Origin of the sequence: uncultured Chitinophaga sp., from assembly GCF_902168175.1 — a bacterium.
GTDB lineage: Bacteria > Bacteroidota > Bacteroidia > Chitinophagales > Chitinophagaceae > Chitinophaga.
Map to the genome: position 1 here is coordinate 1 of NZ_CABHOU010000046.1, position 57671 is coordinate 57671.

Annotated in this window: 34 protein-coding genes (1 of these 34 running past the window's edge); 10 read left to right on the plus strand and 24 right to left on the minus strand. The window is 49.8% G+C overall.

Annotated elements, in window-relative coordinates:
• Together QZT80_RS09535 and QZT80_RS09540 are read right to left on the minus strand one after the other, a co-directional pair.
• Window positions 1-239, minus strand: a 239-nt coding sequence (locus QZT80_RS09535; RefSeq protein ID WP_367112861.1) for a class I SAM-dependent methyltransferase, incomplete at its 3' end; no start/stop codon positions are given.
• 81 nt (window positions 240-320) lie between these two features.
• Window positions 321-1652 carry a hypothetical protein gene (locus tag QZT80_RS09540; protein WP_295121072.1) on the minus strand — a complete coding sequence of 444 codons (1332 nt, stop codon included), beginning with the start codon at window positions 1650-1652 and terminating at the stop codon, window positions 321-323.
• A gap of 268 nt (window positions 1653-1920) precedes the next feature.
• On the opposite strand from QZT80_RS09540, the gene QZT80_RS09545 reads away from it, so the two are divergent.
• A complete protein-coding gene (locus QZT80_RS09545; protein ID WP_295121075.1) occupies window positions 1921-5331 on the plus strand; it encodes a HEAT repeat domain-containing protein in 3411 nt (1136 codons plus the stop codon).
• A 77-nt stretch (window positions 5332-5408) separates the two neighbouring features.
• Here QZT80_RS09545 and QZT80_RS09550 read toward each other — a convergent pair whose 3' ends face one another.
• The 3 genes from QZT80_RS09550 to QZT80_RS09560 all read right to left on the minus strand — a co-directional run bounded on the left by QZT80_RS09550 (window position 5409) and on the right by QZT80_RS09560 (window position 7967).
• Window positions 5409-5663 carry a hypothetical protein gene (locus QZT80_RS09550; protein ID WP_295121078.1) on the minus strand — a complete coding sequence of 85 codons (255 nt, stop codon included), beginning with the start codon at window positions 5661-5663 and terminating at the stop codon, window positions 5409-5411.
• A gap of 94 nt (window positions 5664-5757) precedes the next feature.
• A complete protein-coding gene (locus QZT80_RS09555) occupies window positions 5758-6462 on the minus strand; it encodes a DNA alkylation repair protein (protein ID WP_295121081.1) in 705 nt (234 codons plus the stop codon).
• 23 nt (window positions 6463-6485) lie between these two features.
• Window positions 6486-7967 (minus strand): alpha-amylase, encoded by a 1482-nt coding sequence (locus tag QZT80_RS09560; RefSeq protein WP_295121084.1) that lies wholly within the window; start codon window positions 7965-7967, stop codon window positions 6486-6488.
• 310 nt (window positions 7968-8277) lie between these two features.
• Here QZT80_RS09560 and QZT80_RS09565 point away from each other — a divergent pair, with 310 nt between their 5' ends.
• On the plus strand, window positions 8278-8646 hold the full coding sequence (locus QZT80_RS09565) for a YccF domain-containing protein (protein WP_295121087.1): 369 nt from the start codon (window positions 8278-8280) through the stop codon (window positions 8644-8646).
• A 52-nt stretch (window positions 8647-8698) separates the two neighbouring features.
• On the opposite strand, the gene QZT80_RS09570 is transcribed toward QZT80_RS09565, so the two are convergent.
• From QZT80_RS09570 to QZT80_RS09650, 17 genes are all read right to left on the minus strand, one after another.
• Window positions 8699-9772 (minus strand): alpha/beta fold hydrolase, encoded by a 1074-nt coding sequence (locus tag QZT80_RS09570; RefSeq protein ID WP_295121090.1) that lies wholly within the window; start codon window positions 9770-9772, stop codon window positions 8699-8701.
• A complete protein-coding gene (locus tag QZT80_RS09575) occupies window positions 9769-11748 on the minus strand; it encodes a TlpA disulfide reductase family protein (RefSeq protein WP_295121093.1) in 1980 nt (659 codons plus the stop codon). Before QZT80_RS09575 ends, QZT80_RS09570 begins: the two co-directional genes overlap by 4 nt.
• 26 nt (window positions 11749-11774) lie before the next feature.
• Window positions 11775-13307, minus strand: a complete 1533-nt coding sequence (locus tag QZT80_RS09580) for a PKD-like family lipoprotein (RefSeq protein WP_295121096.1) — start codon at window positions 13305-13307, stop codon at window positions 11775-11777.
• A gap of 30 nt (window positions 13308-13337) precedes the next feature.
• Complete coding sequence (locus QZT80_RS09585) at window positions 13338-14096, minus strand: DUF4843 domain-containing protein (protein WP_295121099.1); 759 nt, start codon at window positions 14094-14096, stop codon at window positions 13338-13340.
• A gap of 24 nt (window positions 14097-14120) precedes the next feature.
• Window positions 14121-15539: a RagB/SusD family nutrient uptake outer membrane protein gene (locus QZT80_RS09590; protein WP_295121102.1), complete on the minus strand. Its 1419-nt coding sequence runs from the start codon at window positions 15537-15539 to the stop codon at window positions 14121-14123.
• Between the two features lie 10 nt (window positions 15540-15549).
• Window positions 15550-18846: a SusC/RagA family TonB-linked outer membrane protein gene (locus tag QZT80_RS09595; protein ID WP_295121106.1), complete on the minus strand. Its 3297-nt coding sequence runs from the start codon at window positions 18844-18846 to the stop codon at window positions 15550-15552.
• A gap of 258 nt (window positions 18847-19104) precedes the next feature.
• The gene (locus QZT80_RS09600) at window positions 19105-20268 is read right to left on the minus strand and encodes a FecR domain-containing protein (RefSeq protein ID WP_295121109.1); all 1164 of its coding nucleotides are present in this window, start codon (window positions 20266-20268) and stop codon (window positions 19105-19107) included.
• An 88-nt stretch (window positions 20269-20356) separates the two neighbouring features.
• On the minus strand, window positions 20357-20950 hold the full coding sequence (locus QZT80_RS09605) for an RNA polymerase sigma factor (protein ID WP_295121111.1): 594 nt from the start codon (window positions 20948-20950) through the stop codon (window positions 20357-20359).
• A gap of 57 nt (window positions 20951-21007) precedes the next feature.
• On the minus strand, window positions 21008-21913 hold the full coding sequence (locus QZT80_RS09610; protein WP_295121114.1) for an FKBP-type peptidyl-prolyl cis-trans isomerase: 906 nt from the start codon (window positions 21911-21913) through the stop codon (window positions 21008-21010).
• 84 nt (window positions 21914-21997) lie between these two features.
• Complete coding sequence (locus QZT80_RS09615) at window positions 21998-22627, minus strand: hypothetical protein (protein WP_295121117.1); 630 nt, start codon at window positions 22625-22627, stop codon at window positions 21998-22000.
• A 167-nt stretch (window positions 22628-22794) separates the two neighbouring features.
• Entirely contained in the window at window positions 22795-23469 is a 675-nt protein-coding gene (locus tag QZT80_RS09620) for a DUF4998 domain-containing protein (RefSeq protein WP_295121119.1), read from the minus strand.
• 11 nt (window positions 23470-23480) lie between these two features.
• Entirely contained in the window at window positions 23481-24683 is a 1203-nt protein-coding gene (locus tag QZT80_RS09625) for a DUF4959 domain-containing protein (RefSeq protein ID WP_295121122.1), read from the minus strand.
• A 30-nt stretch (window positions 24684-24713) separates the two neighbouring features.
• Window positions 24714-26651: a RagB/SusD family nutrient uptake outer membrane protein gene (locus tag QZT80_RS09630; protein ID WP_295121125.1), complete on the minus strand. Its 1938-nt coding sequence runs from the start codon at window positions 26649-26651 to the stop codon at window positions 24714-24716.
• A gap of 17 nt (window positions 26652-26668) precedes the next feature.
• Window positions 26669-29887 carry a TonB-dependent receptor gene (locus QZT80_RS09635; RefSeq protein ID WP_295121128.1) on the minus strand — a complete coding sequence of 1073 codons (3219 nt, stop codon included), beginning with the start codon at window positions 29885-29887 and terminating at the stop codon, window positions 26669-26671.
• 287 nt (window positions 29888-30174) lie between these two features.
• Window positions 30175-34197, minus strand: coding sequence for a hybrid sensor histidine kinase/response regulator transcription factor (locus QZT80_RS09640; RefSeq protein WP_295121129.1), 4023 nt, complete (start codon window positions 34195-34197; stop codon window positions 30175-30177).
• Window positions 34198-34619: 422 nt separating this feature from the next.
• Window positions 34620-35318, minus strand: a complete 699-nt coding sequence (locus QZT80_RS09645) for a hypothetical protein (RefSeq protein ID WP_295121131.1) — start codon at window positions 35316-35318, stop codon at window positions 34620-34622.
• Window positions 35319-35605: 287 nt separating this feature from the next.
• A complete protein-coding gene (locus tag QZT80_RS09650) occupies window positions 35606-39847 on the minus strand; it encodes a DUF6055 domain-containing protein (RefSeq protein ID WP_295121133.1) in 4242 nt (1413 codons plus the stop codon).
• A 260-nt stretch (window positions 39848-40107) separates the two neighbouring features.
• On the opposite strand from QZT80_RS09650, the gene QZT80_RS09655 reads away from it, so the two are divergent.
• Window positions 40108-43086: a VCBS repeat-containing protein gene (locus QZT80_RS09655; RefSeq protein ID WP_295121136.1), complete on the plus strand. Its 2979-nt coding sequence runs from the start codon at window positions 40108-40110 to the stop codon at window positions 43084-43086.
• A gap of 199 nt (window positions 43087-43285) precedes the next feature.
• On the plus strand, window positions 43286-43918 hold the full coding sequence (locus QZT80_RS09660; RefSeq protein ID WP_295121139.1) for a class I SAM-dependent methyltransferase: 633 nt from the start codon (window positions 43286-43288) through the stop codon (window positions 43916-43918).
• On the opposite strand, the gene QZT80_RS09665 is transcribed toward QZT80_RS09660, so the two are convergent.
• Window positions 43915-46428 carry a hypothetical protein gene (locus QZT80_RS09665; RefSeq protein WP_295121142.1) on the minus strand — a complete coding sequence of 838 codons (2514 nt, stop codon included), beginning with the start codon at window positions 46426-46428 and terminating at the stop codon, window positions 43915-43917. The genes QZT80_RS09660 and QZT80_RS09665 overlap by 4 nt on opposite strands.
• A gap of 124 nt (window positions 46429-46552) precedes the next feature.
• Between QZT80_RS09665 and rluF the strand changes: the two genes are divergently transcribed.
• From rluF to QZT80_RS09680, 3 genes are all read left to right on the plus strand, one after another.
• Complete coding sequence (rluF, locus tag QZT80_RS09670) at window positions 46553-47293, plus strand: 23S rRNA pseudouridine(2604) synthase RluF (protein WP_295121144.1); 741 nt, start codon at window positions 46553-46555, stop codon at window positions 47291-47293.
• A gap of 91 nt (window positions 47294-47384) precedes the next feature.
• Complete coding sequence (locus QZT80_RS09675; RefSeq protein ID WP_295121146.1) at window positions 47385-48887, plus strand: NAD(P)-binding domain-containing protein; 1503 nt, start codon at window positions 47385-47387, stop codon at window positions 48885-48887.
• Window positions 48880-51183, plus strand: coding sequence for an ATP-binding protein (locus QZT80_RS09680; protein ID WP_295121148.1), 2304 nt, complete (start codon window positions 48880-48882; stop codon window positions 51181-51183). Before QZT80_RS09675 ends, QZT80_RS09680 begins: the two co-directional genes overlap by 8 nt.
• On the opposite strand, the gene QZT80_RS09685 is transcribed toward QZT80_RS09680, so the two are convergent.
• On the minus strand, window positions 51180-54227 hold the full coding sequence (locus tag QZT80_RS09685; protein WP_295121150.1) for a sensor histidine kinase: 3048 nt from the start codon (window positions 54225-54227) through the stop codon (window positions 51180-51182). The genes QZT80_RS09680 and QZT80_RS09685 overlap by 4 nt on opposite strands.
• 138 nt (window positions 54228-54365) lie before the next feature.
• On the opposite strand from QZT80_RS09685, the gene QZT80_RS09690 reads away from it, so the two are divergent.
• The 3 genes from QZT80_RS09690 to QZT80_RS09700 all read left to right on the plus strand — a co-directional run.
• Complete coding sequence (locus QZT80_RS09690) at window positions 54366-55124, plus strand: LytTR family DNA-binding domain-containing protein (protein ID WP_295121152.1); 759 nt, start codon at window positions 54366-54368, stop codon at window positions 55122-55124.
• A 315-nt stretch (window positions 55125-55439) separates the two neighbouring features.
• Window positions 55440-56276 carry a universal stress protein gene (locus tag QZT80_RS09695; protein ID WP_295121154.1) on the plus strand — a complete coding sequence of 279 codons (837 nt, stop codon included), beginning with the start codon at window positions 55440-55442 and terminating at the stop codon, window positions 56274-56276.
• Between the two features lie 35 nt (window positions 56277-56311).
• Window positions 56312-57671, plus strand: the 5' portion of a protein-coding gene (locus tag QZT80_RS09700) for a cation-translocating P-type ATPase (protein ID WP_295121156.1). The gene runs 1214 nt beyond the window's last position; 1360 of the gene's 2574 nt are visible here — the first part of the coding sequence; its start codon is at window positions 56312-56314; the stop codon falls past the right edge of the window.

A 57671-nucleotide genomic window follows, 5' to 3' on the forward strand; every position in this document is an offset into this window, starting at 1 on the left:
CCCAGTTGATTTTCTGCAGCCAGGCGCATTGCTTCATTGGGTTCTACCCCAAGCACTGTATTACCGTTTTCAAGAAAAAGCAGGGAAGATATACCCGTACCCACGCCGATGTCGGCTACTACGCCACAAGGTTTAAGGCCGGCATGCTGTTTCAGATATGGAATAATGGCTTCAGGATAATGCGGCCTGTACTTCACGTAGTTGTCTACCCGGTTGGAAAAGCGTTCGGTGTTTTTCATGGTACTTTGAAGTTAGGGAAAAAATACGAAGGGACGCCCGGTTTGCGGGCGTCCCTTCGGGGCTTATTGTAAATTTAACGTCTACTTATCTCTTAGCATTTTAAACTCTACCGACACAAGCCTTGAGATATGCTCACACTCCGAAACCCCCATATCCATGGAAGCGGAGAAATTCCCGCTCACAACTTCCCCTATGGCCCCCCACTCCGTAATATTCGTTTTCCCTGATGCCGTTACCGCTCTTCCCGGTTCGCCGCATTCATGGTGACCGATCATCCATATTTCGTCACCAATTGCTACGGTTATGCTGGAAGTGCCTGGCTTATAGGCCAGGTCCCAGGCATAACTGCCGGTACTGCCAGGTCCGTCGCTGTTAATGCCAATAGCCACGGAAATTTCTCCATCCTCCGATTCCCCGTTGATGCCCATGAGCTTTGGAGTGAACATACCAGCAGCAAGTTCGCTGCGAAGCACGTACTCCTTCCCGTTATACTGCAGCCGTATGTAACCCGCCACAATATCTACCTCCGTGCGAATGATCAACAGCCCCGTCAGCCGCTCGCCACCGGGTGCTTTCGGGTCTTTTACCGGCCGCACGCCTTCCAGCGTTACTTCTATGAGGGCCTTATCTGTCAGCTTTGTCATTGTAGTGGGGGCTGTATAAAGCGCCTTCGACTTCATATCGTTCGCCACTTCAATCGATCCCGGACCGGTAACGATACGCCAGTTCTTGATCTTAGTTACCTGGCCGGTACGAATCACCTCGTATAATTCGTTGCCATTCTGGAAACTCGGCGTCAGGGGAGCCAGTAATACATCCTGGTTCGGACTGCTGAAAAGAGTACCTAGCAGCACCTCGGTATACTCACCGGGTGCTACCTGGTCTTTCACGGGCATTAAAAATATTTTCTCATAAATCTCAAATATCGAGAAGCTGGATTTCTCTACCGTAACCGTATTATTCGTTTTATCCAACGCCGTCGGCAGGTCGCGCCACTTCCCGGCTTCATCCCTGTAAGCCACCATCAGCACGTCTTCATTCATCGACAGATCGGCTGCGTACTTGAAGCTCACCGATACTGGTTTTGCAAAGTTCACATCATGCGGCAACAGTTCATAGCTCACCTTAGCATCTAACTGCTGCAATGTATTCTCAACCGGTTGAATACTGAAGGTGGTGGCGGACGAAACGGCGCCCGGGGGTACTACGATCTTCACGCTGTCGTTGCCAAGGCTAAGGGTACCGCCCTCTGCCCCAATCACCTTCGTAACGGCTCCGGCCAGTGGCATTGGCTTTGCCGTAATTACCTCTTCCATATCTTCGGGAATTTCCGCAGGCCCGTCATTATTTTTTTTATCGCACGATGCAGCAAGCAGCGCGATCAACAAACAGTAAGTGTGTATTCGTTTCATTTTTTTGAGGAATATTTAAGGGCAAAACTAGATGAATAGCGGGCTGCATGAAAGTGTTGTGAAGGAGGGTTTGGAGGGAGATGAGGGGTTTGGGGGACGAAGTGATAATTTTTTGGGTCGAGGCGGGTGAAATATTTGTTATCAGCTATAGAAATAATTTAACCACCATATAGCCCGATTTTACCATTTATCATCCCCCGTTGCATTTATTTCTTATTTATTATATCTTGATTCCCGCGCAGCAACAGAACTGTATTAATATTCTACAATGAAAAAACTGATGGCATCGACCGCTACAATTAAACGACTACTCCCGGCCACACTGGCTCTGGGCTTCTTCGCCTGTAAAGACCAGGGACCGGCCGATAAAAGGATCCAACTACTGGACACCGCTTACACCGCCAGGATAGCCGACTCCATACAGTGGGCCGTAAAACCTGTATTGGCCGAGGGGCTGGAATTGAAGTTATGGGGCATAGATTCCCTGGTTATTTCGCCGGTTGCAATCGATGTCGATGACCACGGCCGCATTTATTACACCACTACTTCGAGGCAAAACAACTCGGAGTTCGACATCCGCGGGCACCGCGACTGGGAAATCCCTTCCATCAGCCTGCAAACGGTGGAAGAACGCCGCGCCTTCCTGCACAAGGAACTGAGCCCGGAAAATAGCCACCGGAACACCTGGCTGAAAGACCTCAACGGCGACAGTTCGCACGACTGGCGCGACCTGACCGTTGAAAAAGAGCATATATACCGCCTGGAAGACAAGAACGGCGACGGTGTGGCCGATATGGCGCAACTGACCGTAGATGATTTCCATGATGAAGTGACCGACGTGGCAGGTGGCATACTCGCTGATGGCGACGATCTGTACGTAGCCGTAGCGCCTGACTTATGGAGGATGAAGGACAAGAACGGCGACGGGATCGCGGACGAAAAAACGTCTATTTCAACCGGCTACGCAGTACACATTGGCTTTGGTGGCCACGGTATGTCGGGCGTGGAAATGGGCCCCGATGGTAAAATTTACTGGCAGATAGGCGACATTGGCTTCAACGGCAAAGGCCCCGACGGCACGAAATGGGAACATCCCAACAGTGGCGTGGTAGCCCGCTCGAACCCCGATGGCAGCGACTTCGAAATATTCGCCCATGGTGTACGTAACATCCACGAATTTGTGTTTGACGAATACGGCAACATCATCAGCGAGGACAATGACGGCGACCACCCCGGCGAAAAAGAACGGCTGGTGTACGTGGTAAACGGTTCCGACGCTGGCTGGCGCAGTAACTGGCAGTACGGCAAGTACCGCGATGAGGACAACAATACTTATAAGGTATGGATGGATGAAAAGATGTACCTGCCCCGCTGGGAAGGTCAGGCTGCTTACATCACCCCTTGTATCAGCAACTACGTGAGCGGCCCCGCCGGCATGGTATACAACCCGGGTACGGCTTTAGGCCCCGAGTACAAAAACAATTTCTTTATTGCTGAATTCGTGGGTAACCCTTCCAGCTCGGGTGTTCACGCCTTTAAATTAAACCCTAAAGGCGCCAGCTTCGAACTGGGCGAAAGCAAAAAAATACTCAGCGGCATACTGCCCACCGGTATGGACTTTGGCCCTGACGGCGCCCTGTACATTGCCGACTGGATAGACGGTTGGGATACACACAACTACGGCCGCATCTGGAAACTGGATGCCAAAAACGGCGCAGAAGCTGCCATTCGTAAAGAAGTAAAAGCATTACTGGCCGAAAACTTTGCCGACCGCAAAACCGCTAGTCTGGGCGACCTGCTGGCGCATGCCGACCAGCGCGTACGTTTAAAAGCGCAGTTTGAACTGGCTAAACGCCAAGAAATCGACATCTTTAAGAAGTCGCTCACGCAAAGAACAAACCAGCTGGCCCGCGTACACGCCATCTGGGGTATTGCCCAACTGGCCCGCCAGGATAAAAAATATGCTACAGAACTGCTGCCCATATTGAAAGACGCTGATCCGGAAATAAGGGCGCAGGCCGCGAAATGGTTAGGCGATATTAAATATGCCGAAGCCGGTGCGCAACTGGTGCCTATGTTGAAAGACACTGCCAGCCGCGCACGTTTCTTCGCCGCCGAAGCACTGGGCCGTATCAAATACGAACCAGCTATCCAGCCACTGATCGCATTCCTCGAAGCCAACAACGATGTGGACGCCTACCAGCGCCACGCCGGCAGCTTAGCACTGGCACGTATCGGTAAACCGGCTCCCATAGTAGCCCTGTCCACTAATCCTTCCCGCGCACTGCGCATAGCAGCGGTAGTGGCACTAAGGAGAATGGCCGATCCAGGTATCACGAAATTCCTTAGCGACACTTCGGAGTTTGTGGTAACAGAAGCTGCCCGCGCCATTAACGACGATCTTTCTATCAAAGATGCATTGCCCGCACTGGCTGCACTGCTGAACACTACCACGTTCAGCAACGAGCCGCTCATCAGGCGTGCGATCAGCGCCAACCTGCGTGTAGGTAATGCTGATAACTTACAGAACCTGGTTACCTATGCTACCAAAACAGGCAACCCTGCTCCTATGCGCGCCGAAGCTATTGATGCGGTAAGCGTTTGGGCTAAACCATCTGTACTCGACCGTGTAGACGGCCGCCTGCGTGGTCCGGTTACAAGAGAGGTGGCGCCCGTAATCACTGCATCTACCCAAGCCTTAACCAGCCTGCTTACAGATAAGGAAACAGACGTAAGGCTGAGTGCTGCAAAAGCGATCAACAAAATTGGTATTAAAGATGCAGCACCACAACTGCTCGCCGCTTTAAAAGCAGATAAAGAACCTAAAGTGCGTATCCAGGCATTGAACGCTATCGTTAAACTGCAGGCCCCTCAGGCGGAGCAGGCGATCAGCGCGGCACTGTCCGATAAAGAAAAGTCGGTACGTGTAGCCGGCCTCGACCTGCTGGAGAAAATGACGATCTCTAAAGATGTGATGGTGACGTTGCTGAACAGCGTTATCGCCAACAAAACCATGGAGGAGCAACAGGCTGCGGTACTGGCCCTGGGCAAACTGCCTGTAGCCAATACACAAAAGAGCTTCGATGCCCTGCTGGCTAAAATGGCCGCAGGCACTTTAAGCCCCGACATTTACCTGGAACTCGGCGAAGCAATCGACAGCAGCAAATCTGCTCCGCTGATCGCACGTTACAAAGAGATCGGCAGTAAATTATCGCCCGACGATCTGATGGCCTCTTACAGCAGCAGCCTGCTGGGTGGCGATCCGGGTAAAGGAAGGCGCATCTTCTTCCAGAACCAGAACGCGCAATGTATGAAATGCCACGCATACGACGATAAAGGCGGCAACGCCGGCCCACGCCTCAACGGTGTAGCGAATCGTATTTCACGCGAGCAGATATTACAGGCACTTATTAATCCGAGCGCACGACTGGCGCCTGGTTATGGCATGGTAAGCCTTGAACTGAAGGATGGTAAAAAACTGTTCGGCACGATACAGAACGAAAGCAAAGCGGGTATTACCATTAAGGAAGGCAACGACCCCGAAAAGCTGATCCCTGCTGCCGACATCAAGGATAAAAAATATGCACTGTCCAGCATGCCGGATATGAAAACTATCCTCTCTAAAAAAGAGATCAGGGACGTAGTAAGTTTCCTTGCAGGACTGAAAGAGGATAATTAGCCAACATCAGATAAACACCAAAAAGCCCCGGTCATTTACGATGCCGGGGCTTTTATTATTACAAGCAAAAAGTATTCTTAGTTATTGTTTTTCATGTACGCATCATACGCCTCTTTCGTCCAAAACTGGTAATCCTCCTGGCGGATACCGAGCTTCTCGTCACGCTCTACTTCCGTATAAGCCCTGCAATCCCAATATCCCTTAGCCAGCGAACGTACGTTTTCAGACACTATTGCCGGCGCAGTTTCATAGTCGGCAGGGTAGCTTTTGTAATTACCGATAGCCAATTGTTGAACTTCTTTTTTCACAGCTTCTTTACTCATTCTAGACATGGTTTCAATTTTTGGTTCGTAGTGAGTAAAACAAAAATGATTCCTGTATAGGTCAATTGCTACCTTTTTAAGATTTCTTTAGCTTAAAAAAATGTTAAAAAGCCATGTAATAATCACGCTCTTTTTTGTCAAATTTCTCGATGCTGTTACGCAACATGATGCGTGGCATCACCGCTGCATGCCGCTCCAGGAAGGCTTTTAAGCGCTTCTTATCTTTATCGCCGGCAAAACGAAGCATCCACCCTGTAGCTTTATTTACCAGTTCTTCCTTATCTTTTAAAAGTATTTCTGCAAGCTTATACGTATCATCCAAATCGCCCTGGCGAATAAAGTAAGTAGTACTTAAAATAGCAGTTCTTCTCTCCCACTGATTTTTAGATGTAGCGAGTTGATAAAGGATGGCGCGGGGTTTATCAAATAAATAACTGCCTGTCATATGCAGGCAGCCAAGGTCGCAGAGGTCCCAGTTATTGATGCGGTCGTGGCGGCGGATGTACAGGTCGAAAAACGCTTTCCGCCGTGCTTCCGGCAATTTCTTTTGACGGGAAGCTTTGTCCATAATACTCACCGCACCGGCACGCACTTCATGAATGGGACTCTCCAACAGCTTTTCGATTTCATCAATAGGCATGTCACCATACATTTTAGCAATGGCAAACAGTTCGCCCATCTTTATCCCCATAAATTTATCTTCCCCATTATCAGGTTTAAAGTATCGCTGCAACTTCTCTTTCTCTGTATCGGATTGTTTAGTTTTAAGTTGATCGATAAAGGCCTTCGCCGTGAGTGTGATAGCCATGGGATTAAGTTGATAAGCGGAAGTTACTGCTTTTTCTCCACCCATACAGACACCCCGCCGGCCGGCGTATAGAACTCACCCCAGCCGTTTTCATCGATCGTTACTTCTTCCTCACGTTCCTTCAGCATATCTGTAAACACCCTGCCCGCATAACGTTTCCCTATCTCCATCGATTTATGTCCCTCGTCGCCGTTCGACAACAATACCGCACAGCCTTCATGGTCATCATCGCCCTCGCGTACCCAGCCAATGCAGTTGGCATGATCGAAGTAGTCGCGCTGAGGGCCATATGCGTAGGTATTGCGGGCATTCAGCAACTCCGCGATATGTTTGCACTGTTCCAGGAATATTTCATGATCATTGCCATCGCGGCCTTTATCAACGTAATGGGCACCATATACGTCAGGATAGAAAATGCAGGGATAACCGCTTTCCCGCAATAATATCAGCGCGTAAGCAATGGGCTTGAACCATGCCTCCACGGGAGCTTCCAGCGCCTGTAAAGGCTGCGTATCGTGATTATCCACTACGGTGACGGCCAGTTCGGGTTTCACCTGCACCAGACTGTTATCGAAAATGGTGCGCATGTCGTGGTCGTTACCCTGTGTAGAAGCGTAGTGGAAGTTATGGTGCAACGCGGCATCGAACAATGACATACGGCCCTCCGTGGCATCTATATAACGTAACAGCATCGGCAAATCGCCAGGAGCCCAGTATTCACCGATAGCGACAAGGTCCGGCTTATGCTGGCGCTGGTAATCGAGCCACTCGTTGTAAAATTTGGGGGAGATGTGTTTTACCGCGTCCAGCCTTACGCCGTCTATTTTAAATGTTTCGAAGTACCATTTGCCCCAACTATTCAGTTCCTCGCGCACGGCAGTGTTTCGAAACTCAATATCGTCGAACATCAGGTAGTCGTAGTTACCCAATTCATCGTCGATCATTTCTTCCCAATCGTCGCCGTATTCGTTTTGTATGCTGAAGATGCCTTCTTCCTGCAGGTCGGCCGCGTAATCGATACCGCTGAAACACATATGGTCCCATATGAACTCAGAATATTTACCGTTACGGCCGGGGAAGGTAAACTTAGTATAGGCATCGATCTCAAAAGGCTCGCTGATAAACTCCTGCCGGTTATCCGGGTTTACGCGGCGCACGGTGATGCGCTCCGTTTCATCGGCACCGGCTTTGTGGTTTAACACAATATCTGCATACACCTGGATGCCGCTGGCATGACAGGCTTCAATCGCTTTCTCGTATTCTTCGCGGGTACCAAACCTGGTGCGCACAGTACCCTTTTGGTCAAACTCGCCAAGATCATAAATATCGTAAGCATCATAACCCACACTGTTCGTCCCCTCCTTACCCTTATACGCAGGTGGGAACCACAACGCATTAATACCGGCTTCGGCCAGTTTCGGCGCTCTCTCTGCAATTGTATTCCATAAATTCTCTTCAGCAGGATAATACCAGTGGAAGTATTGCATCATTGTACCATTCACCATAGGGAGTAGTTTTTTTATTACCTACCTTAACAAATTAAAGCCCAACTGGTTGAAACGCAGCTTTAAGCTCGTTTTTGCTGTAAACAGAGGCGAAAACTCCACAGTGTGGAGTACAAACAATATTCAATTTAACCGTATATTAACCTCCATTTTCGAAAACACAGATAAGGCCAATATTACAGGCATGACGGGATGGGCTCACCCGAACTGAACCTCAGTTACCGCAACTCGATAGCATTACCGAAGAAGAAGTGCAAATATTAACAGAGAAGATAACAAAGACGAAGTAAATTTTTATATCTTATTACCCATGAACTTAATCGGCAATCTCATTTGGCTAATATTCGGCGGTTTAATTACCTGCATCGAATACCTGGTAGGCGGCTTTATCCTTTGCCTCACCATTATTGGCATCCCATTCGGTCTTCAGTGTTTTAAGATCGCCATCTTTACCCTGATGCCATTCGGTCGCCAGGTAAGGGACGTTTCCGGCCCGACAGGCTGTATAGCCACGATATTCAATATCATCTGGATTTTCTGCGGTGGTATCTGGATCGCGATTACGCACCTGTTCTTCGGACTGCTGCTTTGCATTACGGTCATCGGCATACCATGGGGCAGGCAGCACTTTAAGCTGATGTCGCTGACGTTTGCTCCGTTTGGAAAAGAAATATATTAAAAGAGAAAAGGGCGCCTTGTACAGGGCGCCCTTCTTCGTTACTATATGATGATTACAACAATTTCTTTAGCCAGTTCTTCATCTCGCTCCAGGCTTCCGGGGCAAACTCCTCCTTCAGCGTATAATTCTCCTGGTTGGTGCAGGTAATACAATGCAGGAAAAGATGGTTCAGGCCCGGTATCGTTTTTACCGTCACGTTCTTGTTACCGCTTTGTAATAAGGTACGTTCAATATTGCCGAGATTTTCTTTCGCCGGCACCATCACGTCCTTATCCCCGTTCAGCGCCAGGAAAGGCACCCTGATCTTTTGCAGGAAAGGCACCGGGTCATATTGCAGGTGGTATCGATACCACGGCCCTACGGCAGTTCTCACATAAGAATACACCGGAAAACGCATATGATCATGTTCGCCGGGTTTATCTTTAGCATACGCGCTATCGTCTGCACGTTTCCACTCATTGTAAGTAGCATTCAGTCTTGCTTCCATTTCGGGAGATGCTGCATAATGGTAAGCAGTATCAAACATGCGGGTGTTAATGGCAATGTGACGCGCCTTATCGTAGTCAGGAATGTCCGCGGCTTTTATCTGACCGATGTTCTGCAACATTAATGCTTCCAGTCCGTTCGTGGCCAGGCCGGCAAGCGTTACCACGAACGCTACGTCCTTTGACTTAGCCGCTGCGATGATAGCAGCAGCTCCGCCTTCACTATGGCCTATCAATCCCACTTTACCTACCCCCTTTTGTTGTTTAAGGTACCCCAGCGCAGCCAGCGCATCGTCTGCAAAGTCGGTCGTTGTAGCCGTTTCGTACACGCCATTCGTTTCGCCCGTACCACGATCATCTACCCTTAATACCGCGAAGCCCAACCGCGTCAGCGAATCGGCCAACACCTTAAACATGGGATGCCCCGCCATTGTTCCGTTCCTGTCCTGCTTGCCGCTACCAGACACTAACACTACGCCAGGGAAAGTCTTTTTTCCACCAGGAATGGTGAGCGTTGCGCCAAAACGTACTGTATCTCTTTTAAAATACACCGAGTCCGAACGATAAGGAAGTACCTGGCTTTGTGCGCCAGGTACAAGGGTATATATTAACAAAAACACGAAAAAAATCCGCTTTATCATCCTTCTTTCTTTAACAGTTCAATGATGTAACTAATCTCGTCGGCCAGCGCGCTGGGACTCCCCATATAACCATTCGACGACCACCTTACCATACCTTTCCGATCGATGATGATCTTCGCGGGAATACCTGAGAAACGCAGTTCTTTCGCATACTTGCTGTAAGCCTCATCAAGATGCCCGTTCTTGTCATTTTTGCCGTCGTACAGCACGTTCAGGTTATAGTTATTCTCTTTCAGGAACTTTTTGATCTCGTCGCGGTAGTTAGGTTTAGTTTCCTGGGTAGCGATGAAAAAGAAATCCACCTTATCGTCTTTCGCATACTTATTAACCGCCATCTGCATGCCGGGCAAAGCCGCTTTGCAGGGGCCGCACCAGGTTGCCCAGAAGTCCAGCACTACAACATGACCTTTCAGTTTTGCGAGGTCGGCATAACCGCCCTTCAACTGTTCCAGTTTAAAGGTGGGAGCGTTTTTGCGGATCAGCTGTTCGCGCAGGTGTGCCTGCTGGGCAGATAATGTTTCGGCGCTCTTCAGGCTGTTGAAGTATTCATCGAAGCCCTTATCGCTCTTGTTCTTTTTTACGTATTCTTTCTTCAGCAACGCTATTGCTTCCGGTGTAGCCTTATTCGCTGCTACTGCATTTTCCACCACCTGCATCGCATCTGCATGGCGCCCGTTGTTTTCCAGCAGCGTGGCATACAGGCCCATAAACTCCGCATCTTTACTTCTTGCCTGTGTATTCACCTTTTCCATCCAAACCAGCGCTGTTTTATCATCGCCCATCTTATGCAGCAATGTGGCGTGTCCGAGGTAAGCCGGTACTGCCATGTTCAGGATATATTGCTCCCATTGCAGTGGTGAATAGAATTTGCTATCGGCACCCCATTTCTGTTTGCTGCGTAATTCGATCGCCTCCACCAGTTTTTTGGAATAAGGAAAGATAAACTCAGTGGTTACTGTGTTGTGGCTCCATTCTCCCATTACCAGCAGGCGGTGGAACTCACTCAGACTGATGAAAGAGGCATCGGGTATCATGTTATCCATCACTGCGTAATCTCTTTTCATCACAGCCTGGTAAACAATCGCACGAAAAGCTTTTTCGTACCAGAGTCTCTGCACGTCCGTATCCGCATCCCTGAACTTCGCCAGCGGATATTTGGCTACGAAAGCTTTCCAGCGCACATCGCGATCTTCCGCTTTACCCAGGTAAACCGCCTGAAGGTCTTTATCCCTGGCCGTTAATCCATCCGGAAATTTAGCGATGATCACTTTATCCATAGAATCTGCCTTGGCCCTGTTTCCCGCGAGGTTTCTATACGCTTTGCTGACATCCATCAATTCTGCCTCTGTTACATCGGGCAAATTGCTGATGAACTTTATTTCGCGTGGCATGATGCTGTCCATCCTGGCAGCATCATGACTTTTAAGAATAACCATGGCATTGTAGAAAATATGACGCCTGCTCTGCGGGAAGTACTTCAACTCGTTATTCATCCAGAAGAAACCGACATCGTCTGTAATAACAGCTACGTCGTCAATGGCAGGCGGCGCTGCATTACGCAATGCTTTGGTGCGCAGGAAAGCCCAGGAAGCATAACCCGTGGGGATCTGCCCGCCTGTTCGTGCAGTGGTAAGGTTGGTATAGGTAACCTTGCCGCCCTTATCGGTTTTACCATTCGCACTAAAGTTAGCTACGAACAACGCCGCGTCTTTAGGTAGGTGGTAACCACCGGCCCAACCGCTGTCGGTCATCTGCATAGGCAGATCATAGGTTTCCCAGTCGTTGTTGCGATAGATGTACACTACGCCGGTTACCGGCGCCAGTCCTTTTAGTATCGTACTGTCCGGATTGTAGTGCAGGGTGATAGAATCGCCTGCTATCGGGTAATGCGGATATACCTTGAAAGCCTGTTGTGACACAGCCTTGCCTGTAGCGAGCGACAGCAGTGCTGCCAGCGCTATGACCGTTTTCTTCATCTGTTATATTTTTATGGTTTCCGTTATTAGTAAGTGCCAGCCCCTCTTGCTTTAGCACTGAGGTCGGCAATTTTGCCGAAGCCGTCGAACACGTTGCGGGCCGGGCTGGTTACCTGTCCGCTAATGCCGTTCAGCGCAAATTCATATACTTTGCCCTGCGTGCCGTTCCAGGTAGCCACATATAACAACCTGCCTTCTGCTGTGGTAAGGTTGAAGTTGGGCCTGGGTTTATAGATCTTCATACAGGTAATGGTTTCGCCGGCCGGTAAGGCATCGTATACCAGTGTAGCCGTATTGGTTCCCTGGTAGTCGTACGAGTAAATCTTACGGTCGGTAGCATAAAAATCTACGTATCCCAGTTCACTCGCCTGGAAAAACTTAGCAGATGTTATCTCAGGCAGATTAGTCATATTGTAAGCGCCTATCACCAGGTTACCATCGTCGGTTTTGTTGAAGTTGCTCACATACAGCCAGTACCCTGTACCGGTGCGATCTTTAAAGAAGGAATGCGTGTAAATACTGAAACCACGGTCCATGTACAGCATATCTTTACCAATGTTGCGGTGATCAAAAGACATATTGCTGCCCACTGCGGGCGCATTAAAATTGATCATTGATCCACCAATGCCGGCCGGACGGATAAACCTCCCGTTCTTCTGATCGTACACAACCGCATACAGCGAAGAAGATGTACCGTTCGCCAGGAAAGGTGCCAGTTCATAATCACCCGGTACTGCACCGCCAAACAACGCATCTGTTTCGTAAGTAGTGGTATAGAAATGCAGTTTACCCGCATTAATCAGTGCTGTATAAGAATTATTCAGGATCATGTAAGCCTGTGGTGCAATCACCGCATCGGTACGACGAAACATCGACATATCTTCTCTTAACCGGGAAAAATCAGCACCACTCATGCGCGACAGATGTTTATCACTGCCAAGAGATATCCAGTTCTGGGTAGAACTTGTCCGCCTTTCCTGTGCAATAAAAGTGGCCAGTCCGGGAAACTTCTCGCCAGTGGCCGATGAATACAGGTTACGTAAACGGCGCGGGGTTATACCGGCAACAGGCACCGCATCAGCCGTAATTAAAAAGTCTACGTCGGAAGAGTCATTATTGCCGTGCAATACCATCACCCCATACTCAATACCCACCGACACAATCACCGGAAACAGCACATTGGCCTTCAACTGGTTCATCGTATCTGTTACGATCAGTTCCAGCCGGTACTCGCCCACTGTTTCTGTAACGGGTGCCTGCAGGTGCAGGCTGTTAGACAGTATACGGGTAGGTTTGGTAGGCGGTGTGCTGCCGATCACGTACTGGTACATTAACCACTGGTACTTTAACGCAGCCTTGTTGCCACCGTCGTAGTTAATGGCAGGATTGATGTCGAGCATACCATAACGCTCCACATACCTTGCTCCCCCCATCCCACTTGTATCGATAGCAGGAATGTTTACCGTAATATAATCGTAGTTGCCTTTGTCCTTTTTACAGGCATTGAGCAAAACCAATGCAGTAATGGAAGCGGCTATATATTTGAAGATAAATTTCATGTTAACAGCTTATGTGTTTAAAATACTCCCTTACAGCGGGAATGTTACCAGTTGCCCGAACTCGTCGGTCAGGTCCGGATCGTGACTGTCGTTGTAAGCCTTGAGTGCAGCTTTCAATAAGGCGTTCAGATCAAGCATGGCCATGGAGGTATATTCCCCCGGCGCGGGCGGTACACGGCCGCTTTGCTGCAAAGGAAATTTATCTTTACCGGTAGTGGCTATAATGAAGCGCCATTTGGCTGCACTGTAAGTACCGAAGTAATAAGTAAGACTGATAATACCATCCCAGTTAGATGGTTTAACCACGTTATCGCTCCAGTTCAGTACGATCGAGCTGTCTTCTCCCACACCTGGTTGAAAGTCTTTCGTAGCAGCAATACCGAGGTTCAGGCTCACCGATGTGTCGCGGATATCGGCTGTACGTAGTAACACTACCGGGATGTAACCGTATATCGAATCTGCCGGCACTATCCCATCGATAAACTGGTAATGCGTACCCTCTTTAGCCGTAGTACCTGTAGTAATAGTACGGCCACGCACTACGCGGTCTGAGGTACTCTTATCTCCCATGATCTTTACACGCACAAGGAAAGTATCTCTCGTAACATCCAGTGGCAGCAGCAGGAAAGTAAACGATTTGTAACTAATACGGGTTTGAGAGAGGTCGGTGTTTCTTTCAAAGAAATAAACCCTTGCCTCATCATTGTACGCTGCAATATCTTTTTCGCAAGACGTTAAGCCGATTGCGAACAGCAGCAGTACAGCCAGTTTTATATTTTGCAGTTTCATGTTGTTTCGTTTTTTGTAGCGCGATTATTTACCATTACCGTATTCCACCTCATTATCGGGCAGCGGCAGCACATAAATGCTGTTATTGGCCGTTACACTTCCGATCTGTGGCAGGTTCAGGCGTTTGTAATAGTAGAAAAGCTGTCCTTCGAGGTAAAACTCTTTACGATACTCTTTGAATAACTCATCCTGTAACTGAGTATCGCTGAGCGTGGCAGGCAAATCGGACAGTACGTTGCGCGCCCGGCGCACCACGTTGATGTATTCAGCAGCGGCACCTGGGTCAGTTGTTTTCACACACTCTGCCGCGATGTAATACATCTCCGACACGCGCATTACCGGCAGTTTGTTCAGGTAACCCGTACTACCGCCCACCACCTGTTCCAGCTTCTTGGAATAGCGGATGTTGCTGGATGTATTGTCCAACACCGTAAGCAGCGTGTAACGAACATCTGCCGTGGTTTCATACACCGCCTGAAATTCTGCGTCGCCGGTTTTAGTCAGCAGGTTACTGGCAGTTGGTGTGAAGTAAGTGGCAGTAAACGGTGTCATATCTGATTTATACAAACAGAACACCAGTTCGTCCAGGAATACCCTGTCGCCCGCATTGATCTGCCCGGTAGTGGTAAATGTAAAAGCGTCACTGTTGATCACTTCCAATGCTGCAGCCAGGGCGTTCGTTTTATCGCCGGCATACAAGTACACGCGGGCCTGCAACGCTTTTACCGCATAATAGTTAAACTTATGGAAGCGCGCCCGGAGGTAACCGGTAGTAGTAGTTGGCGTTGTACTGCCTGGTACTATCGGGTCCACATCTTTCAACGCGGCAGCTGCAATGGCCAGATCGGCCTGCACACGGGTAATAATTTCCGCCGTGGTTAAGCGAGGCAACGCATCTACTGTTAAACGGTCCATATAAGGAATAGCTTTCGTGGTATTGCCACCAGCGGAAGCAGGCGATGCACCAAACAGGCGAAGCAGGTCAAAATGCAGGAAGGCACGTAAACCGTAAGCCTCCCCTTTGATGATGCTGTAGTTCACATCGCGGAACATCTTCTGGTCTGCTTTCTCCAGGTTGGCGATCAGGTTATTATCGTCGGCCAGGGCATTGTACATCCCTTTGTAAATGCCATCTATTTTGCTGCGTACACCTGCATTTGTATACAGATATGCGGCTGCGTTGTAGTATTCGTGGAAGGTACTGTTAAACAGGGTATGCTGTTTGCCGAGTACATCCGTCAACCCGAAGGTCAGCTCCTTGCCGTACACTGCATCCATGTTCATGTCAAGGTAAACACCGGTGAGGGCGTCCATGTAACCTTGCTCGTCATTAAATGCCACTTCGGCATCGATCTGTGTTTTCGGCTTTACATCCAGGAACTTCTTACAGGAAGCCAGCATCATCACCGGAACAACTAATATGAATATGCGGTTAAGTTTCATTGCTACACAGTTAAAAAGTGATTTGTAAAGAACCCGAAATCGTTCTTGCATATGGATAATCGAGGCCGCGTTCTGTTTTCACGGAGCTTACCCTGGCCAGGTCGTTCAGGTTAACCATCAACGATACCCTGTTCAGTTTCATCCTTTCCAGCCAGGCGGCTGTGCCGAAGTCGTAACCCAGGCTTACAGAAGAGAAAAGCAACTCGTTCAGGTCCTGCACGAAGCGGGAAGTAGGACGGGTATCTGTTCTGTCAGCGATGTTTTTATACAGGGCTTTGTCGCCGGGTTGTTTCCAACGATCGGTGAGTGCGCGTACGTCTACATTATAATTGTAATCGGCATTTTCTACCCGGCTTACGAGTGTGGTATTATACTGCTGACCACCACCGCGGAAGGTAAAGGCGAAGTTGGCGGTAAAGCCTTTATGCAACACGTTAAGTCCGAACGTACCATTGTACAGCGGGTTGCTGTCGCCGCCCACTACCTGGTCGGCGGCATTCCATTCGTACGTAAGTGTACCATCCTTCTTCACATAAATTTCGCGGCCATTGGCAGGGTCTATACCACGGCTGGGCACTACCCAAATGGCGCTCATCGACTGCCCCGGTTCAAACCTCGTAGATGGTTTACGGCTTTCGCTGTTACCGGTGGTAACGTCGTCCTTACCGTTATCCGCATCCTGGTTCAGCTGTACCAGTGAGTTCGACACTTTGCGGATGCGGTTCGTATTATGCGCGATGTTCGCAAACACGTTTACGGTGGTACGGGTACGGCTGTCGGAGAAAGCCCGTACGTTAATACCCGCCTGGAAACCTTTGTTGCGCGACTCGCCGATATTGGATTTATAAGTATCGAAACCGTTAGAAGGTGCAATCACCATATCGCTCAACAGGTTCTTCGTATCGCGGATGTAATAATCGAAACGCAAACTTACGCGGTTAAACACCGTCACATCTGCCCCGATATTATTGTCTTTCACCTGTTGCCATTGCAGATAGGGATTTGGCAGCGCGAGCAGGTCGAGCCCCATATCGCCGTTGTAAGTGCGGTCGGTAATGTACTGGTAGGTGGCAAGCGACTGGTAAGAATTGAAGTTTTGTGTACCCGTAGTACCCACAGTAGCCCGGAACTTCAACATGTTCACAAACTTCGCGTTCTCCATGAACTTCTCGCGGTGTGCATTCCATGCCGCACCGGCCGACCAGAAAAGGCCCCAGCGTTTGTCGGCCCCGAATTGAGAACTGGCATTACCGCGGTATGAGAAGTCGAGTATATAACGTTCGTCGTACGAATAACTGAGCGCGGAAGTAATCGCCACAGAGCGGCTGGTATTCTCTGTACCGGTAGCCTTCGTGCCATCTTTATAACGACGGCCGAAAGAAATGTCATCCATTTTATCATTCGGAAAACCTACCATGGTCATACCGTGGGTGTACATATCGGCCTGTGTTACGGTGTAAGCACCATTCAGGTAGAAGTTATGTTTACCGATGCTGAAGGAGTAGTTAGCCAGCAGGTCGCCATTGATGTTGTTCTGGCTGCCATTCGAAATCGTGTACTCGCCGCGATCGAGATAGGCGTCGGTGTTCTGTGCAACAGCAGCGTACATGGAGTGGTTGGCAGGAATGAACTTCTGCAGTTCGTTGGTCTGCTTAGTTATCCCTACCCTTGCGGTTACACGCAGGTTACGCACAATGTCCCAGTCGGCATAAAAGTTCTCGATGATGTTGAGATAAGTGGTATAATCTTTCGAGTTCAGCCTTCCGTCGTACATCGGGTTGCCAACGGCACCGTTGTTGTACGACTTGATATAGTTGCCATTATCGTCCGTCATTCTCCAGTAAGGATTCAGTCTCGCTGCATTGGTAAAGCTGCCGTAAGCCGAATTGTCGGCGCGGTTTTTATCCACCGTTAAACTGTTCCTGAACTGGAAATTATTTTTCCGGTAGATGAGATTGATGGCACCGGAAATGGTATTCCTGTCGGAGCCTTTCATGACACCCACCACACTATTGTAGTTCATATTGGCGGAGTAGCGGAACCCATTTTCGCCGCCCTCGAGGTTAATACCGTGGCGCTGACCAAAGCCATTACGCAATGGTTGCGATAACCAGTAAGTATTCACGCCTTCCAGTGCGGCCTGCAGGTTGGTGCTGTATTCGCGAAGCAGGTCGGCCTGTGTTTGGGGGAATACAGAGCTGTATTTTCCCGAAAGCACTTCCGCTTCTATTTTCTGCATGCTGTTCGTGAGCTTGTAGCTCGACAGGTCGGGCGCGGTTACGTCCATGCTGCCGGTGTACGACAGGCGCAGCTTACCGGCCACCGGAGGTTTGGTTTCTATCACCACTACACCGTTACCTGCTTTAGAACCATAAATGGCTTTTGCAGATGCATCTTTTAATATAGTGACGCTCTGCACCAGGTTCATATTCATATCATTCACCTTTTCCAGCGTGGTTTCAAAACCATCGAGGATAAACAGGGGAAGGTTCGGATTCGTTGTATAATCACCTTTCAGATCGGGAAACCCGGTTTGGCCGCGCAGCTGTATTTCAGGCAGGCGGTTAGGGTTAGACCCCACATCAAGGTTGTCGACGATCTGGAACGACGGATCAAGTATAGCCAGGGCTTTCAGCACGTTCTGGTTGGTAACGGCTTTCATTTCGGCCTGGGAAAAGGTAGATACGGCACCGGTAAAGTTCTCCCGTTTGCGGGTAAACATACCATTGCTGATCACCACCTCGTTAATTTTCGTCACATCCTGTTCCAGTACGATCGTTAGTACGTCCGTGCTTTTTACCGTAACGGCTTTCATCTTATAACCAATCCCGGTGATGCTCAGTTCTATTGCGCCATCTTTTGGGGAGCGAATGGTGAACAGGCCGGAGGAGTTGGTGACCACCCCTGTTTTGGTGCCCATGATCATCACGGTAATACCAGGCAGCGGTTCGCCTTTTTCATTGGTTACGCGACCGGAAACTTCGATGGGCGGTGCTTTTACGGGGGCAGGCTGCTCTTTCTTCTTAATGATCACCACCTTATCTACGATAGAAAAAGTGAGGGCCTTCTCTTTCAACAGGTCGTCCAGCGCTGCAGCAAGGGGCTGCGACACGATGTTCACCTCCAGTTTACCGGCGGCTTCCAGGTCGTCGTCTGTATAAAAGAAATTAAACCCGGTTTGTTTTTTCATTTCCGAAAAAACCTGCCGCAGCGACATTTCCTTTCCCTTCAAAGTCACGTTCTGGGCCGATATACTGGCCGAAACATGCAAGGCAGTTGTTAGTAACAGAATAAAGGATAATTTCATGATCCTCCAGATTTTGGCTGGCATGGCACTCCCATGCTCTTTGTTTTTGCACAAAGCAGTGAAATACATAAATTTGTTTCTGGTTGAAGAATTGTGAAAACAACGATAACGTTCATCATCCAAACAAACCGGGGTGTTAGCCGCACTTCCGGTTTATTTTTTTAAGGGATGAAACTTAACCGGCATAGACTCGTAAACTTTGCATTAATAGCCGTTTTTAAATGGTGAAAGAATTACTATTGGTTGATATTACTGTGATTACCTGGCCACAGTGACCTTATTTCCTTCGATCTTAAAATGTACGTTGTTGGTCGATTCTAATATGCTAAACACCTGTGATACATTCACATTTCTTGGAATAGTACCGCTGAATTTCTTCTCCGGCACGCTCTCATAAACCACCTCTACATCATACCAACGCGATAGTTGCCGCATGATGCTGCGGATGTCGGCCCGGTCGAAGTAGAAGTTGCCGTTTTTCCAGGCCATTACCTGCTCCTGATCGGCTTCCTTCAATTGCACATTTTCTGCATTACGCGCCATGCTGGCCTGTTGCCCGGGTTTTAACACCACCGGCGTACCATTACCCGCCACCACGTGAATACTGCCTTTTAACAAAGTGGTTTGAATAGCATGCTCGTCGCTGTAAGCATTAATATTAAAATCGGTACCCAGCACCCGTATTTCCGGGCCTTCCTGCACCTGCACAAAGAAAGGTTTGTTAGCATGCTGTGCCACTTCGAAGTACACTTCGCCGGTTACTTCCACCCTTCTTTCTGTGCCGTTAAACACCACCGGGTAACGTAAAGAGGAAGCCGCATTCAGCCATGCTCTCGACCCGTCGGGCAATACCACACTGTACTGGCGGCCTTTGGGCGTAGTAATTTTGTTATACTGCAGCTCGCCGCCTGCATTTTCAGCAGGGTTGTAAACGAGCTGACCGTTTCGGATAACGATTTTCGCGCCGTTCTGGGTGGCTACTTCTGCGTTACCAAGACTATCCAGCACCACCTGCTGGCCGTTGGCGAGTGTAAGTACCGCACCCTCTTTGCCAGGCAGCGCATCGTTTAGCGTGCCTTGTGTTACGATCGCTACTCCTGTATGTTTTACAGGTCGGGCCAGGAACCAGATGCCCGTACCCAAAGCCAGTACGGCAGCGGCGGCAGCCCACCAGCGGCGGTTGCCACGTATGGGCCGTAAAACCACTTCTCTTGGTTGTGCGGTAATCTCGCTGAACATCGCGCCTGCCGCGGCGTCGCTCTGCAACACATCAGGCAGCTCCATATCAAAACGGGCGTCCATCAGGGCTTTCACCTCCGCTTCATTCGCGGGGTCGGTTAAAAGTTCCCATAACTCCCGCTTCTCTCCGAGCGAGAGTTTACCCTCCATATATGCCTGGTAAAGATGTTCCAATCTATTCACGATCATCACCGTTTAATTCGGTTGTTATAAGAAAGACGCACGAAAAAGGCGTTCAAGTAGTCGGTTTCTCAAAAAATTCACAAAAAGATCACAAAAACAGGAAGTAGGTGCTGAGTAACAGCATATATAAATTATTTCCTAATACGGCTCTCAGGTGAGCTAGTATCTTTTTCAGATGGTAGTTTACCGTGTACTCGGTAATGCCGAGCGCGGCGGCAATATCTTTATACTGCATATTTTCTTCCCGGCTCATCCGGAAGATGGTGCGCTGTTGTTCTGTAAGTGAACCCAGGGCGTCATGTAACAGCCGGCGCACTTCGCCATAATCCATATCCTGGCTGGTAGTGTCGAGGCCTTCCTCGCCCGGTAAGCCTGAAGCGTAACCGTCGATCAGCTCACGCTGCTGCTTTACTTTACGGAAATAAGAATAGGTGAGATTACGCGTAACGGTGCGAAGCCATGGTTCAAATGACTGCACTTCCGCCAGCTTTTCACCGGAGGTCCATATTTTTATAAAGACTTCCTGGGTGATTTCGTCGGCAAGCGCTTCTGTGCGAAGATGTGCAAACGCAAAGCCAAACACGGTTTGCCGGTATTGGTCGAACAGGTGCCGGAATGCTGCTTCGTCCCCCGAGGCAACCCGCCGGAGGAGGTCTTGTTCACTAATTATCCCGTCTCTCAAACGAAGTAGTTATCATTGGTCCGCCATAAAATTAGCTGAAAAAGTTTAAATCTCTCTTCATTCCCCCTTTTTCCGCACCTCCCGGATGTAAATATCGAACACTAACGGCATGTACGGGGCAAACATACTATTTCCGTTGGCCCCGTAGGCCAGCCTTGACGGTAGCAGCAAACGGGCCTTTGTGCCGGCAGGTAATAATAGCAAGGCTTCATCCACGCCGGGCATCGTGGCACCTGCCCCGGCCTCTATTACATTGGTACTGTAAGGGCGCTGTGCGTCATAAATGCCGGCCGCCAGTGCGGTATCTTTCATACTGGAGTCAAATACTTTCCCGGTAATAAACATCCCGGTATGTTCGAAACTTACACTATCTCCCACGGCCGCTACCGGCCCGCTGCCCTTACTGGTCACCATGTAAAGCAATCCGGAAGGTGTTTCGAACGGCGACAGGCGGTTGCCGGACAGGTAGCGGTGGATCTTCCCCTCTTCCTCCTGCCTGCATTTCTCTGCATCCGCTGCATAAAACGCCCGCACCTCCTCACTAAATAATGAATCACTTTTACCTGCCTTCGGAATTACCTTTTCCACCTTCACTGTAAACACGAGATACTTTCCTTTGGTGTTTGCGGGCTTCGGCACGTTGAGTATAATCTGCATGGAATCGAAATTCAGCCGGAACGTGGCACTATCTCCCTCGCTCAGCAAGGAGAGGCCGGCAAATATATCGCCCTTGAAAGAGGACTGTTGCTGCTCGAAAAATACGGGATGGTCGAGCAGGTAAGAACTGGTCAGTAAGGAATCTTCTTCGGTGCGGTGGATATAATTCACGGATAAAAAGTCGCCCGTACGGATAGCCTCACCGGGAACATCGGTATGAATCATATACTGCATATCTCCAACACCCTGTTTATAACCGGAACAGGCGGCCAGGGTAAAAACCAGTAGTACACATATTCTTTTCATGGGGTATTATTTAAATGATGAAAACCGCCCCGGCGTATACCGGGACGGCCATATTGCAAAGGGCCTGAGTATCTGTGTGAAAAACTAAACGCCGTCCTGCTGCATAGCACCCACAATGCGGGCGTTACGCTGGCCGTTCACGGTGGTCCATTCGCTTTGATAATTTAAACCATATGGCCAGAAAGAGTGGCCATCGGCACTTAATGTGGAGGTAGGGCTCTCGCCTACCATGCTGCGCAACATCGCCAGTGCGTTAGCGCCTGTATATTTACCATTTACTACCAGCTGCGTCCAGCGGCTGGTGGTGCCCACACCCTGGGTGTGCGCTATTTCGTGCATCGCACAACGCTGGGTCATATAACTGCGGTTAGCGCCAAAACGGATGGTGCCATTGGAATTGCCATCTGCAGTAGGCACACCTGTATTGTACTCTACGCGCAGATTGCCTGTACAGCGTGTTGTCTGCTGATTATACATGGTAACGGCTGCGTTCATCGCTGCTGTAATCCTGTTATAAGCATCTGTCTGATCGGCTGTTGGATTACTGGCTCTCACCAGGTACCAGGTAAGTGTGCCAAGTGCAGCGGGGGCTGCAACGGCTGCGGTTTCATCTTCTATGGTCGCTTGTTCTACGGGTACTGTGCTTTCTTTTGTACAGCTGAACATAAACAAAGTTCCGGCTAAAACACCGGCTACAAAAGGGTTGAACTTCATGATTAAAGGTTTTCGTGTGAAGAATTATTATTGATATTCTGCCCAGGCCGCTGAGCATACGTGGAATATTTAAAACGGGGCGTCGGGCCAACAATCAGCTGTTGATTCTTTTCATCGTTTGAAATCAGGGCTGTTCTCCCGCAGGAAAACAGCCCTGGTATTATTGATCAGCGCTCTACAAATTCGGTATAAAACAGATCGATACAAGTGGTGTCTGGCCGGAATACGGTACGGTAACGGAACTTCGCCGAAGTGGTGTTAAAACCGTCGAGTACAGTGGTTGCCTGCGACACAGGTGTTTTTACGCTTAAGGTAACACCGCTCACTATATATTCTATCTCCGTATACTGCGCACCTATCGAGAAGTCCATTAAATCCCAGGTGATGGTGGTTTTGTTTGAGGCAAATACAGACGATACTACCGGGCGGTTCACCAGTTTTCTTTTGTAAGCCGAACCATACGAAGTACCGATCACGTTTACGGGTACGGATGTATTGCCCTTATCGTCGAATGTATTGATGCGGAAACTTTTCACGCCTTCGTTTACAGCAAAGGTTTGATCAAATGTCCGGCTGCCTGCTTTATCCACTGCAAATACGAGCGAATCGGCGCCATCGTTCCAGGAAACTCTCACTTTAGATATCTTGGGATCTGCTACCAGCAATCCTTTCAGGCGTACGCGCTCACTGCCGGAAAACACTTTGGCAGAATCAAGTTTGCCGGTGTACAATGTTTCCCCGTTTGCGGTATACTGTTTATAGTCGTCCCATTTAGAGCAGGCGGCCAGCGTAACTGCACATAACAGCGCCACCCCCAGTTGCTTTATTATTAGCTTTTTCATACTGCAATTGTTTATCGGTTATCGCCGTATACTTTTAATTCGTTAATGCTTTGTGCGGTGCCACCTGCAAAGTTCTCAAGACACCTGATCCGCATGTACCTCACTTTACCGGCGCTCAGGTCTATCTCAAAGTTAAATCCTGCCGCTGCGGTAGCCTGATCGGCGGAGGTGTCGGAGCCATAAGGCGTGCCGGATGGTTTCACCACTTCATAGTAGCCCAGCAGTGCCCACGAGGCATCCAGGGCACCGGAGAGGGATGGGTTCACCGAACCGTATACTTCAAAACGTTTCATTGTGGTTAGGAAGTAATAGCGGGCACCTTCGGGAAACGGTCTTATCCATATACGGCTTAACTTACCGGCTACGCCCATATCAAAGGTGATCATATGGGGCTGGTTGCCGCCATTTACCTGGTGGGTAAAGCTGGTATAAGGCCAACCGGTTTTACCGTCCCACATATAATCGAGTCTCGCTCCGTTTGTTACCTGCGGCGCATCGCCGGGTAATACAAAGGGGGCGAACTTCAGGGGCGAAAACTCTACTTCGTAAATTGGTTTGATGGTTTTATACATCGTATCGGTGGTATTCCCCCACTTATCTCTCACCACAAATGCGAATTTGTGATCGATAGTATCCAGGCCGCGGATTTTAGATCGAATGGTGTCTACGTTTGTAAATATGCTTTTGTTGTTATCCACCTCGAGTTCTTTAAACACGTTGTCTTTTAGTATCAGCAGCGAAATGTCTGCCTTGGAGGCATTTAGCGCGCTAAGGTTGTAACCGCCGAAGGCATTATCTACCTTGATGCTTTTATACACTTCCCATATAGGCGCTTCCAGTGGTTTTATCTTCACGGTTTGCGGACCGGAAAGTACATTGGCGCGACTTACGGAATACACGGTTACTTCGTGTTCGTTAGTATCAGCGAAGCCTTCTACGGTTAGTGAGTTATTGTAGTAAGTGCTTTTCACTTCTATCTGCCTGCCATTAGCAATGGTATACACAGCTTTTACGTACAGCAGGTTATCATCGCCCGGCAGGTTATAGGTGAGTAAAGCTTTACCGGCCTGGTTTTCCACCTTGATGTCAGACACTTTTGCGGGTGGCGTTTTATCGCTGGTGGCGGGGCCCTGCGGACCAAGATCTTCTTCGCAGGCGGCCAGTACCAGCACGGCAGGCAGCAGCATTAAACAGTTCTTTATTTTACTAAACATACATTCATGATTTAAGGATACGCTAATCAATTACCATCCTGGATTTTCTACCAGTTTCGGGTTTCGCCTGGTGTCATAAACGCCAATTGGCCAGAAGTAATCGCGTGGTGTGATAAAGGTTTGGGTGAATACTACCCTTTCCTTATAATAGTTATCAGCCGTTTTACCGAAACTGTTCCAACCGGTTATATCTGCATTCAGTACATCGGCTGCTTTCTTCCACCGGCGAAGGTCCCAGAAGCGTTGACCTTCGAAGGCCAGTTCTATAGTACGTTCGCGGTGAATGATCTCGCGCAACCCATCTTGTGTAGTGAATTTGGAAGGATTGGAGGAGTAGTTGGCCCATGATTCCACCACGCCTTTCAGCCCTGCCCGGGTACGTATTTTATCCAGGTACTCGATCGCGGTGGCTGATGCAGGTTCTGCTTCATTCAGCGCTTCTGCATACAGCAGGTAAAGGTCGGCCAGCCGTATTTCGGGCCATGGGTAGGTTTTAAATGTGGGTGCTGCAGTACCTGCGGTAGTAGATTCCCAATGCAACAGTTTTTTGATAAAATAACCAGTTTCATTATAGTTCACAAAATCACCAAAACCTGCCCGTTCGCCGTTCTTGGCTTTCAGGTAATAAGTGGCTTCGTCTTTCCCGCTCGGACTGTCTTTCATGTACCATACACCGCCATCAAAACCGAGATCGGCATAAAAGCGGGGCTCACGGTCGAAGTTCAGACGCGCGGTTACAAAACCCTGTTCGATATTGAAACGTTCGGCTTTAGTAGCAGTCCGGAGTTCGGCATAGTTTGCGAAACTGAGTGTTTTATCTTCCTCGATCGGTACGCCGTTATGGGTGTAAAACATCTTCGCGATTTTCATGGGCGCGGCCCACAAACCTCTTAACTGGCCCCTGTTGGTATTGGAGCCTCTTTCAAATGGCGCAGCGCAAAGGGCTTCGTTTACGAAGTAGCTGTTGGATAACGCCCAGATATGTTCTGACGCCCAACGCTGGGTAAAGGAGTTACGGATGCTCAGCTGCCTCTTGGTGGTATCGCTTAAGCCCAGTACGTCCAGTTTGTACTCGTATAAAACATGCCCGTTTTCTTCTGCCGCATCAATGGCTGCCTTTACCGCATCCCTGGCTTTTTCCCACTTTGTTGCATCGTAGGTAAGGTTGAACAGCGCTACTCCATCTTTATCTTTAAAGTTGGTATAGTCGGAATTCCCGTTAAACAACGGACTGGCAGCCATGATCAGCAACTTTGCTTTTATGGCCAGTGCAACCGGCTGGGTTACACGCCCCAGTTCTGTATTTTCGTCCATAATACGCGGCGGCAGCTTTTCAGTGGCCGCATCCAGCAAACGTGAAATGTAGTTCACTACGCTGTCTACCGGATCGCGCTTTACATTCGGCACGGACTCTGCTCCTTCTATCGATACGTTTTTATCAATGACCGGAATGGGACCATACATGCGCAGCATATAAAAATGGTAATATGCTTTCAGGAACTCCGCTTCTCCTATCCAGCGACTACGCTCAGCCGGGGTGATGTCGGGCACCTTACTCATGTCGTTCATGTTCTCCAGGAAGATGTTACAGTGCCGTATCGCCCTCCATACTTTGAGATTGTTGGCGCGGGTATCTGATGGACCGCCCTTACGCGCGCCGCTCCAATCGTCGAAGTAAGGCGCATTGGTGTTCTGTTGCCCCTGTGCAATGCGGAAGGCCGCATGCCAGGTAGTTTGGTCGGTTTGTGGCAGCCACACTTCGTCGCCAGACATAAACCCGGGGTTAAACCAGTTATCACCATTTTTTGGGAGAAAGGCGTAACAGGTAAAAAGATATTTCTGTGCTTCTACTCTCAATTTAAACGCATTATCCAGCGTAGCTACGTTATCGGGCACCACATCCAGGAACTTCTTGCAGGAAGCAACTGTAAGTACGATACACAACAACCAGATTATTTTATATTTCATCACTACTTGTATTTAAATTAGAAATTCACCTGCATACCCACATTGTAAACAGATTGCAAAGGATAATTAAGACCATTGCCGCCCATCTCTACATCCCAGAGTTTAAACTTGCTGAGAATGAAAAGATTGGTGGCGGAGAAATAAATCCTCGCCATATCAATTCCTGCTTTTTTCATTTTAGGGAACGTATAACCGCCATCTATGCTCTTCAGGCGCAGGAAACTGCCATTACGCATCCACCAGGTAGAATTTTCGTTATTAGGACCTACACGCCAGGTACTCAGTCTTGGCCAAAACGCGTAGAGGTCTGGGTTTTCGGCCGACCAGTGATCTTTGGCAATCACGTCTAACAATCCTGTTTCGGTGCCTCTCAGATCTGCGGCGGAGCTACGGTAAAACGGCTGTATCTGTGTTGGGTCGATGAATAACGACGACCTCGCAGATCCCTGGAAATAGAAAGAGAAGTCGAAGTTCTTGTACCCCATCGAAGCCCCAAAGCCATAGATGATCTCAGGCTGCGTAGGTAAACCGATGGGCACTTTATCGTCGTTGTTCACTTTGCCATCGCCATTTACGTCTTTATATTTAATGTCGCCGGCCAGTAATCCGGCATCTTCATATTGTAAAGGAGAATTGGCCACTTCTTTGTTATCAACGAACAAACGTTCGGCAATAAGCCCCCATGCCTGGCTGGCCGACTGCCCGATCTGTGAGAGGTATTTCACGGAAGGGTCATACTGTAATTCGTCTACCAGTGTTTTTTCACTCACAGCATATGTAAAGGTGCCTCTTAAAGCGCCCCAGGTATGTTTGTTAAAGGAACGCTGGTACTTGGCCGACAGGTCAATACCTTTACTTTCCAGCTTGCCATAGTTGGCCATGGGCGTAGCCATTAACCCGGAGGCCGATTCTGTATAGGTTTTGGACATCAATATCTGCGAACGCCATTGTTTGTAAACGTCGGCAATCAGTTCAAAATCTTTGAAAATAGTAACGTCCATCCCCAGGTTCAACTGCCGGGAAATCTCCCAGCTGATGTTGGGATTAGCATAGCGGGAAATAGAAACGCCAGGCTGGTTAAAAGTACCCTGACCTTCATTCCGGCCAAAACTTGCTCCATAATTCCCATCGTTCATCGTAACGGCCGAAAGGTAGAAGAACCGGTCGTCCTGGTTGCCAATGGCATCGTTACCGGCAATACCATAAGTAGCACGGAATTTAAGCTCGTTAACGATATTTTTTAAAGGTTGAAAATACGTTTCGTTGGAAACCCGGTATGCCACGCCGGCAGAAGGGAAGAAACCATATCGTTTGCTCTCCGCAAAACGCTCTGAACCATTATAGCCAAAGTTCAACTCCGCTATATAACGATCATCATAACCATAGGTAAACCTGCCCGAAATACCGTTGTTTCTTTGCGGCAGCGATTTGGTAACGCCACCATCGTTGCCTTTCTGGTAGCTCGAAAGATAGGTAATCAACATACCACCCACCTGGTGTTTGCCAAACAGCCTGTTATAGTTCATAGCCGCCTGCAACCACACCCTCGAATCAATCGTTTTTGCACCCTCTGTGTAGTTGAGAAACTCTGTACCAACGGTACCCAGAGAGGTGGCTGATCCATCGTTCAACACCTTAATGTAATAACTCTGGTCCTGTGGATCAATAACTGCATCATAATAGAAGGGATTGTAGAAACGGTCTACTTCGAAATAGGAATTTCTTCTCACATACGTCATCACGTTGAGGTCAAGCCCTGGCGTAACAAACTTAAGGTCCTGTTTAAGTTCGAACTGTGGCTGCAGGTTCGATGACTTGTACATCCTGTATCCTTTCACCATTTCCGCATAAGGGTTACGGAACAGGTCAGAGGTAAGCGACCCATTGGTCGTCATCACTGCCGAACCAAACAGCGGATGCTCCACGTACGGCAGCATCTCCGAAGGATATATGGCTGGGAAAGCAACGGGGTTCGCGTTCATGGCATTGGCGAAGGTCTTAGCCCCACCGCCCACAGGCCCCTTGTAGTCATCAAACTGGCCATACATACGAAATATCAGCTCCGTCGTTTTGGTCACGTTCAGGTTTACATTGGTACGCAGCGAGTAGTTGAGCAGTTTAATGTTACTGTTGAAGTTGTTGATCTTATCCACCTTCAGCACCCCGTTATCCTGGTTAAATGTACCGGCAATATAATAGCGGGCCTTACCTGTGCCACCGCTCAGGTTCATATTGTAACCCTGGTTTACGGTATAGGGTTTGATGAGTTGATCGAGCCAGTTGTTGTTGGGATATAATATGGGATCATCACCCGCCGCAGTATGGTTAATTTTGTTCTGGCTGTAGGGAAGAATAGCCTGTGGCGACCTGGCTGCGGTAGCTTCATTCGCCTGCTCCATAAACGTAATATTATCCGCGAATTTGAAGTTTTTTGTATTGGAAGATATCCTGCTTTCGGCCCTTACATTAAACTTCGCGGTACCTGAAAGCCCGGTTTTAGTATTAATAAGCACCACCCCGTTTGCGCCTCTGGCTCCATAAACCGCCGATGCCGCTGCATCCTTCAGCAACGAAAAGTCTGAAATATCATCGGGCTGCAACCGTGCCATATCAGTAGGTGTCGACTCTACCCCGTCTATTAATATCAGCGGGTCCTGCTTACCGGTACCAAAGGTTGATAATCCACGGATGAAGAAGTTGGAGTTATCTGTACCCAAGCCCGGCTCACCACTACGCTGAAACGCGATCAGTCCCGGTACTTTACCCGCCAGTGTATTGGTCAGGTTGCCCGTAGGCCCCTTCAGGTCTTTTACATTCACAGTGGTAATAGAACTTACCACGCTCGCCTTCTTCTGCGTACCAAACCCTACGATCGTCACCTCACCCAGGTCTTTTTGATCGGGCAATAATTGCACCGCCACAAAATAATTACCCGCGGCATCAGGTTTCTGATTGCTCATTTGCACCACCCGGCTCACATACCCTATCATACTAAACTGCAAACTGGCCGTAGCTGGCACCGAAATAGAAAAACGCCCTTGTTCATCGGTCGTAAACCGCTGCGAAAGCCCCTGCACAGCAATATTAACCTGGGGCAGCCCTCCGCTGCTGTCTGCAACAACACCCTTCACTTCAATTTTTTGCTGGGCTATACCCTCACGGCATAACATCACCAGCAAAAGGACCAGGAAGGCCCGCCCGGCATAACCGGTCATTTTCTTTAAAGTCAATAACATAAATCAGTTTTGATAATCAAATAGTGGAATAAATCAGCCGCGCCATACTTTAACAAGCAAAAAAGAATGACCCGGCCTTCGTCGTGGAATTGTTCTAAACATGCGCTCAGTTTTTTAATTGATGGAATTTTGGTTGTTACTGTGCTGCTGAAAGGTAGTGAGAGAATGGCTACGCAGAGATGGGGAAACTCGGATAAAAAGGGGTGATTTTCGTATTATTCACGTTTTTAGTGTCAAAAAGACATGATTGCTTGTGGGTGAGGAATGGAGGGGCCAGCCAACCCAAATCACTTCGTCCTCCCAATCCCATAGCTCTTCCCCAACGTCCCCCTGAACTTCTCAATATATTCCGATGGGTTCATACCAAACGTCTTATTAAACTGCTCGCGGAAATGTTTGATGTCCTTCATGCCCACGTAATAGGCCGCTTCGCTTACATTGCATTTTGTGTTGATGAACAACTCTGCGGCTTTACGCAGCCGGATGAAGCGGATAAAGCCATTGGCGGTTTGCCCGGATACGGATTTAATACGTTTATAAAGCTTGCTGTGACTCATTCCCAACGCAGAAGCGAGGTGTTTTACGGTGAAGTTGTCGTCCTTAAGATGATCTTCAAGGATGGAAATGCAGCTATCGATGAACTCTTTGTACTCTGGCGATATCTTGTGGGTATTTTTCTGGAGGGTAATTTCGTTATAGAAGTACTTCTGCAGGCTGTTCCTGCTCTTAAGCAGGTTTTCTACTTTGGCTACCAGGAAGTCTTTTTCAAATGGTTTAGTGATATAGTCTTCGGCTCCCAATGCTACACCTTTAAGTTTTGCATCCTGCGAGGGACTGCCGGTAAGCAGCAGCACAGGTATGTGCCCGAGTTCCGGACTTTCTTTAATGCGACGGCAAAGTTCGATGCCATCGCCACCGTCCATTACAATATCGGAAATGATGATATCGGGCAGGTAGTCAGCAGCAAGTACGAGGGCATCGGTGCCGTTGGATGCTGTGTGTACGGAGAAGCGGTCGCTGAATATCTGGCGGATATAGTTGCGCATCTGCTCATTGTCGTCTACTACCAGGATGGTGTCGCGCTCTGTCGTAATGTCTTCCTGCTTTTGCCTGCGTACTTTGGTTACTACAACGTTGACCACTTCGCGGCCGGCAAGTTCTTCCAGCACTTCTGAACGCACACCTTTGTCTGTTACCTTACACTGTTCGGCGTTACCGCCTGGCAATATCATCGTGAAGATGGCGCCCAAACCTGGGGTACTGTCGTAGCGGATGCTACCTTTGTGACTTTCCACAAAATGTTTGGCGAGGTACAAACCAATACCAAAGCCTGTTTTCGAGTCCTGTTTCACCTGGTAAAACTTCTCGAACAACCGGTCGCCCGTACCCTCGGGTACACCGGGACCGTTATCCTCTACCCTAATTTCTACGCCATTCTCTTTGGCTGTTACCGTAAAGGAAACACGACCTCCTTCGGGCGTAAACTTTAATGCGTTGGAAATAAGGTTGTAGAGCGCTATCTCAATTTTCTCCCGGTCGGCCACCAGCTCCAGTGTTTTGTTTTCGCAGCAAAAGGTGTAATCTATTTTCTTCGAACGCGCCTGTTGCACGAAGCAGAGGTACACTTCGTTACAGAGATCGTAAAACTGCAGGCGGCCTAAACTCAGCATCTCTGCCTCGCTTTCTGTTTTGCGGAATAGCAGCAACTGGTCTACAAGACTCAGCAGCCTGCGTGCATTGCGGTATACGATGTGTAATTCTTCTTCATCCTCCGTACCACTCAGCGTTTCCCTGGTTACCATGTCTTTTACAGGGTTGATGATCAGGGTGAGTGGGGTACGGAATTCATGCACCACATTGGTAAAGAAGGATAGCTTGCGTTCATTGTCTTCACGCTGGCGCGCTGCGGTGAGACTGGTAATTTTCATATCGTACTTCATCCTTGCCTGGTACGACTTGTAGCGCATGAACGCGTACACAGCGGCGGCAGCAGTGGCGGCATATAACAAATAAGCCCACCAGGTGCGGTACCAGGGAGGAAGAACGAGGATCGCCATGGTAAGCTCACCCGGGTTCCAGGTGCCATCGGCGTTGGTTGAGCGGATGCGCAGGCGGTAGCTGCCTTCGCGGATATTGGTGTAACTGATGCTGCGGTTACGGTTCGTGTACACCCAGTCTTTATCCCAGCCTTCGAGTATATAAGCGAACTTTATTTTTTCCGGAGATGAATATTCAAGTGCGGCGAACTTCATGGACAGTACAGCCTTGTTGTACGGAATTTCCAGCGCTTTCACCTGATCGCCGGCCATGGCTGTTACGTACGTACTGTCTGTGAGTGCGGCATTATTGATGGTGATATCGCTCAGTACGATGGGCGCAATGTACTTGCGGGTTTGCACCTGCGAGGGACAAAACAAATTAAATCCCTTGATACCGCCGAAAACCATTTCACCTGAGTGAAGTTTTAAGGCAGCGTTGTACAGGAATTGATTGCTCTGTAGACCATCGCCCTGGTAAAAAGCGGCGAAACTCTTCTTTTCTTTACTGAACCTGGCAAGGCCTTCAAAGGTGCTTAACCACAGGTTACCGCTATTGTCTTCCAGGATGTTCAATACCGAATTATTACAAAGTCCCGATCCATCAGCGAAACGTTCGACTATTTTTCCATCTTTAAAAAACACCAGCCCACCGCCCTCGGTACCCAGCCATAAGCCGCCGTTTTTATCTGCACTAATAGCACGTACCGGTTTGCCAATATCGAAGTACTCATACTTCCGGCGGTGCTTATCGATCTTTACAAGGTACCTGAAATTCCCCGCCCATATCATCCCATCCTTGTCCTGGGCCATGGAAATAAGATCGTTAAACTCCTCTTCGAACATTTCAAACTGGTTGGCCGAACGGTTGAAGCGGTACAATTTACCCGCGCCAAATGTGGCAGCCCACAGGTCTTTATCCCGGTCTTCGAACAGCAGCCAAACATTTTTATTCTCGGTATTTGTTTTGGGGTTGATGCATTTGTAATGCTGAAACCTGCCCGTAGCGGCATCAAACTTATTTACACCACCGGGAAATGTAGCCACCCAGGTAGTCTGGGAAGCATCTTTCAATATACTGGTAACGATATTGCTGCTAAGCGATGCCGGGTTGCCCGCATCGGCAGTGTAATTCCGGTATACGTCTTTCTTACGGTCCCATATACTGAAGCCGCCACCATCAGTACCCACATATAATTCGTCGCCATTTTCGTAAAAGCAGGAAACGAAATTATACACAAGACTATTTTTGTCAAAAGGATCCCGCGATATTGTCTGGAACTGACTTTTCTGTGGATCAATCACATTAATGCCACCTTTAATAGTGCCTATCCACACTCTCTGTTCACTATCGCCATAAATAGCGCTCACCGATTCGCTGGAAAGCCCGTTGCGCCCCTGTTTCAGGCTTTCGGTTTGGCCGGTGGCGCCATTCATCACCATTAACCCGTCTCCTTCTGTACCTATCCATATCTTTTTATCGGCAGCTACGTGCATGGTGGTGATGTTACTACAGCTCGTTTTTACCAGTGTAAACCTGCGTTTCGACAGGTCAAACTTATACAATCCGCTACCAGTGCCCACCCATAAATTCCCCTGCCCGTCGGCCTCCATGCAGTGTGCAGCTTTGATCGTACTATCGGCAAAACTCACACTGTTGGTCTGATAATCGTATTTACACAATCCCACATCTCCTATCACCATCCACACGCCGCCTTTTTCGTCGATGGTAATTACCTGTACGCTGGTGTAATTGCGGCCCTGCGGCAACTGTGCCTGCAAAGCAACCCGTTCGCCCGACAACTTCACCATCAGTCCCAAACCATTGGTGCAAATGAAAACGTTGCCCGGCTTATCGGTTTTGAGCGCGTTTACGTGCCCCGTAAGCCGGTAATACTCCTTATCAACACCTTTGAAATCGACGGGCGAAAAACGGCCTGTAAAGCCATTGTACTGCACAAGTCCCTGGCCAGTACCTACAAACAGGTTGTTATGATGGTCGCCGGTAATCGCGTAGATATAATTATGAGGCAGCGAAGCCGGGTCGTTCAGTTTGTTGCGGAATACTTTGAACTCGTACCCATTGTACTGGTTAAGTCCGTCATAGGTACCAAACCACATATATCCCTTATGATCTTTATAAATGCACCTCACCGAATTATTCGACAGTCCCTGTTCCAGCCCGATGTACGACACAGGCGGACGTATATCGGCACGGGCAGGCAATGCCAGTCCACTGATAAAAAACAATAAAACGGACCATACAGGTTTCATCGCGTAAAGCGCTTTTTTTGGTTGAGGGCCACAAAACGGCCATTACACTACCGCTGGGGCAATGCACAATATGTATTGATTGATATATTAACTTCTCCGCCGGATTTGCAGGCTACGAGGTAATGGAATTAGCGTAATTCATGGGAATCGTTTTCATAACCGTGAATAATATAATGGTATGTTTTCTAACGCGTCGTATGTCTCTCTGGCTGTCTGTATGTAAAGCAACCCCGGGGGGTATAATTCTGTATCTTCCGCAAACTACAAAAAAAGTGTCACTATGACACTCTAAAGTGTAAAAATTCTTAAAAGTTGTTGTAACTAACTGGTTATTAAATTGATAACGAACTGCTACCGGCTGGCAGGCCTTGAATGTATTTTCTACACAGCTGAATTTATTCCACCGCATAGTAATTTGATTGTTATCCCGGCTTACTCATAAAGCGATCATCAAAAGACATATCAACTAAACCGCATTTTCTATCAACCCGGTCGCACAGGGGCCGCACCAGGTAGTTCATAAATCGGGTACCAGGGGTTTCCCTTTCGGTATTTTGTACCTCCGCCAACTCCACCACCACTTTCGTCTCATTCTCCGGCAGGTCGCGGGCTGTCACTTCTACCCTGCCGCCACCGGCATGCTGACAAAGGGCTGTGTAATCCCAGTACTCCGTATCTCCCTGCTGAAGCGCCTCTCCCTTTTCTACCAACTGGTTGTCCGCATCGTATATACATACCAGTACCTTGTGTACACAAAAATTGTCTGTAGCGTTAATGGTGATGATATCGCCCGGCTGCCCCTTATAGTCATCAAGGTTAATACTTTCTATTTCCGGCGCATGGTAGAAATCTGATATCGCGAGGTTTTGCACGGTTTTGTGTCCGGTGCGGGCCTGTATGTACAAGGCTTCCAGTTCTGGCACGGCTACTACCCATCTGTAATAGATGTTGGCCTCCGTAAAACGGTCGCGGGCCTTTTGCTGCCCGGAGGTAGGTTTCCCAGGCCGCTTTACGGGCGCTTTACAAAGCTCTACCTGGCCTTTCCATTCGCGTATCATAACCTGGCCGTCGAACAGGCCGCGGAAACCGGAGGATATGGCGTTATGTTTTTTCAGGATCATGGTGTATTGGTTTTGTGTTACAAATTTCCCGTTTTCACCCTGCAAAAAATGTCGTTTTGGGTAGAAAAAATGTCGCTTTGGGTAGAATTGGTGATAGTTTATTAACCTAAAATCCAGTTCATGCAGCACACTAACCCTTTCGTTACCCTTTCATTTCCCTCTCACTACCCTTATATTAAGAGGGGCCACCCGATACCAGCCCGATACCAGCCCGGCTCAAACGGTAAAGGGCCGGCCCCGAAGCGTATGATCGCCCCGGGCCAGCCCTTTTGCATTTATTCCCTGCTTTATTTTATCCTGATGATTTTCACCGTACGCACCGCTTTACCGGTACTTACTTTCAAATACAGTAACTGCGCAGTTACCTGCTGTACGGAGAATACCTGCCGCTCTGAAGCGGCAGCATTACCTACCGTACGGGTTTCCACGATCCTGCCTGCGGCATCGGCCAGTGTTAATTGCAAACGCTCACCGGCTGCACCGGTAATGGTTACGGCTACCTGGTTGCCCGCCACTGGGTTCTGCAACAAACTTACTGCCAGCGGACTTTCATCCGATACGCGGGCGTAAGCGGCCGGCGTTAAGGCTACGGCGCTGTCGGGCTCTATGCCATACACCAGTATCCCATCCACATAAGCGGTTACTTTAACGTTCTCGGCAAACGCGCTGCCTGCCAGGAACGAGTGGTCGTTAGCTGTATTAAAGGCCGACCAGTTTCCTTTCGCTATGCGATGCTGAATGTTACCGGTGCTGGTAAGGGCGTACAGACTGTCGGGCTTGGTGAAACGCAGTTCCAGGTAGCTGTCGGCTCCCGGTAAGGCATTCGCCAGTTTCACGAACTTGCCGGTTACGTAGTTGCCCAGTTTCGCGTAATCGAGGTAGTAGTTAAGGTTGGCGGTACCATCAGCAGTAAACCAGTAACGTACGGAAATACGGCTGTAACCGATGGCGGTATTACCTGTATTATCGAGCTTAATGTACGGGCTCAGACTGTTGGAAGCTGATACATCTTTACTGTACACTTTGAACGCAGGTACTGCCGCTACAGGCTGCGGTTCTTTACCACCTACCAGCACACTGTTCTGGTAAACAGTGATCTTTTCGTTTTTGAGATAGCTGGTATTAGGTTGATACGAGTAATCGTCTGCTTTGTTAAATGTTGTCCAGTCGCTTTTAGCGGCCCGGGTTTGAATGTTGCCTGAATTACCGTTGGCGGCTAAGGTACCGGCAGCAGCGGTGAAGCCATATTCTATATAACCGAGTGCGCCGGCGTGTGGCTGCGGTAACTGTACATATTTCATGGTTACATTGCCCGTACCCAGTTGCGCGTAATCAGTATAGAGGTTGGTCATTGGCGCAAACTCTTCGGCCGTAAACCAGTAGCGGATGGTGATGTCTTTGTAATCCACTGCTTCGCCGCTTTCATTTTTCACCTGCAGGTTATTCCGCAGCGTGTTATCGGTCAACTGCCCCTGCGACTGGTACAGCACACTCAGTTTATCGGCGGCAGGCAAAGCGAAATAGCCAAATACCCTGAATTCCAGGATGCCTGTACTCTCACGATTGTTCTTCATCGCCACGCGGATTTTGCTGGTGTTCAGTCCACCCAGCGAAACTGTATTGAACGTATCTTTCGCTACACCTACATCTCCGAAACGCACCCATGCGGAGCCGTTCCAGTATTCCAGGTAAGCGGTGGTAGGCGCTAATATGCCACCATTATCATCAAACCAGTAAAGTTCTGCTTTGTCTAATACACAGTTACCGGCCCAGGCGTATTCTACCCATTGAATAGAATCCGGACTGTACCAGTTACCGTAAGCACCATGGCTCTTATCATTTGAGTTGGTTGGTGTAAAGCCATCGTTCACCGCCGAAAGGCTTTCCCATGGCGATACGTAGGAAGTGCTTACATCGGCGCTCATAGCCAGGTTGCCTGTAACGGCGCTCAGTTTCTGAACACGGCTGTAGCTAATGTTATTGCCCACCAACTGTTTCAGGCGGTAATAACTGTTAGCGCTGTTGCTGGTATGTGTATAATCGTAACTACCGGCATTTTTCGCGATAGTAGCCACTTTGATGAAGTGAACACTGTCTGTTCCATATTCCAGTTCGTAACGCAGCACCGAATCTTCATTCGCTGCTTCCCACTGCAGGTAGTTAGCGCCATCTATACGCGCACCGCTAAAGCTTAACAGCTTGTACGACGGTGCAGGCAAAGCACTTTCAGCACCCCATACCCTGAACTCCACGATGCCTGTAGATTGTGTAAGGCTCTTCATCGATAAACGTACTTTGGAGGTACTGATATCACCGGTGATCAACGGGTTAAATACGTCTTTTCCTGTTGGCACATTACCGATTTTCACCCAGGCCGTACCGCTCCAGTATTCGAGGTAAGCTGAATCAGGCGCACGGATGCCGCCATTATCATCAAACCAGAATACTTCTGCTTTATTTAACACATACGCTTGCGGCCAATCATACTGTACCCACTGGTAAGAGTTAGGGTTGTTCCAGTTGCCATATACACCATGGCTCCTGTCGCCCGAACCAGCAGGTGTGTAACCGTCGTTAATGGCAGCCAGGCTTTCCCACGACGACACGAAGGAGGTGGTAGGCGTAGCGGTAAGCGCCAGGTTATCTATAATGCCGCCCGGAGGGCATACCACTGCGTCTGCTATCGCCATTTGCGCGTCAGTAAACGGCACCACGGCCGCGTTAATATCGATGTTGGAAGGATCACCCGCACCTTTACCATCACAATCGGAACGGCCGTTATTGAAATGCGGCGTTTGCAGGTATACGCCTGCAGTGCTACAGTTACCGATTTCGGCATCACCGCCTATTACCAGGTTACCACTGTGCGTAGTACCCCATTGCAGCGCATTATCTTTCGCTTCCACATTACCGGATACTGTGCAGTAATTCAGGATGGCATTGTCTTTCACCTTCACCGTGTTACTATAGGTACCGTAGAAAATATTAGCATTGCCGCTAATCACCACATCACCGCTGAGCGTGGCGCTTTCAACCCAGGCATTATCTTCTATACGCACGTTACCGGTAATGTTCGCATTACCACGTACGATCGCATTAGGGCCCACATATACCGACGCAGCCACGGTGGCACTGTTGCTCACCCAGCCGCCGCCATTCGCATGTACGTGTCCGTTGCTTTTATACTGGCCTCTGAAGTCAGGCTGATAACCTTCAGGCAACGCGTTTTGTATCGCTACTTCATAAGGATATCTTTTGATCTTTGTGAAACCAGGCTCCCATACATAACTGGTATGGCTCGTAGGCGCGCCGGATACCACGAGGTAAAGATTAGTTTCGTCCGCATTCAGGCTGAAGGCTATTTCTGCTTCGGCTGCGCTGTAAGTATTGCTGTAACGTGCCGTTTTACCGTCCGCTTTCACCGCCACAAAACCATAACGCCAGCCGGTGGTATTATTGGTGGCTGTATGTCCTTTAAACTTCACTTTCACCGTACGTTCGGCGCAGGTAGAATAAAGGGGGATGATGTTGATACCGTAGTCCTGCGGTGCCTGGTAATCGGGCACTACATAACGGCCGGTGGAGTCATTGATCTTTTTGAGGATGGTGTATTCGCGCCACAGGTAGTGCGGCTCGTTCGTCCGCACCCTTGCCCTTTCTGCACGAATAATATCGCCTGCTCCTTTCGGCGCATAATCGGCCACCACTTCCCTTCTTGCATAATCAAACATAAAGTTATTAAACTGCGCCTGCGACCAGCCCTTTAAACGACGGTAAGCCATCAGCGGATGCTCGCCTGCCAGTGATTCCTGCCACAAACGGTTGACCATGCCCAGGCTATCGGCCTGTTGTATGGCGAACAGCAGGTTAAACGCGCAGTAGTGGTGGCGTGTAGAGCTGTACTGGAAACTGCGGGTAGCCATCCAGCGGGCCATATCTTCTTTAATATACTGGGGATAGATCTGCGCGCGCATAAAGTTGGCGTGCGTTTCCCAGAACGAGCCTGTTGGTTCTGTTTTAAAACCACCCGCGGCATTGCGATCGATGCCGTTCTGCCCCTGCAGCGAGTGCGTTAGTTCATGACTCAACACGCCACCATCGCGGGTAGAATTGGGATGTACCCACATTGCGCCGATCATATTATCGTAACTACCGCCAAAAGCCCAGCCGGTAGGGCCGCCTGTAGGCCAGGTGTCGTTCATCACGATGATAATTTTGTACTTCCCCAGTTTAGTGGTGCTGTCATCTTTACAGAAATGATACTCGCTGATCAGTTTACTGTAAATAAATTCAAGCGTATCCAATACCGCTGCGGGATTAAAACGCAGGTTAGCATCCGTATAGGCAGCAGGGTTAGTACCCACCGTTGGCCCCCAGAAGCAAACGAAATTGGCCGACTGGTAGCTTCGTTCATACGACCATGTACTTAGTGCCGGATCTGTAGAAAAATTAGCAGGAATATATACCTGCTTCTGTGCGTTTGCCTTTAACATTAAAAGGCAAAGCACGGCAACGTAGAAGTGCTTCATGAGATTAAGGTTGATGTTCTTTGATTATACCATTAGAGATACTGAGGATTTTGCAACTATCACCTAAACTTATTACAGATTCAGCAACAGCACATTGCTGATATTGATAGAAGCTACTTTGATCTTAACAAGTGTTAAGCTGACAATTAATTAAAACGCTTCCAGGACAGGCACCTGCGTATTTCCACAGGTGGATAATTGCTTAGAATTCATTACTTTAGTAGAATAGAAAACTGATCACTCCCCAAAAACTCATTCACATGCCTGATCTCCTGAGCCCCATCATGAGCAGGTTTACCGGTTTTGCTATGACTGGCGACGGTTTACCTGAAATCAATTCCCTCACTTATTTATCTTTCGAAACGGGTTATGAAGAACCCATAGCCGGCTCGCGCCTTGCGCTGGTACTGGTAGAACCGCGATTGCTGGTAGCTACCGGCGATGCGGGGATGCGCAACCAGTTTTTACAGAGCCTGCGGCATTTGAAGGGCGATTTAAGGGCGGAGGGGCTGTTTACAAAATTCATTTCCGCCGATGTATACCGTGGCACGGTTCAAAAAGATGGCCGTGTACTGCTGGCCATGCGCCGCTTTTTCCGCGATGTTAAAGCCGCCTTCGCGAACTTCGAAGGGGCCATCCTCATTGGTAACTTCCCGGAAGCTACGCTCGTGCGCCGTGTTTCCTGGACGCCTGGCTTCGCTGCCCCGCAACAATTATGGATCGGCTCTGAAATGATCAGCGAGCGTGCCGAAATTGTACTGGCCGACCTTACAGGCAATTGGGAAAGCGTTTACCGCCAGGGCGACTTCTCCGAACAACAGATAACCGCCATCCCCGATGCTGCCACGATCGCGGCGGGCTGGTTCGATGGCGAGTCTGTCCGTACCACCACCTTCTCCTCCACCAGTTTCACCGTCGGCACCAGTCCTACGTTCCGCGATGCGTTTTTCATGAGTGATGCACGGTTCACCATTCTCGAAAACCGCAGTACCCCTACTCCGCTCCTGCGCCTCCGTATTAACCAGGCCGAGAGTAATAGTGAAGTAGATATCAGCGACCGTTCGATGCCTAACATCATTGCCCGCCCCGACATTGCCGTATCGCGGATTAACGCGTTCCACGTAGCGGTTAATCCCAATCCGGCTTTAAGAGGCAGTGGCGGCGAAACGTTTCTTAATGCCTCCGGCAATCCGCAGGTAGTAAACAGTGCCACGCAGTTGTTCTCCGGTTCGCAGGAAGATAACCTGATGACCGAACGCTCCATCGACTTCGAACGCAGGGTGCTGAACGATTACCTGTTACGTAACCACCGTTTCCGCACCGGCGCATTCTCGTTACTCGCGTTCCGTACGGGTTTCATTACCGGCACCACCGACTTTCACCCAGACTATTACGAACCGCTGCTAAACGCCGCGGCTACCGACTTCCGTCCGTCGGTGAAAGTGCATAATGCCAACCTGCAGCAATACGTACAGTTCCTGAAAACACCAGCCGTATTCAAGTATATCATGGCGCATTCCAACGCCCGCATTTCAGAGTTCCGGCCCGAAACGACTACCGCTGCTCTCACCACCGAAGTGGGCGGCGCACCATTAGCCTGGGAATATGCCGGGGGACGATACACGCCCAGCTTCCGCGCTGATCCTCGCCATGCAGAACTAACCTTACATCGCGCGTTATGGCACCACAACAGTTTGCGTGATGCTGGTGCCAGCCTAGTCGTACACGGCGGCTGTAACGTTAACAGCATCGACGAAGCGCAGTCTGATACCTACAGTAATCCCCGTTACGGCCGCTGGAACAACGCAGAAGGTTTCCTGTTCTTCACCAACTGCGTAGCGCTCATGAGCCGCGCAAAAGGCTTTAACGATGCGCCCTGGGGCTTCGGTGAAGGTTACCGGTTATCGGCACGCACCAACTTCGGCTCCTGCTGGAGAAGTTACTTTAATGCACAGGCAAATGAAGCGGGACTGGGCACGTACAACATCCAGCGTAAAAGACCTTACTTCTGGAGTATACTCGGCGACTGGACACTTCGCCTGCGTAACACTAACGGCATAGGCATCCTGGGTATGAACCCCGCATTAGGTTCCGTAGCTGTACACCCTAACAAAGCCTGGATAGACGGCTGGAACTTTGATGGCGCACTTAACTATGTGCGTGGCATTGGCGATGTAGACGGTGACGGTATCGACGAATTTATAGTGAACAGCGACTGGGGCATTGGCATTCTTAAATACGACGGCACACACTTCCGCGCACTGATGGGCGCTCCGCGCGACACCTGGTTCGGTGGCTGGCGTTACGACGCTACGATCAATCCCGGCCGCGACAGCATCAAAGCTGTACAGAACTTCACCGGCGGTACGGCCGCAGAAATACTGGTATGGAGCAGTTGGGGTATTGCCACACTGGCTTTTGGCGGAGGTACATTAACACATACACGTTTAGCCGCCAACGGCACCCGCTTCGGTGGCTGGTTGTTAAACACCGCCGATAACCGTTACGCCGGGCACGGCAACTTCGACAGTGATGGCCGCAAAGACGTTGTGCTTGTTAGTCCATGGGGCATTGGCATCATTAACCTCGAAACACAAAACACCGTATTCCTCGCACCCAACGGCACACGGTTCGGCGGCTGGCTGTACGACAGTAACGTAAATGCCATCCAGCAAATCGCTGATTTCGATGGTGACGGCCGCGATGAAATACTCGTGACCAGCGCCTGGGGTATTGGTATACTCAAACTGGTAGGCGGTACGCTTACCCACATCGCCATACATGCCAACGGCACTAACCTGGGTGGTTATGTGGTGAACAACGCCGACAGGTTTGTGATAGCAGATAATGTACTGGCCGGCCCCGCGAAACAAATAGTCGTGATGAACAACTTAGGATTACATGTACTGGGCATCAGTGGAAGCGCGCTCACCCGCCGTGCATTCGTGGCTCATGGCACCCGTGTAGATGGCTGGGTGGTAGATACCAATAACAACAACCGTTTACAGCCTGCAGGCGACTTAAACGGTGATGGCCGGGCGGAGTTCGTGATCCGGAGTCCCTGGGGCATTGGCATTATGGGATTGGATACTGCCAACCAGTTCCGGGTTTACAACCTGTTCCCTAATAACAGCATGCTGAACGACTGGGGCTTACAGGCCACCGATATCATTTCGGGGGCGGGCAACTTTGCCGGAACAGCCACGAAGAAAGAATTACTTTTCCTTAAACCCATATAACAAACGAAGCCCGTCCACTCTCCGGACGGGCTTTAAATTTATGCTTATCATGTACTATGCGAACGAAGCAGGCGTTATAGTGCAAACCTGCTATATGCCCATGAGTTACCAGATGTCCCTGTTTATACGCAGAAAGGAGCCGTTTTTTCAGGCTTTGTAAGGAGTTCGCGTTTGTGTTACCTTTGCACAAACCCCTCCCATGAATAAAACGGAACTAGCCGTCAAAGTATTTGACAAACACGCCAAAGAATACCAGGACAAATTTATGGACCTGAGCTTATACCACGATACCTTTAACCTGTTCTGCGATCTCATCACGCAGCCCAACGCCTCCGTACTCGATGTAGCCTGCGGACCAGGCAACATCACGCACTACCTGCTGCAACAACGCCCTGATTTTAAGATACTGGGCGTAGACCTTGCGCTGAATATGCTGGCACTGGCCAGAACAAACAACCCCACTGCTGGTTTCGAGTTGATGGACGGGCGCGACATAGGCCAGTTAAGCCGTCAGTTCGACGGCATCATGTGCGGGTTCGGGTTACCTTATTTTTCTAAAGAAGAAGCGGTGCAGTTCATTAAAGACGCTGCCAGTTTGCTGGGGTCGGGTGGAGTAATTTACCTGAGCACGATGGAAGATGATTATGAAAAGTCTGGTATAGAAACCACCCCTGCGGGCAACCAGCTATTCATACACTACCACCAGGCAGATTACCTGGTGGCAGCGTTAGAATCTAATGGTTTTGAAATGATAGGCACCAGTCGTAAAACCTATCCCGGCAAACCCGGGCAAATGACGACCGACCTTATACTGATTGCCAGTAAAAACTAGTTTCCTCTTCCCTGCCGTTGCGGGGCCGACTGGCGTTGAGGCGCCGGTGCCGACTGACGCTGTGGTGCGGCCTGACGTTGTGGTGCAGCTTGCCGCTGCGGAGCTGCCTGTCGCTGTGCTGGTGCCTGCTGCCGTTGCGCGGGTTGCGGTGCCGACTGCCTGAAATTACCATCACGGGTAGCCCCTCTTTCCCTGGAGTTCTGCTGCCTGTTTAAATCAGGCTGCCGGGTTGGCTGTGCAGGCGTCCATTGCTGGTTACTGCGCTGGTCCCAGTTGCCACGGCTATTACGCTGATACACGTTCCCATCCGGATCGGTGAGTACGTTATTACTGTAATTATTGGGTCTTGATGTGGGCCTTGGCGCATCCGTAGACGGGCGCGTGTTGTTGCCCGGTAACGGCCTTGTATTGTTACCTGGTCTTGTACCCTGATCGGTACCAGGTACAGGCCTCGTGTTGTTACCAGGCCTTGTTCCAGGTTCAGTGCCGGGAATAGGCCGTGTGTTATTGCCGGGCAGTGGACGGGTATTATTACCGGGGCGGGTCCTGTCGTTGTTATCACCGGGCGTTGGCCTTGAACCATTGCCGGGACGAACGTTATCGCCAGGCAAAGGTCTTGTTCCATTCCCCGGGCGAACGTTATCACCGGGTCGACCGTTATTTACCGGGCGTGTAGGCCTGGTACTTGCCGGGCCTCTCGATACATCTCTCGTATCGCGTACACCCGGTACACGGTTGTAAATATTGTTGCGGTAACCACGGTCATAATCCCTGCCCGTTCTAACTGGCCTGGAAGGTCTGTTCCAGCCAACATTCGGGCGGCCTATGTAACCCGGCCTGTGGCCATAATAACCGCCATTCCAACCCCATGGGCGGTAAGGAGGACGCCACATAGGCGGGCCGCCGAACCAGCCACCATACCATGGCCTGCCGAAACCGGCGTGGTACCAGCCAAAGTTGTAACTCCAGCCAAAACCCATATTCCAGCCCGTCCACGGATTATAACTGAAGCCGAAACCCCAGGTTACAGGGCGGGGGTAATAATAACGTCCGTACCATGGGCGATAGTACCAGCCGGTGCCATACACCACCGTAGGGCCATAAATATAGCTGCCGAGGTAGCCCGGTGTATAACCCATGTACACATAATCGGGCGTATGATCGTACACATACACGTACCGGGTGTTGTAAGCCTGGCTTTGCGGAGGAATACGTTCAACGTCGGTTGGCCTTTCGTTGGCTACAGCCCAGGGGCCATGCGGGCTGTTACTGATGAACCAGATGCCATTGTCTACTGCGTAGTAGCTGCCCTGCGAAGTCCTCATCACCGTAATGCTACTATTTTCTGCTACCTGCAAACTGGTGTTGGCGATTGGTGAAAACTGCGGCTCACCGTCGTACGTTACTTCGCAGGTGGCAGTTCTGCGGTCGATTTTCGCGGTTTGCGGCAGTTGCGCGTCCAGGCGGGCGTCTTCGGCTTCGGAAGTACCGGCTACGTTAGCCAGCACACCGTCCTTTTCAGAACCAGCAGGAATGCGTGCGAAGTCGGCCGGCAGTTTGTCGCTTGGCACATACTGCCAGGGGCCGTTCAGGTTAGGAGCAGCAAACCAGCGGCCGGAGAGCAGCGTGTATGTCTTTTGAGAATTGATGTCTTTAAAGATTTCGTCGAGCGTATTATCTGCATATAGCAAATTGGTGCCCTGCACGGTCCTATAGGTGGCGGCGCCCTCCGTCTGCAGCAGCTCTGCCGGTTTGGTGCTCACTACAATAGCGGTAGGCTTAGCGGGCTTGTCTGTATCCTCATCGTTCTCCCGTATCTTTTTGTCTATCTGCGTCAGAGAAGACGGTATTTTGTTCGTATGCGCGTAAGGCCCTGTTGGCGTATTGGCGGTATACCAGAAAGAGCCTGCGTACAGGTAATACTGCCGTTGTCCTTTAGGCTCTTTCACAATGAAGAAGGGCGAGTTCATCACCCTTTCCATTTTCAGATCATCGTCCATGGCCACCTTAGGCTCGCCATCAATGAGTACCAGCGTAGTAGGCTGGTTGCGGTAAATGATCTCGGGAGGTTCGTTGTTAAGGCCGGCGTCGTTGCTGGCTTCCTGTTGAAGGGTGGTAAGCAGTTGGTCGAGCGATATTTCCATCTTCCATTTCGGCACCTCCCGCTCTATCAGGGAACGCAGCGAGGCGATGTCGGAATCGCCGGTACTGTCGGCAAAGCGGGCGTTGGTAATAGACAGGCTTTCGAGTACCGCCATGCGCGAGTCTTTATCAGTATCGAGCATCGCATCGAACCAGATAGCGCCGAAAAGCGGTTCACCGGAGGATGTTTTCTTTACAGATACTGCCGCACGACCCGAAAGACGGTTGCCATTCAGCGCTTCGGGCTGGGGCTGGTAAACAGTAATTCGGCCGCCATTATTAAGTTTAATGTCTTTGGGCCAGGTATTTTGCCCAAACGCGGTGAGTGCTACTAAAAGCTGGAACAGGACAAGGGTGTATATCTTCATACTTAATGATTGCGGTGATAAATAAAACAACCGACAGGGATAATAGTTTATTATCCCCCTCTTAAAGCAAAAACATTGCCTAAAACTCAACTTCACAATTTTAACTAGATTTGTAGCCAGTTATATGGACAAAAGTATCAATAAATATATCGCAGAAACCGGTTTTTGCAGCCGAAGAGAGGCCGATAAGTACATTGAACAGGGCCGCGTGACCATCAATGACAATATTGCTTCCAAGGGTAACCGCGTGGAAGATGGCGACGTGGTGGAGGTAGACGGCGAACCGCTGAAGAAGAAAAAGGCCCCGGTGTACATTGCCCTCAATAAACCCAAAGGCATTACCTGCACCACCGACCTCAAAGACAAAACGAACATCATCGACTACGTCAACTATAAATCCAGGGTGTTCCCTATAGGCCGGCTTGATAAGCTGAGCGAAGGGCTCATCTTCCTGACCAATGACGGCGATATCGTTAACAAGATACTCCGTGCGGGCAACGGCCATGAAAAGGAATACATGGTGAGCGTCGACAAACCCATCAACATCGACTTTCTTAAACAAATGCGCAGCGGCGTGCGTATCCTGGGCGAATACACCAAACCCTGTTTCGTACAACAGGAAGGGCCCAACCGCTTCCGCATCATCTTAACCCAGGGCCTTAACCGCCAGATTCGTCGTATGTGTGAGGCGCTGGGTTATAAGGTAGAATCCCTGAAAAGGACGCGCATCATGGGTATGAGCGTCAAAGACTTAGCTCCGGGCCACTGGCGTCACTTTACGAAAGACGAGATAGCACAGATCAATGACATGGTGGCTAAAAGCAGCAAAACGGGGGATAAAGATTTAGGCGGAATGGATGAGTAACGCCATTCGTTAAGCCAAACGCCCTATCCGTTAAGCCACTCCCCGGGGGATGAAGACGCCGGTTAACTTCGTCTTACAAATCCCCCAAATCATGCAACACATCGGCATTATCGGCGCAGGCATCAGCGGCCTGGCCACAGCGAAAGCCTTTTTAAGCCAGGGTTACCGCGTTACCGTTTTCGAAAAAGCAGTTGCCATCGGCGGCGTATGGGAAAAGAGCCGCTCGTACCACGGCGTTACCACGCAAACTACCCGCGACGAGTACGCCTACTCCGACTTTCCCATGCCGCAGGATTATCCCCTATGGCCCTCTGGCGAGCAGGTACAGGCTTATTTACAGGCCTACGCCACTCACTTTTCCGTATTACCACATATCCGTTTCCGTACCGAGGTACTGAGCCTCGATTATAACGGGCATGACTGGCAATTGGAAAGCCGGTACCTACCCAGTGGAAGGGAAGAAAGTTTCACCTTTGCGTTCGTGGCCATTTGTACCGGCACCTTTCACAAAGCGCACATACCCGATGTTCCGGGGCTCTCATCGTTCAGGAATAGCGGCGGACAGGTATTTCATTCCAGCCAGATCTCCGATACCAGCATACTTGAGAACAAATCTGTTGCCGTAGTCGGCTTCGCCAAATCGGCCACCGATATCGCCACGCTCGCGGCTAAAACCGGGAAAGATTGTACGCTGCTATACCGCAAAGCACAATGGAAAGTGCCCACCTATTTCGGTAATAAGATAAACATGCGTTTCCTGCTGTTCTCCCGTTTTTCCGAGGCATTTTTCAACTCTCCTTATAAAACGCCTTTCCAGCGTTTCCTGCACAGTGTAGGTAAACCAATGGTATGGGCGCAATGGAGAGGTTTGGAGATGCTGCTGAAAAGCCAGTTTAAACTCAAAGCCTGTGGCATGGTGCCTAAACACCGCATCGAAGATCAGATCAGTTGCAGTTTGGGTGTAGCGCCAGCCGGTTTTTATGAGATGGTACACAGCGGCGCCATCAAAGCACAACAAACAGAAATCAGCAACATCAATGGTAAAGAAGTGCGTTTACAGAACGGGCAAACGATTACACCGGACGTTATTGTTTTCGGCACCGGTTTCCGGCAAAGTCTGCCCTTTTTATCCGAAGAACACAGGCGGCTGATCGTGGGCAACGACGGCGCTTACCGCCTGTTCCGCAACATCATGCACCCGGGCTTACCAGGTTTGGGTTTTGTGGGATACAACTCCAGCTTATTCACCACTCTTACCTCAGAGATAGCGGCCAACTGGCTGGTAGCACACGTAAACGGTACACTACGTTTACCCTCGCATGATAATATGCTGCGCGACATCAACTACATGACCAGCTGGCGCAGGCAAACCAGGCCTGTATCGGCCGAGTTCAGCGGCACCTGCGTGGCCCCATTCAACTTTATGCACCTCGACCAGCTTATGCAGGACATGGGTTTACCGGCTCAGCTCAATCGCTGGTCGCCGCTGGAGTTCTTCAAACCCATTAATCCAAAAGACTATCAGCAGTTGTTAAAAGGTGCTGCCATCCATACCCGTCAACCTCAGCCTAAACCCGTAGAAGCCTATGCATGATAAAGACCTCCGCCGGCGCATACAGGAACTGGAGGCAGAGAATGCACTGCTACGTGGAAAAGCCACGCTGGCACCTGCCGAAACCACAGTAAAAGTGCCTTCCAGCATGGCCCCTTTGTTCAGCCAGGCAGAAGCCACCGCCCGCGCCTACTTCTCCAATATCAAAATGGACCCCGGCAAAGGAACGATCGAGATCAGTAACGAAAGATATGTGCTGATACGGGCCTCTGCGCTTTCGAAAGACTTCCTCGACAGTGTGCTGCAGTTATATGCGGACAGGGAAGCCACAGAAGCATGGAGCATTGGCCGCAACTTCCTGTTTGATATTGCACACGCCATTGGCATGAACGACGCGCGCCAGTTCCATACTAAAATGCAACTCACAGACCCAATAGCACGACTATCGGCCGGCCCCGTGCATTTCGCGTATACTGGCTGGGCTTTTGTGGATATACTGCCGGAAAGTAATCCCGTGGCGAACGATGATTTCTACCTGATCTATAACCACCCCTACTCTTTCGAGGCCGACGCCTGGAAGCGAAGCGGCGTTACCTCCCATTCGCCTGTTTGTATCATGAATGCCGGTTACTCCTCCGGCTGGTGCCAGGAAAGTTTCGGGATTGCGCTAACGGCCGTGGAAGTAAGTTGTACGGCTACGGGGGATAAAACCTGCACCTTCATCATGGCCCCTCCGCACCGGCTGGAAGCGCATGTGGAACAGTACCGGCAACAACATAAAAAACAGCCCGCCAGCAGGCATGCCACATCTGATATACCCGCCTTTTTCCAACGTAAAAAGGCGGAAGAAGAATTGCAGAAAGCAAGGCAACTGGCGGAAGACTCTTCCAAAGCAAAGTCGGACTTCCTGGCCAATATGAGCCACGAACTACGTACACCACTGGGTGCCATCCTCGGCTACACCGACCTGCTGAAGAAAACGAAACTCCATTACACCCAACAACAATACCTCGACGCTATCCATACCTCCGGCAGCAACCTGTTATCGATCATCAACGATATACTGGACCTCTCGCAGCTGGACGCGCAAAAGATATCACTAACCGAAGACCCCACTGATATACCTGCACTGTTACATTCTGTACAAACCATGTTGGCCAGCAAGGCCCGGGATAAACACCTGGGCCTTCGCTGCCATAACGATCCTGCACTTAATTTCCCTGTACTGGCCGACGCGTTAAGACTTACACAGGTACTCACCAATCTTATCGGCAACGCCATTAAGTTTACGGAGAAAGGCGGTATCAGCGTCCGCTGCAAACTCATCTCTCAAACTGATAAAGAAGCGATCGTAAACATCCGTATAGCCGATACGGGTATCGGCATTCCTCCCGAAAAACAGCAATTGGTATTTGAACGGTTCACCCAGGCCGAATCTGCTATTACGAGGCAGTATGGCGGCACGGGACTGGGACTTGCCATTACACGGCAACTGGTGGCGTTGCAGGGCGGCGACATCAGCCTTAAAAGCACTGTAGGGAAAGGCTCTATATTCAACATCCGTTTGCCGCTGCGAAAAGCAGTGATTAAAACACAAAAGGTTACCGAAACGCCCTGCGCCGCCAAAGGTAATAACCGTCGTATACTGGTGGTGGAAGATAACCTGCTGAACCAGCAGATGACCAAAGTACTACTGGCCAGTAATGGCTTCAAAGTACGCGTAGCAGGTAATGGCTTCAAGGCACTGGGCATCCTGAAGAAACACACCTTCGATCTTATACTGATGGATTTGCAGATACCACAGATGGATGGTTATGTAACAACGGAAAAGATACGCACAGAACTGGGTTTACAAACGCCTGTAGTCGCCATTACCGCGCATGCCTTAAGTGGCGAAAAAGCACGCTGCCTGAAGGCTGGCATGAACGACTACCTTTCTAAACCTTTCCGCGAACACGACTTACTCGCAGTGATCGACCGCAACTGCACTTCTACGATCACCGATCTTACTTTCCTGCACCAGCAAACACATTCCAATACCAGGCTGATGAAAAAGATGATGCAGACCTTTATGCAGCAACTACCGCAGGACCTTCAACAGCTGGATACGGCGATACAGGAGAACAACGCGCCCGCAGTTTATAAACTCGCTCACTCCATGCGCTCGTCTATTGCCTTTTTCGGCTGGCAACGGCATATCGGGGATGCTTTACTGCAACTGGAAAAGAAAGCGTATGCAGGTGTGGTGGGCGCACCGGCGCGTAAACGTTTTGATGCTGTAAATACCTGCTGCCAGGCGGGTTTAAAAGAGATAACACAATTATCACAACAACTTTAGAAAGCTTCTACATATGCTAAGGGCACCTCGAAACGGGTGCCTGTTGCATTTCCATCCGCATCGGTCAGGTCAATGATCCGGATTTCCTTTTCAAGGCCGTACTCCTTGTTGAACAGCGCAATTCTTTTCAGGGTGATTTCCATACCGTGTGAGCGGTGATTGTAACCATTGCGCCCCTTTAGTGAGCCTGCGGCTTTACGGCCAATGCCGTTATCGGTGATGGTACATTGCAGGCAGTCGTCGAGGCGTTCAACTGCTACGGTTAACAACCCACGGTGCTCGCGGGGCAACAGGCCGTGCAGAATAGCGTTTTCCACGAAGGGTTGTATGATCAGCGGCGGCACTTCTGTATTATCTGCATCCAGCCCGGTAACATGTACCTGCACATCGAAGCGTTGGGCGAAACGGATTTGCTCGAGTTGCAGGTACAACTGCATCACCTCCAGTTCATCTTTTAATGAAATACGCTTTTGCCTGGAATGGTCAAGGATAAGGCGGATGAGTTTGGAGAACTTACTGATGTATTCATTAGACCGGGCCCGGTCGTTACTGTTTACGAAAGCATTAATAGTATTGAGCGAATTAAAGATGAAGTGCGGGTTCATTTGCGCACGCAGGGCACTGTTCTCAAGTTCACTCAGCCTTATTTCATAGTTACTCCGCATTTTAGCCGCTCTCCGTATTTGCCCTATACGGATGCGATACGCCGCATACCCTGCCCCCAGCAACAGTAAAGCAACCAGTGCGCGGAACCACCAGTTATTCCAGTAAGCGCGGGTGATCATGATATGGACAGGCGTTTTAGCCGCCGTCCAGTGTTTGCCATCGGCCGAAGCCTCTACCTGAAAGGTATACGATCCGGGCGCCAGGTTGGTATAACGTGCCGAACGTTGCGTGCCGGCATATACATAATTGCTGTCAAACCCCTGTAACCGGTAGCGGTACTGTATATAAGCCGCCAGCCGGAAGTCGGTAGCCAGGAAAGAGAAATTGAGTTTGTTCTGATAATAGGGTAATTCCACCAGCCCTCCGCCGGGGAAGCCCAGCACGGTATCCTGCAACTCCAGCGCCGTTACATACACCGGCAAAGGTGCAATAGTGGCGGTAAGCTGTTGCGGGTTAAAGTGATTAAAACCATCGGCACTGCCGGTAAACATTTCGCCATTACTGCTTAGGTAGAAGTTACAGAGCATGTGATTACTCTGCAGCAATCCATCGCGTGCATCGAAGCTGGTGAGTTCCCCTTTTGCATAACGCGAAAGACCTACGTTGCCTGCAATCCATATATCACCGGCCGCATCGGCACTTAACGCCATTACGTTATCGCTGGGCAGACCATCATCCTTTCCTAGTAATTTATAAGCATCATCCCGAAGGATATAAAAACCTTTCTCCCCACCCGCATACATATTGCCGGCACTATCGCTGCAAATGGCCTGCATACGGTCGTTTGCGATCACCTTGTGCAAGGTGCTGTCGCTTAAGCGGAAACGATACAGCCCGTCGTCCTGGCAAAGCCACCAGTCGTGCTTCGTGGCCATAGCATAGAAAGTATGGGTAAAGGCGATAGACGATAACGCCACATGCTCACGGAAGTTACGCATGGCGCCCGTAAGTGGGTTGAACCAGGCAAAGCCGAAGTTGGTACAGATAAGAAAATTGCGTTGCGGGTCAGTTACCATGGCGTGGATATCCGAGCTGGGCAAGGTGTGCAGCGAGTCTGCGGCGTTACGTAATGTTTGTTTAAAACTTCCATCCTTTTGCAACATGCCAATACCACCTCCAAAGCTGCCCACCCAGGCGCGGCCTTTTTTATCGGTGACTACCGTACGTACTGTTTTATAATTTCCATTGATAAGATACGGGTACCATTTACTGAGGCCGGTACGCTTATCCCAGTAAGCCAGAAAGTTATTGGTGGCCAGCCACATACTGCTGTCGCCGCCCTGCGCAAACGCATTAACACCGGCATCGTACTTCTCCCCTTTCGCGTTTACCAGCCAGCGCTGGGTTTTGAACAATGGTGGGTTAAGCGAAGCATACGATACACCACGCGAGCAGACGAACAGTGTACCATTACTGCTCAGGAACGCCCGCCTGCAGTTGCTGCTGGCAATAGACGTGGGATCGGAAGGGTCGTGTACCAGGTGTGTAGCGGTTTGTTTATTGATATCAAGCAGGTACACGCCCTGGTAGCGGGTGGCTACGGCCAGGCGACCATCTGCCATCATATCTATAGAACCAGCGTAACCAATAATCCGTTTGCCCGATTCATCTTTCCAGTCCAGCGCACTCACCTGCCCCGACCTGGTGTTGATCAACGCCAGGGTATCGTGCCCAAAGCTGCCCGCCAGTACAGTGCTGTCATTCACCTTAGCGGCGCACCAGTTGTAGCGGTAATTAAATGTTTTAACAAGTTGCTGTCCTTTAATATCCACCAGCAGCAACTTATGCCGGAAGCCTATTAACCACTGACTACCACTAAAATGTTCGAGGGAATAAGGAATGCCATGCTGCGCAAATACGGGCTTCAGGCCATTTAAGGGCAGGGTATGACGGGCTTTATCTACCAGGTAAAGGCCGTCGGACGACAGCACGAGTAATGAACTATCAGGTGTATGGTCCAGGAAGATATTGCCATTCGTGCGGATATTGTGGTTTTCCAACGTACGGAAGCGGCTGTCGCACTGTTTCCAGTACTGGATGCCGAACGGGGTTACCGCCCACATGGTACCGGCAGGGTCGCAATGAATGTAGAGGACGTTGTCGGACAACAGTCCGGATGCACCGGCGCTGCTATAACTGTTCAACTGGTAACCGTCAAATACGTTGATACCTTCGGCACTGGCCATCCAGATACGGCCCTGCCGGTCTTCGGCCAGCACCAGGCGTAAGTCGCTCAGCAAACCATTACGGGTATCCAGGTGCCGGAAGGCATAACCCTGCGCCAGGCACTGCAGCCCGTAAAACAGTAAGAAAAAGAAGGTATAAAACAGCTTGTTTACCACGGTGTTAAAAGTAAAGGATACTGCAGGATTAAACAAAAACCCGGGGCCTTATCCGTTAAGTCAAATGCCCCATCCGTTAAGTAAAACCCGGGTTAGGCCAAAGATTGCCGGAAATTAGGGGCACCGCTACATTCCATCAACCTAAATTAGTAAATTGCCAAAGCCTCAAAAACAATGAAATATAAAGCACTCATAGTAGAAGACGAAGCCCTGAGCCGCGACTTCCTGAAGAACCTGGCAGAAGAGTTTTGCCCCCAGATAGAAGTAGCCGGTACCGCCGCTAACGTGGAAGATGCCGTCAGCTTCATCAACCAGCACCAGCCCGACATCGTATTTATGGATATAGAAATGCAGTCGGGCACCGGTTTCGATGTGCTGTTGCGCATAAAACAGCCCAGCTTCCGGGTGATATTCACCACCGCTTACGACCACTACGCCATTAAAGCCATCCGCTTTAGCGCCATCGATTACCTGTTAAAGCCTATCAATCTCGAAGAACTGCAACTGGCGGTAGAAAGAGCTGTAGAAAGCCTTCGGCAGAAAGACGAGAACAATAAGATATCACTACTGATACGCAACCTCAGCCGCCCTACCGGCGAAGACTTCTCCATCAGCCTGGCCACCTCGGACGGTATTGAGTTCGTGCAATTGTCCAATATCATCCGGCTCGAAGCCAATGGCCCTTATACGGTGTTTTTTATGAAAGACGGTCCGAAGATCATGGTGAGCAAAAATCTGAAGGAATATGAGTTAATGCTGAACGGGCATGGCTTCTTCAGGGTACATAACTCTCATATCATCAACTTAAAAAAGGTAAAGAAGATGGTGAAAACCGATGGAGGTTACGCGGTGATGGAAGATGAGTCACTTATTGCCATCTCACCTAAAAAGAAAGAGGAGTTCCTGCAACTGATCGCACAACGGTTAGTATAACATCAGGTTACAAAAAACCATCAAACGCACATATGGCGCTGCGCCGCACTCCGCGAGAGCAACCCGCCACCATGGCGACTTCCTTTATCGAAGGTATATCGATCCTATATCCATCCTATAATACCCGTCACCACCAGTGCGGGTTTCAGCGGAAACGGATATAGGATGAGTATAGGATCGATATAGGGTCCCTATACTGTCGCGCCCTTCAACATGATGTTATCTTAACTATGACCCACATCACATGGATGGCTAAGTTTACTCATACCCACATCCCGGCAGGTTTCATTATATTTGAGCAAAAGCCTCCATATTATGAAGAAGATAGCTGCGATATTCGATGGTTTAAAGTTTTCGAACAGCACCCTGCAACACGCGTTTTCCCTCGTGCGTAAAGAACCCGCCCACCTGTCCGGCGTTTTCCCTGACGACCCGATCTACAACAGTTTCAACATGAACAGCGTGATTACCGCCGGGGCTACTACCGAACAAATAAAGGCCATGGAGGAGCGGGATGAACAAAAACGTGCCGCAGCAGCACAGGCTTTCGTAGAAGCCTGTACGAAAGAAGGCATTGCACACAATGTACACCGCACCAACTGCGTGCCTATACAGGAAGTATTACACCAAAGCACATACGCCGACCTGCTGGTAATTGGCACCCGCGAAGCGTTCCTCACAAAAGAACAGGAGCCCCCTACCGAATTCATCCGCAGCCTGCTCAGCGAAACCCGCTGTCCGGTATTGCTGGTGCCCGAAGCCTTTAGCGAAATACAGAAGATAGTACTGTTGTACGACGGCGAGCCGTCATCCATTCACGCCATTAAAATGAGTTATTACGTACTGTCGGCCCTTAGCAATTTGCCGGTAGAAATAATATCTGTTAAAGAAACTGGCAGCGACTCCGTACTAGAAAACGACCAGTTGATGCGGGACTTTTTACAGCAGCACTTTCCACAGGCCACCTACAAAGTGTTGACCGGCACACCCGGCGAAACCATTCTCCAGGAACTGAGAACACAGTCTGATGGCACCCTGGTGGTACTGGGCGCTTACCAGCGCGGCGCTGTATCACGCTGGTTGCGGGAAAGCATGGCCGATTTTTTGATGAGAGAACTGGCACTACCACTCTTCATTGCGCATAACAAATAGCCCGTTTATCCCTTCCGGTTGTTAAAAGATCCATTATGAACTGGCACTATTCGGACATCACGGAAGTTAATAAAGAATTAGGCAGCAGCGACAAAGGCCTCTCTAACGATGAGGCCTCGCAGCGCCTGCAAAAGTACGGGCCTAACACGCTGGAAAGTAAGGGTAAGAAAAGTGCCTGGGCCATCTTTATTGCCCAGTTCAAAGACCTCATGATCATCATCCTCGCCGCTGCCGCCATTATATCCGGCGTGGTGGGCGATCTTACCGATACCATTATCATTCTCGTGATCGTGTTGCTCAACGCGCTCGTTGGTTTTATACAGGAATACCGGGCAGAGAAGGCCATGGAAGCCTTACAGAAACTGGCAGCGCCCAAGGCACAGGTAATACGTAATGGCGAACAAACGGCCCTCGAGGCCGACCAATTAGTGCCCGGCGACCGGGTACTGCTGGAAGCCGGCGTGATTGTTTCCGCAGATATCCGTCTGGCCGAAACACATGCCCTGCGTATAGAAGAAGCAGCCCTTACGGGCGAAGCAGCACCGGCCGACAAAACATCGGACAAGTTAAAAGACGAGAACCCGCCCCTTGGCGACCGTACCAACATGGCCTACAGGGGCACCATGGTTACAAAAGGCCGTGGTACAGGTATTGTAATAGCCACCGGGATGAAAACAGAAGTAGGCCGCATCGCCGAAATGTTACAGGGCGAAGAAGGGCAAACACCCTTACAACGCAGGATGACCGACTTCGGCAAAAAGCTTTCCTATATCATTATGGGCATTTGCGTACTGCTGTTCGGCATCGGGCTGTTACGGGGTGAAAAGGCAGTAGAAATGCTGTTAGTAGCTACCTCCCTGGCCGTAGCCGCCATTCCCGAAGCATTACCGGCCCTTATCACCATCGCCCTGGCAAGAGGCGCTAAAAGGCTGGTACAAAAAAATGCACTGATCCGCAAACTGCCTGCGGTAGAAACACTAGGATCTGTCAACTTCATCTGCACCGATAAAACAGGTACGCTCACCCAGAACAGGATGCAGGTAACCGACGCCCTGCCCGTAGAAGATTCCCTTAAAATATCAGACTCCATCCCACTGCTTTACTGCGCCATGGCACTTAACCAGGACGCTAAAAAGCAGGATGGTGAATGGGCAGGTGATCCTACCGAGATCGCCATGATCCAATATGTAATGGAAAAATACGAAGAGGGAGGTGTAAACGCAATGATGGACGAATACAAACGTGTTTCAGAATTGCCCTTCGACTCGGAGCGTAAGGCCATGACCACCATTCACCAGCACAAAGACAAGTTCCTGGTGATTACCAAAGGCGCGGCGGAGTCCATTGCTCCCCTGTTGAAAGATAAACAGGCTGCGGATAAAATGATGGACGACA

Bases quoted from the DNA above. Each gene is read 5' to 3' on its own strand.
- QZT80_RS09540 (WP_295121072.1), bottom strand. From the start codon at position 1,652: ATGAAACGAATACACACTTACTGTTTGTTGATCGCGCTGCTTGCTGCA.
- QZT80_RS09545 (WP_295121075.1), top strand. From the start codon at position 1,921: ATGAAAAAACTGATGGCATCGACCGCTACAATTAAACGACTACTCCCG.
- QZT80_RS09550 (WP_295121078.1), bottom strand. From the start codon at position 5,663: ATGTCTAGAATGAGTAAAGAAGCTGTGAAAAAAGAAGTTCAACAATTG.
- QZT80_RS09555 (WP_295121081.1), bottom strand. From the start codon at position 6,462: ATGGCTATCACACTCACGGCGAAGGCCTTTATCGATCAACTTAAAACT.
- QZT80_RS09560 (WP_295121084.1), bottom strand. From the start codon at position 7,967: ATGGTGAATGGTACAATGATGCAATACTTCCACTGGTATTATCCTGCT.
- QZT80_RS09565 (WP_295121087.1), top strand. From the start codon at position 8,278: ATGAACTTAATCGGCAATCTCATTTGGCTAATATTCGGCGGTTTAATT.
- QZT80_RS09570 (WP_295121090.1), bottom strand. From the start codon at position 9,772: ATGATAAAGCGGATTTTTTTCGTGTTTTTGTTAATATATACCCTTGTA.
- QZT80_RS09575 (WP_295121093.1), bottom strand. From the start codon at position 11,748: ATGAAGAAAACGGTCATAGCGCTGGCAGCACTGCTGTCGCTCGCTACA.
- QZT80_RS09580 (WP_295121096.1), bottom strand. From the start codon at position 13,307: ATGAAATTTATCTTCAAATATATAGCCGCTTCCATTACTGCATTGGTT.
- QZT80_RS09585 (WP_295121099.1), bottom strand. From the start codon at position 14,096: ATGAAACTGCAAAATATAAAACTGGCTGTACTGCTGCTGTTCGCAATC.
- QZT80_RS09590 (WP_295121102.1), bottom strand. From the start codon at position 15,539: ATGAAACTTAACCGCATATTCATATTAGTTGTTCCGGTGATGATGCTG.
- QZT80_RS09595 (WP_295121106.1), bottom strand. From the start codon at position 18,846: ATGAAATTATCCTTTATTCTGTTACTAACAACTGCCTTGCATGTTTCG.
- QZT80_RS09610 (WP_295121114.1), bottom strand. From the start codon at position 21,913: ATGAAAAGAATATGTGTACTACTGGTTTTTACCCTGGCCGCCTGTTCC.
- QZT80_RS09615 (WP_295121117.1), bottom strand. From the start codon at position 22,627: ATGAAGTTCAACCCTTTTGTAGCCGGTGTTTTAGCCGGAACTTTGTTT.
- QZT80_RS09620 (WP_295121119.1), bottom strand. From the start codon at position 23,469: ATGAAAAAGCTAATAATAAAGCAACTGGGGGTGGCGCTGTTATGTGCA.
- QZT80_RS09625 (WP_295121122.1), bottom strand. From the start codon at position 24,683: ATGTTTAGTAAAATAAAGAACTGTTTAATGCTGCTGCCTGCCGTGCTG.
- QZT80_RS09630 (WP_295121125.1), bottom strand. From the start codon at position 26,651: ATGAAATATAAAATAATCTGGTTGTTGTGTATCGTACTTACAGTTGCT.
- QZT80_RS09635 (WP_295121128.1), bottom strand. From the start codon at position 29,887: ATGTTATTGACTTTAAAGAAAATGACCGGTTATGCCGGGCGGGCCTTC.
- QZT80_RS09640 (WP_295121129.1), bottom strand. From the start codon at position 34,197: ATGAAACCTGTATGGTCCGTTTTATTGTTTTTTATCAGTGGACTGGCA.
- QZT80_RS09645 (WP_295121131.1), bottom strand. From the start codon at position 35,318: ATGATCCTGAAAAAACATAACGCCATATCCTCCGGTTTCCGCGGCCTG.
- QZT80_RS09650 (WP_295121133.1), bottom strand. From the start codon at position 39,847: ATGAAGCACTTCTACGTTGCCGTGCTTTGCCTTTTAATGTTAAAGGCA.
- QZT80_RS09655 (WP_295121136.1), top strand. From the start codon at position 40,108: ATGCCTGATCTCCTGAGCCCCATCATGAGCAGGTTTACCGGTTTTGCT.
- QZT80_RS09660 (WP_295121139.1), top strand. From the start codon at position 43,286: ATGAATAAAACGGAACTAGCCGTCAAAGTATTTGACAAACACGCCAAA.
- QZT80_RS09665 (WP_295121142.1), bottom strand. From the start codon at position 46,428: ATGAAGATATACACCCTTGTCCTGTTCCAGCTTTTAGTAGCACTCACC.
- rluF (WP_295121144.1), top strand. From the start codon at position 46,553: ATGGACAAAAGTATCAATAAATATATCGCAGAAACCGGTTTTTGCAGC.
- QZT80_RS09675 (WP_295121146.1), top strand. From the start codon at position 47,385: ATGCAACACATCGGCATTATCGGCGCAGGCATCAGCGGCCTGGCCACA.
- QZT80_RS09680 (WP_295121148.1), top strand. From the start codon at position 48,880: ATGCATGATAAAGACCTCCGCCGGCGCATACAGGAACTGGAGGCAGAG.
- QZT80_RS09690 (WP_295121152.1), top strand. From the start codon at position 54,366: ATGAAATATAAAGCACTCATAGTAGAAGACGAAGCCCTGAGCCGCGAC.
- QZT80_RS09695 (WP_295121154.1), top strand. From the start codon at position 55,440: ATGAAGAAGATAGCTGCGATATTCGATGGTTTAAAGTTTTCGAACAGC.